At 60.8% G+C, this 55,947-nt stretch carries 54 protein-coding genes and 1 other RNA gene (1 of these 55 only partly in view); 16 read left to right on the forward strand and 39 right to left on the reverse strand.

The window, feature by feature from the left end:
* Positions 1-134: 134 nt before the first annotated feature.
* The 8 genes from ACW9HX_RS07620 to ACW9HX_RS07655 all read right to left on the reverse strand — a co-directional run bounded on the left by ACW9HX_RS07620 (position 135) and on the right by ACW9HX_RS07655 (position 8,950).
* Positions 135-1,025, reverse strand: a complete 891-nt coding sequence (locus ACW9HX_RS07620; protein WP_457380123.1) for an ABC transporter permease subunit — start codon at positions 1,023-1,025, stop codon at positions 135-137.
* Positions 1,022-1,942, reverse strand: a complete 921-nt coding sequence (locus ACW9HX_RS07625) for an ABC transporter permease subunit (RefSeq protein WP_457380124.1) — start codon at positions 1,940-1,942, stop codon at positions 1,022-1,024. The genes ACW9HX_RS07620 and ACW9HX_RS07625 overlap by 4 nt, the downstream gene beginning before the upstream one ends.
* A complete protein-coding gene (locus ACW9HX_RS07630) occupies positions 1,939-3,081 on the reverse strand; it encodes an ABC transporter ATP-binding protein (protein ID WP_096817462.1) in 1,143 nt (380 codons plus the stop codon). Before ACW9HX_RS07630 ends, ACW9HX_RS07625 begins: the two co-directional genes overlap by 4 nt.
* 73 nt (positions 3,082-3,154) lie before the next feature.
* Positions 3,155-4,252 (reverse strand): polyamine ABC transporter substrate-binding protein, encoded by a 1,098-nt coding sequence (locus tag ACW9HX_RS07635; protein WP_457380125.1) that lies wholly within the window; start codon positions 4,250-4,252, stop codon positions 3,155-3,157.
* A 187-nt stretch (positions 4,253-4,439) separates the two neighbouring features.
* On the reverse strand, positions 4,440-5,549 hold the full coding sequence (locus tag ACW9HX_RS07640) for a polyamine ABC transporter substrate-binding protein (RefSeq protein WP_085708996.1): 1,110 nt from the start codon (positions 5,547-5,549) through the stop codon (positions 4,440-4,442).
* Between the two features lie 171 nt (positions 5,550-5,720).
* Positions 5,721-7,085, reverse strand: a complete 1,365-nt coding sequence (locus tag ACW9HX_RS07645) for an aspartate aminotransferase family protein (RefSeq protein WP_457380126.1) — start codon at positions 7,083-7,085, stop codon at positions 5,721-5,723.
* 56 nt (positions 7,086-7,141) lie between these two features.
* Positions 7,142-8,500, reverse strand: coding sequence for a glutamine synthetase family protein (locus tag ACW9HX_RS07650; RefSeq protein WP_096817456.1), 1,359 nt, complete (start codon positions 8,498-8,500; stop codon positions 7,142-7,144).
* Positions 8,501-8,593: 93 nt separating this feature from the next.
* A complete protein-coding gene (locus ACW9HX_RS07655) occupies positions 8,594-8,950 on the reverse strand; it encodes a gamma-glutamyl-gamma-aminobutyrate hydrolase family protein (protein ID WP_457380127.1) in 357 nt (118 codons plus the stop codon).
* Between the two features lie 278 nt (positions 8,951-9,228).
* On the opposite strand from ACW9HX_RS07655, the gene ACW9HX_RS07660 reads away from it, so the two are divergent.
* Both ACW9HX_RS07660 and ACW9HX_RS07665 read left to right on the forward strand, forming a co-directional pair.
* A complete protein-coding gene (locus ACW9HX_RS07660) occupies positions 9,229-10,605 on the forward strand; it encodes a glutamine synthetase family protein (protein ID WP_007953516.1) in 1,377 nt (458 codons plus the stop codon).
* Positions 10,606-10,722: 117 nt separating this feature from the next.
* On the forward strand, positions 10,723-11,355 hold the full coding sequence (locus ACW9HX_RS07665) for a TetR/AcrR family transcriptional regulator (RefSeq protein WP_457380128.1): 633 nt from the start codon (positions 10,723-10,725) through the stop codon (positions 11,353-11,355).
* Positions 11,356-11,427: 72 nt separating this feature from the next.
* Here ACW9HX_RS07665 and ACW9HX_RS07670 read toward each other — a convergent pair whose 3' ends face one another.
* From ACW9HX_RS07670 to ACW9HX_RS07705, 8 genes are all read right to left on the reverse strand, one after another.
* Positions 11,428-11,643, reverse strand: coding sequence for a TOBE domain-containing protein (locus ACW9HX_RS07670; RefSeq protein WP_007953520.1), 216 nt, complete (start codon positions 11,641-11,643; stop codon positions 11,428-11,430).
* A 27-nt stretch (positions 11,644-11,670) separates the two neighbouring features.
* The gene (gene ssuB, locus ACW9HX_RS07675; RefSeq protein WP_457380129.1) at positions 11,671-12,477 is read right to left on the reverse strand and encodes an aliphatic sulfonates ABC transporter ATP-binding protein; all 807 of its coding nucleotides are present in this window, start codon (positions 12,475-12,477) and stop codon (positions 11,671-11,673) included.
* Positions 12,474-13,256 (reverse strand): aliphatic sulfonate ABC transporter permease SsuC, encoded by a 783-nt coding sequence (ssuC, locus tag ACW9HX_RS07680; protein ID WP_248739888.1) that lies wholly within the window; start codon positions 13,254-13,256, stop codon positions 12,474-12,476. Before ssuC ends, ssuB begins: the two co-directional genes overlap by 4 nt.
* 9 nt (positions 13,257-13,265) lie before the next feature.
* A complete protein-coding gene (ssuD, locus tag ACW9HX_RS07685) occupies positions 13,266-14,414 on the reverse strand; it encodes an FMNH2-dependent alkanesulfonate monooxygenase (RefSeq protein WP_179693344.1) in 1,149 nt (382 codons plus the stop codon).
* A 25-nt stretch (positions 14,415-14,439) separates the two neighbouring features.
* Positions 14,440-15,405 (reverse strand): sulfonate ABC transporter substrate-binding protein, encoded by a 966-nt coding sequence (locus ACW9HX_RS07690; protein ID WP_102717350.1) that lies wholly within the window; start codon positions 15,403-15,405, stop codon positions 14,440-14,442.
* 90 nt (positions 15,406-15,495) lie between these two features.
* Positions 15,496-16,089, reverse strand: coding sequence for an NADPH-dependent FMN reductase (ssuE, locus tag ACW9HX_RS07695; RefSeq protein ID WP_457380130.1), 594 nt, complete (start codon positions 16,087-16,089; stop codon positions 15,496-15,498).
* Positions 16,090-16,427: 338 nt separating this feature from the next.
* A complete protein-coding gene (locus ACW9HX_RS07700) occupies positions 16,428-17,066 on the reverse strand; it encodes a peroxiredoxin (protein ID WP_457380131.1) in 639 nt (212 codons plus the stop codon).
* 293 nt (positions 17,067-17,359) lie between these two features.
* Positions 17,360-18,709 (reverse strand): OprD family porin, encoded by a 1,350-nt coding sequence (locus ACW9HX_RS07705; protein ID WP_457380132.1) that lies wholly within the window; start codon positions 18,707-18,709, stop codon positions 17,360-17,362.
* Between the two features lie 365 nt (positions 18,710-19,074).
* Here ACW9HX_RS07705 and tauA point away from each other — a divergent pair, with 365 nt between their 5' ends.
* The gene (gene tauA, locus ACW9HX_RS07710; protein ID WP_457380200.1) at positions 19,075-20,064 is read left to right on the forward strand and encodes a taurine ABC transporter substrate-binding protein; all 990 of its coding nucleotides are present in this window, start codon (positions 19,075-19,077) and stop codon (positions 20,062-20,064) included.
* Between the two features lie 82 nt (positions 20,065-20,146).
* Here tauA and argA read toward each other — a convergent pair whose 3' ends face one another.
* Together argA and argE are read right to left on the reverse strand one after the other, a co-directional pair.
* Positions 20,147-21,445: an amino-acid N-acetyltransferase gene (argA, locus tag ACW9HX_RS07715; RefSeq protein WP_007951778.1), complete on the reverse strand. Its 1,299-nt coding sequence runs from the start codon at positions 21,443-21,445 to the stop codon at positions 20,147-20,149.
* Between the two features lie 135 nt (positions 21,446-21,580).
* Positions 21,581-22,729 carry an acetylornithine deacetylase gene (gene argE / locus ACW9HX_RS07720; protein WP_457380133.1) on the reverse strand — a complete coding sequence of 383 codons (1,149 nt, stop codon included), beginning with the start codon at positions 22,727-22,729 and terminating at the stop codon, positions 21,581-21,583.
* 156 nt (positions 22,730-22,885) lie between these two features.
* Between argE and ACW9HX_RS07725 the strand changes: the two genes are divergently transcribed.
* A complete protein-coding gene (locus ACW9HX_RS07725) occupies positions 22,886-24,256 on the forward strand; it encodes a CYTH domain-containing protein (RefSeq protein WP_457380134.1) in 1,371 nt (456 codons plus the stop codon).
* A gap of 90 nt (positions 24,257-24,346) precedes the next feature.
* Here ACW9HX_RS07725 and ACW9HX_RS07730 read toward each other — a convergent pair whose 3' ends face one another.
* Positions 24,347-24,811, reverse strand: coding sequence for an Lrp/AsnC family transcriptional regulator (locus ACW9HX_RS07730; protein WP_457380135.1), 465 nt, complete (start codon positions 24,809-24,811; stop codon positions 24,347-24,349).
* 126 nt (positions 24,812-24,937) lie between these two features.
* Here ACW9HX_RS07730 and ACW9HX_RS07735 point away from each other — a divergent pair, with 126 nt between their 5' ends.
* The 3 genes from ACW9HX_RS07735 (at position 24,938) to ACW9HX_RS07745 (ending at position 27,538) form a co-directional block, all read left to right on the forward strand.
* The gene (locus tag ACW9HX_RS07735; protein WP_457380136.1) at positions 24,938-25,276 is read left to right on the forward strand and encodes a hypothetical protein; all 339 of its coding nucleotides are present in this window, start codon (positions 24,938-24,940) and stop codon (positions 25,274-25,276) included.
* A gap of 90 nt (positions 25,277-25,366) precedes the next feature.
* Entirely contained in the window at positions 25,367-27,151 is a 1,785-nt protein-coding gene (locus ACW9HX_RS07740) for a GspE/PulE family protein (protein WP_457380137.1), read from the forward strand.
* A gap of 66 nt (positions 27,152-27,217) precedes the next feature.
* Positions 27,218-27,538 (forward strand): DUF2388 domain-containing protein, encoded by a 321-nt coding sequence (locus ACW9HX_RS07745; RefSeq protein WP_169843014.1) that lies wholly within the window; start codon positions 27,218-27,220, stop codon positions 27,536-27,538.
* A gap of 54 nt (positions 27,539-27,592) precedes the next feature.
* Here the strand turns inward: ACW9HX_RS07745 and gcvP are convergent, their stop codons facing one another.
* Positions 27,593-30,466, reverse strand: coding sequence for an aminomethyl-transferring glycine dehydrogenase (gene gcvP / locus ACW9HX_RS07750; RefSeq protein ID WP_457380138.1), 2,874 nt, complete (start codon positions 30,464-30,466; stop codon positions 27,593-27,595).
* Positions 30,467-30,623: 157 nt separating this feature from the next.
* Between gcvP and ACW9HX_RS07755 the strand changes: the two genes are divergently transcribed.
* Entirely contained in the window at positions 30,624-31,766 is a 1,143-nt protein-coding gene (locus ACW9HX_RS07755) for a DegT/DnrJ/EryC1/StrS family aminotransferase (RefSeq protein ID WP_457380139.1), read from the forward strand.
* A 70-nt stretch (positions 31,767-31,836) separates the two neighbouring features.
* Here ACW9HX_RS07755 and gcvH read toward each other — a convergent pair whose 3' ends face one another.
* The 9 genes from gcvH to ACW9HX_RS07800 all read right to left on the reverse strand — a co-directional run bounded on the left by gcvH (position 31,837) and on the right by ACW9HX_RS07800 (position 41,294).
* Complete coding sequence (gcvH, locus tag ACW9HX_RS07760) at positions 31,837-32,220, reverse strand: glycine cleavage system protein GcvH (protein ID WP_457380140.1); 384 nt, start codon at positions 32,218-32,220, stop codon at positions 31,837-31,839.
* Between the two features lie 48 nt (positions 32,221-32,268).
* Positions 32,269-33,351 carry a glycine cleavage system aminomethyltransferase GcvT gene (gcvT, locus tag ACW9HX_RS07765; protein ID WP_457380141.1) on the reverse strand — a complete coding sequence of 361 codons (1,083 nt, stop codon included), beginning with the start codon at positions 33,349-33,351 and terminating at the stop codon, positions 32,269-32,271.
* Positions 33,352-33,507: 156 nt separating this feature from the next.
* Positions 33,508-35,124, reverse strand: coding sequence for an ABC transporter permease (locus tag ACW9HX_RS07770; RefSeq protein WP_457380142.1), 1,617 nt, complete (start codon positions 35,122-35,124; stop codon positions 33,508-33,510).
* A 246-nt stretch (positions 35,125-35,370) separates the two neighbouring features.
* A complete protein-coding gene (locus ACW9HX_RS07775) occupies positions 35,371-36,375 on the reverse strand; it encodes an extracellular solute-binding protein (RefSeq protein ID WP_457380143.1) in 1,005 nt (334 codons plus the stop codon).
* A gap of 107 nt (positions 36,376-36,482) precedes the next feature.
* Positions 36,483-37,700 (reverse strand): 2-octaprenyl-3-methyl-6-methoxy-1,4-benzoquinol hydroxylase, encoded by a 1,218-nt coding sequence (locus ACW9HX_RS07780; RefSeq protein WP_457380201.1) that lies wholly within the window; start codon positions 37,698-37,700, stop codon positions 36,483-36,485.
* Positions 37,701-37,709: 9 nt separating this feature from the next.
* Entirely contained in the window at positions 37,710-38,195 is a 486-nt protein-coding gene (locus ACW9HX_RS07785; protein ID WP_457380144.1) for a DUF4442 domain-containing protein, read from the reverse strand.
* Entirely contained in the window at positions 38,188-39,375 is a 1,188-nt protein-coding gene (ubiH, locus tag ACW9HX_RS07790; protein WP_457380145.1) for a 2-octaprenyl-6-methoxyphenyl hydroxylase, read from the reverse strand. The genes ACW9HX_RS07785 and ubiH overlap by 8 nt, the downstream gene beginning before the upstream one ends.
* Entirely contained in the window at positions 39,372-40,706 is a 1,335-nt protein-coding gene (gene pepP, locus ACW9HX_RS07795) for a Xaa-Pro aminopeptidase (RefSeq protein WP_096817422.1), read from the reverse strand. The genes ubiH and pepP overlap by 4 nt, the downstream gene beginning before the upstream one ends.
* A gap of 27 nt (positions 40,707-40,733) precedes the next feature.
* Positions 40,734-41,294, reverse strand: a complete 561-nt coding sequence (locus ACW9HX_RS07800; RefSeq protein WP_007951810.1) for a YecA/YgfB family protein — start codon at positions 41,292-41,294, stop codon at positions 40,734-40,736.
* 125 nt (positions 41,295-41,419) lie between these two features.
* Between ACW9HX_RS07800 and ACW9HX_RS07805 the strand changes: the two genes are divergently transcribed.
* From ACW9HX_RS07805 to ACW9HX_RS07820, 4 genes are all read left to right on the forward strand, one after another.
* Positions 41,420-41,629: a TIGR02449 family protein gene (locus ACW9HX_RS07805; protein WP_007940359.1), complete on the forward strand. Its 210-nt coding sequence runs from the start codon at positions 41,420-41,422 to the stop codon at positions 41,627-41,629.
* A complete protein-coding gene (locus ACW9HX_RS07810) occupies positions 41,626-41,943 on the forward strand; it encodes a cell division protein ZapA (protein WP_007951811.1) in 318 nt (105 codons plus the stop codon). Before ACW9HX_RS07805 ends, ACW9HX_RS07810 begins: the two co-directional genes overlap by 4 nt.
* A 30-nt stretch (positions 41,944-41,973) precedes the next feature.
* Positions 41,974-42,152: non-coding RNA, 6S RNA (gene ssrS / locus ACW9HX_RS07815), on the forward strand.
* Positions 42,153-42,233: 81 nt separating this feature from the next.
* Positions 42,234-42,839, forward strand: coding sequence for a 5-formyltetrahydrofolate cyclo-ligase (locus ACW9HX_RS07820; RefSeq protein ID WP_457380146.1), 606 nt, complete (start codon positions 42,234-42,236; stop codon positions 42,837-42,839).
* 37 nt (positions 42,840-42,876) lie between these two features.
* Here ACW9HX_RS07820 and ACW9HX_RS07825 read toward each other — a convergent pair whose 3' ends face one another.
* Positions 42,877-43,032, reverse strand: coding sequence for a hypothetical protein (locus ACW9HX_RS07825; RefSeq protein WP_007911192.1), 156 nt, complete (start codon positions 43,030-43,032; stop codon positions 42,877-42,879).
* Positions 43,033-43,229: 197 nt separating this feature from the next.
* On the opposite strand from ACW9HX_RS07825, the gene ACW9HX_RS07830 reads away from it, so the two are divergent.
* Positions 43,230-43,682, forward strand: a complete 453-nt coding sequence (locus ACW9HX_RS07830) for an EVE domain-containing protein (protein ID WP_457380147.1) — start codon at positions 43,230-43,232, stop codon at positions 43,680-43,682.
* 138 nt (positions 43,683-43,820) lie between these two features.
* Here the strand turns inward: ACW9HX_RS07830 and ACW9HX_RS07835 are convergent, their stop codons facing one another.
* Entirely contained in the window at positions 43,821-44,228 is a 408-nt protein-coding gene (locus tag ACW9HX_RS07835; RefSeq protein WP_177482361.1) for a flagellar basal body-associated protein FliL, read from the reverse strand.
* A gap of 150 nt (positions 44,229-44,378) precedes the next feature.
* Between ACW9HX_RS07835 and ACW9HX_RS07840 the strand changes: the two genes are divergently transcribed.
* Positions 44,379-45,356 carry an NADPH:quinone oxidoreductase family protein gene (locus tag ACW9HX_RS07840; RefSeq protein ID WP_457380148.1) on the forward strand — a complete coding sequence of 326 codons (978 nt, stop codon included), beginning with the start codon at positions 44,379-44,381 and terminating at the stop codon, positions 45,354-45,356.
* 15 nt (positions 45,357-45,371) lie between these two features.
* Here the strand turns inward: ACW9HX_RS07840 and ACW9HX_RS07845 are convergent, their stop codons facing one another.
* The gene (locus ACW9HX_RS07845; protein ID WP_457380149.1) at positions 45,372-46,004 is read right to left on the reverse strand and encodes a flagellar basal body-associated protein FliL; all 633 of its coding nucleotides are present in this window, start codon (positions 46,002-46,004) and stop codon (positions 45,372-45,374) included.
* Positions 46,005-46,229: 225 nt separating this feature from the next.
* Between ACW9HX_RS07845 and glpT the strand changes: the two genes are divergently transcribed.
* Positions 46,230-47,579: a glycerol-3-phosphate transporter gene (gene glpT, locus ACW9HX_RS07850; protein WP_457380150.1), complete on the forward strand. Its 1,350-nt coding sequence runs from the start codon at positions 46,230-46,232 to the stop codon at positions 47,577-47,579.
* Here the strand turns inward: glpT and ACW9HX_RS07855 are convergent.
* A complete protein-coding gene (locus ACW9HX_RS07855; RefSeq protein WP_085708964.1) occupies positions 47,555-48,223 on the reverse strand; it encodes a gamma-glutamylcyclotransferase in 669 nt (222 codons plus the stop codon). The two genes, glpT and ACW9HX_RS07855, sit on opposite strands and share 25 nt — an antisense overlap.
* A gap of 355 nt (positions 48,224-48,578) precedes the next feature.
* On the opposite strand from ACW9HX_RS07855, the gene ACW9HX_RS07860 reads away from it, so the two are divergent.
* Complete coding sequence (locus ACW9HX_RS07860; RefSeq protein ID WP_457380151.1) at positions 48,579-49,055, forward strand: sn-glycerol-3-phosphate transporter; 477 nt, start codon at positions 48,579-48,581, stop codon at positions 49,053-49,055.
* A 16-nt stretch (positions 49,056-49,071) separates the two neighbouring features.
* On the opposite strand, the gene ACW9HX_RS07865 is transcribed toward ACW9HX_RS07860, so the two are convergent.
* The 6 genes from ACW9HX_RS07865 to ACW9HX_RS07890 all read right to left on the reverse strand — a co-directional run.
* Complete coding sequence (locus ACW9HX_RS07865) at positions 49,072-50,040, reverse strand: CDP-6-deoxy-delta-3,4-glucoseen reductase (protein WP_457380152.1); 969 nt, start codon at positions 50,038-50,040, stop codon at positions 49,072-49,074.
* Entirely contained in the window at positions 50,040-51,506 is a 1,467-nt protein-coding gene (gene ubiD, locus ACW9HX_RS07870) for a 4-hydroxy-3-polyprenylbenzoate decarboxylase (protein ID WP_007951823.1), read from the reverse strand. Before ubiD ends, ACW9HX_RS07865 begins: the two co-directional genes overlap by 1 nt.
* A 69-nt stretch (positions 51,507-51,575) precedes the next feature.
* A complete protein-coding gene (locus ACW9HX_RS07875) occupies positions 51,576-53,573 on the reverse strand; it encodes an acyltransferase family protein (protein ID WP_457380153.1) in 1,998 nt (665 codons plus the stop codon).
* A 196-nt stretch (positions 53,574-53,769) separates the two neighbouring features.
* Positions 53,770-55,029 carry a transcription termination factor Rho gene (gene rho / locus ACW9HX_RS07880; RefSeq protein ID WP_003229334.1) on the reverse strand — a complete coding sequence of 420 codons (1,260 nt, stop codon included), beginning with the start codon at positions 55,027-55,029 and terminating at the stop codon, positions 53,770-53,772.
* A 250-nt stretch (positions 55,030-55,279) separates the two neighbouring features.
* Positions 55,280-55,609, reverse strand: coding sequence for a thioredoxin TrxA (gene trxA, locus ACW9HX_RS07885; RefSeq protein WP_003206727.1), 330 nt, complete (start codon positions 55,607-55,609; stop codon positions 55,280-55,282).
* 120 nt (positions 55,610-55,729) lie between these two features.
* Positions 55,730-55,947, reverse strand: partial view of a FadR/GntR family transcriptional regulator gene (locus tag ACW9HX_RS07890; protein WP_457380154.1) — the 3' portion only. Its footprint extends 490 nt past the window's final position; 218 of the gene's 708 nt are visible here — the last part of the coding sequence; its start codon lies off the right edge, out of view; it ends in the stop codon at positions 55,730-55,732.

A 55,947-nucleotide genomic window follows, 5' to 3' on the forward strand; every position in this document is an offset into this window, starting at 1 on the left:
GGGGGAGAGGGCTTTCTAGAGAGGGGGACATACCATTAAACCGGGATTTGGAATGACACACCGCTTTCGCGAGCAGGCTCGCTCCCACAGTTTGGATTAGGGTTGATCACAGAGTTGTGATCAACCTCACTGGCTTAAGCCGCTTCCGGGGTCGGCGCCCGGCGCACGTCCGGTTGCTTCCACGAATCGGCAGCGCCTTCTTCGATGGCTTGCTGAATCGCCTTGCGGCGCGCTTCTTCGGCACGACGGCTGAAGAACCAGACCATGAAGGTCACCAGCGACACCGCCAGCAGAATCAGGCTGGCCACGGCGTTGATCTCAGGCTTCACGCCCAGACGCACCGCAGAGAACACTTCCATCGGCAGCGTCGTCGAGCCCGGACCGGACACGAAACTCGCCAGTACAAGGTCGTCCAGCGACAGCGCGAACGACATCATGCCGCCCGCCGCCAGCGACGGTGCGATCATCGGGATGGTGATCAGGAAGAACACCTTCCACGGCCGCGCCCCCAGGTCCATCGCCGCTTCTTCGATCGACAGGTCCAGCTCACGCAGACGCGCCGACACCACCACCGCCACATACGCCGCACAGAACGTGGTGTGAGCGATCCAGATGGTGACGATGCCACGCTCCTGTGGCCAACCGATCATTTGCGCCATCGCCACGAACAGCAGCAACAGCGACAGACCCGTAATCACCTCAGGCATTACCAGCGGCGCGGTCACCAGGCCGCCGAACAGCGTGCGGCCCTTGAAGCGGGTGATGCGGGTCAGCACGAACGCCGCCAAAGTCCCCAACGCCACCGCCGCGACGGCGGTGTAGCAGGCGATTTCCAGCGAGCGCACCACCGAGCCCATCAGTTGGGTGTTGTCGAGCAGGCCGACGTACCACTTGATCGACCAGCCGCCCCAGACCGTCACCAGTTTCGAGGCGTTGAACGAGTAGATCACCAGGATCAGCATCGGCAGGTAGATAAACAACAGGCCGAGTACCAGCATCAGGCTGGAGAAACGGAAGCGCTTCATTCTTTACCCTCCATTTCCTTGGCCTGACTGCGGTTGAACAGGATGATCGGCACGATCAGGATCGCCAGCATCACCACCGCCAGGGCGGACGCCACCGGCCAGTCACGGTTGTTGAAGAACTCTTGCCAGAGCACTTTACCGATCATCAGGGTTTCCGGACCGCCGAGCAGTTCCGGGATCACGAACTCACCCACCACCGGGATGAACACCAGCATGCAGCCGGCGATGATCCCGTTCTTGGACAGCGGCACGGTGATTTTCCAGAAGCTGTTGAACGTACTCGAACCGAGGTCGGAAGCCGCTTCCAGCAGGCTGTTGTCGTGCTTCACCAGGTTGGCGTACAGCGGCAGGATCATGAACGGCAGGTACGAATAGACGACGCCGATGTACACCGCAAGGTTGGTGTTGAGAATCTGCAGCGGTTCGTCGATCAAGCCCATGCTCATCAGGAAACCGTTGAGCAGGCCGTTGTTGCTGAGGATGCCCATCCACGCATAGACGCGGATCAGGATCGCGGTCCAGGTCGGCATCATGATCAGCAGCACCAGCACCGTTTGCACTTCCTTGCGGGCACTGGCGATGGCATAAGCCATCGGGTAGCCGATCAGCAGACACAAGAGCGTGCTGAAGAACGCCATTTTCAGCGACCCGAGGTACGCCGAAATGTAGAGTTCGTCGTCGCCGAGCATCGCGTAGTTGCCCAGGTTCAGCAGCAATTGCAGCTTCTGCTCGGCGTAGGTGTAGATCTCGGTGTACGGCGGGATGGCCACGTCTGCTTCGGCAAAGCTGATCTTCAGAACGATGAAGAACGGCAGCATGAAGAACAGGAACAGCCAGATGAACGGCACCCCGATGACCAGCTGGCGGCCACCGGGAATTATTCGATTGAGCCGGCGTTTGAATTTGCGCATGTTCATGAGCGAAGTACCACGCCGCTGTCGTCTTCCCAGTACACGTACACCTGATCGCCCCAGGTCGGACGTGCGCCACGGCGTTCGGCGTTGGCCACGAACGACTGCACCAGCTTGCCGCTCGGCAATTCGACGTAGAACACCGAGTGACCGCCGAGGTAGGCGATGTCGTGCACTTTGCCGCTGGACCAGTTGTATTCGCAGGTCGGCATTTCGGCGGTGACCAGCAGTTTTTCCGGACGGATCGCGTAGGTCACGGACTTGTCCTGCACCGAGGTGCTGATGCCGTGGCCGACGTAGATCTGCCGGTCGAGGTCCTTGCAGGTGATGGTCGCGTGGCCTTCGGCGTCGTCGATCACTTCGCCTTCGAAGATGTTCACGTTACCGATGAATTCGCAGACCAGGCGGCTGGTCGGGGTTTCGTAGATGTCGATCGGGCTGCCGATCTGGGCGATCCAGCCCAGGTGCATGATCGCGATGCGCTCGGCCATGGTCATGGCCTCTTCCTGGTCGTGAGTCACCATCACGCAGGTCACCCCCACGCGCTCGATGATTTCCACCAGCTCCAGCTGCATCTGCGAACGCAGTTTCTTGTCCAGCGCGCCCATCGGTTCGTCGAGCAGCAACAGCTTCGGCCGCTTGGCCAGGGAACGCGCCAGCGCTACACGCTGACGCTGGCCGCCGGACAACTGGTGCGGCTTGCGCTTGGCGTACTGGCTCATCTGCACCAGCTTGAGCATCTCGGCCACGCGGGCGTCGATCTCGGCCTTGGGAATCTTGTCCTGCTGCAGGCCGAACGCAATGTTCTGCGCCACAGTCATGTGCGGGAACAAGGCGTACGACTGGAACATCATGTTGATCGGTCGCTCGTACGGCGGCATGTCGGTGATGTCGACGCCGTCGAGGAAAATGCGCCCCTCCGTGGGCCGTTCGAACCCTGCCAGCATCCGCAGCAGAGTGGATTTGCCCGATCCCGAACCGCCGAGCAGGGCGAAGATCTCGCCTTTCTTGATTTCCAGGGACACATCGTCCACGGCAACCGTCTCGTCGAACTTCTTCGTGACCCGGTCGATTTTAACCAGCACCTGTTTTGGTGTCTGGTCGCCCTCGAGGGCTTTCTTATAGGCGCCGGAGGCAACTGCCATTTACGAAACTCCCAGAAAAAAAGAGTGCAGTTCGCCCACGCAAGACGAACCCAGGATAGTTTGTACGTTGAAGCTATTTACCCGACTTGACCTTGGTCCAGCTGCGGGTCATCAAACGTTGAATGTTCGGTGGCAACTCGATCGACACGTAGGTCTTGTCGAGGACGGCCTGCGGTGGATAAACCGCTTCGTCGGTGCGGATGGACTGCTCCATCAGCTTGTCCGAACCCGGGTTGGGGTTGGCGTAACCGACGTAATCACTGACCTGGGCGATCACCTCAGGTTTCAGCAAATAATTGATGAAGGCGTGGGCCTCTTTGACGTTGGCCGAATCCTTCGGAATCGCCAGCATGTCGAACCACAGCGCGCCGCCCTCTTTCGGGATGGCGTAGGCGATGTTGACGCCTTTCTTGGCTTCTTCGGCGCGGTGCTTGGCCTGGAAGATGTCACCGGAGAAACCGATGGCCACGCAGATGTCGCCGTTGGCCAGATCGCCGATGTATTTCGAGGAGTGGAAGTAGGTCACGTAAGGGCGCACTGCCAGCAACTTGGCCGTGGCCTTCTCGTAATCCTTGGGATCGGTGCTGTTGGCGTTCAGGCCCATGTAGTTGAGCACGGTCGGCATCATTTCATCGGCCGAATCGAGGAACGCCACGCCGCAGCTGTGCAGCTTCTTGATGTTCTCAGGCTCGAACAGCACGCTCCAGGAGTCGATCTTGTCGACGCCCAGCACGGCTTTAACTTTATCGACGTTGTAGCCGATGCCGTTGGTGCCCCACAGGTACGGCACGGCGTACTGGTTGCCCGGATCATTCTGTTCCAGGCGCTTGAGCAGCACCGGGTCGAGATTGGCGTAGTTCGTCAGCTGCGCCTTGTCGAGCTTCTGGAACGCGCCCGCCTTGATCTGCTTGCCGAGGAAGTGGTTCGACGGCACAACAACGTCGTAGCCGGTACGCCCGGCAAGCAGTTTGCCTTCCAGGGTTTCGTTGGAATCGAACACGTCGTAGACCGGTTTGATTCCGGTTTCTTTCTGGAAATCGGCCAGAGTGGTCTCGCCGATGTAATCCGACCAGTTATAAATATGCACAGTACCGGCGGCTTGGGCACCGACAACGAACGTCAGGCCGGCAGCGGCCAGCAGGGCATTGCGCAAAGAAGAAAAAATAGGCAAGTGGAGGTCCTCTATTTTAGTTGGGCCCAAGTTGCCCCGTGCTGCATGACAGTCACGGTTGCCCGGCAACAAAACCGGCGCGCAACTTACCTTCGAAAAACCGTTCCAGCAAAACTTTCTGTCATTTAATTGCACCGCTGGCCGTCCTTGCGAACGCGACGGCCAGCGGTGGCGGCTTCAAACCGGCTTATTTACCGGATTTGATCTTGGTCCAGCTGCGAGTCATTTCACGCTGGGTTGCCGCCGGCAGATCCGCGATGGCATACAACTTGGCCTGCACATCGGCTGGCGGGTAGATGCCTGGATCGCTGGTGATGTCTTTTTCCACCAGTGGCGTTGCAGCGGCGTTACCGTTCGGGAAGCGTACGGCGTTGGTGATGCCGGCCATGACTTCAGGCTTCTGCAGGAAGGTCATGAACTTGTAGGCGCCTTCAACGTTTTCGGCATCCTTCGGAATGGCGACCATGTCGAAGAAGCTGCCAGCGCCTTCCTTCGGAATCGCGTAGCTGACTTTCACCTTGTCACCGGCCTCGGCGGCACGGGACTTGGCCTGCTGCACGTCACCCGAGTAGCCGACCGCTACGCAGATGTTGCCGTTGGCCAGGTCCGAGATGTACTTGGAGGAGTGGAAGTAGGTGATCGATGGACGAATCTTGAGGAACAGGTCCTCGGCTTTCTTGATGTCTTCTTTCTTCTGGGAGTCGGTTGGCAGGCCCAGGTAGTGCAGTGCGACCGGGAGCATTTCGGTCGGCGAATCGAGGAAGCTCACACCGCAGCCCTTGAGCTTGGCAATGTTTTCCGGCTTCAGCAGCACGTCCCAGGAATCGATCTTGTCGACGCCCAGCGCAGCCTTGACCTTCTCCGGGTTGTAGCCGATGCCGATCGAACCCCACATGTACGGGAAGGCGTGCTTGTTGTCCGGGTCGCTGACCGACACGGCCTTGAGCAGGTCCTGGTTCAGGTTCTTCCAGTTAGGCAGCTTGGAGCGATCCAGTTCCTGGTACACGCCGGCCTTGATCTGCTTGGCCAGGAAGTTGTTGGACGGCACGACCACGTCGTAGCCGGACTTGCCCGCCAGCAGCTTGGCTTCCAGGGTTTCGTTGGAATCGAATACGTCGTAGACGACCTTGATCCCCGACTCTTTCTCGAAGTTGGCGATGGTGTCCGGAGCAATGTAGTCGGACCAGTTGTAGACGTGCAGCACTTTGTCGTCCGCGTGAACCGCGCCCGCCATCATGCCCGCGACGGACAGGGCCAGAAGAGTCTTGCCAGCAAGCTTTTTACCTAATGCCTTCATGCGTCATGCTCCAAATTTTTCTTTTTTGAACCACTTTGTTCAGCGGCCGAACCCCGACAACTGGAACCGCGGCTAGTCTGGCAAGATACGAGGCGGTCTTTCAAGAAAAGACCAGCCTTTCTGACAGCTCCAGGCGACAGCGCAACAGCTCCATCGCTCAGAGCCTAGCACTTAGCCCTGCAATGCACTGAGGGTCAGGTCCAGGCACTTGCGTGCCTTTGTAACCAGCTCATCGATCTCCGCCTTGCTGATCACCAGCGGCGGCGCGATGATCATGGTGTCGCCCACGGCGCGCATGATCAGCCCGTTGTCGAAGCAGAACTGGCGGCAGATCATGCCCACACCTTTGCCTTCGTAGCGCTTGCGAGTGGCCTTGTCCTGCACCAGCTCGATGGCCCCCAGCAGACCGACTCCGCGCACTTCCCCCACCAACGGGTGATCGTTCAGTTCGCGCAGACGTTTCTGCAAATACGGTGCCGTTTCTTCATGGGCGCGCTCGATGATTTTCTCTTCGCGCAAAATCCGGATGTTTTCCAGACCCACCGCCGCCGCCACCGGGTGACCGGAATAGGTGAAGCCGTGGTTGAAATCGCCGCCTTCGTTAAGCACCGCCACCACTTCGTCACGCACGATCAGGCCACCCATCGGGATGTAGCCGGACGTCAGGCCTTTGGCGATGGTCATCATGTGCGGCTTGAGGTCGTAGAAATCGCTGCCGAACCATTGGCCGGTGCGGCCGAAACCGCAGATCACTTCGTCCGCCACGAACAGGATGTCGTACTTGGCGAGGATTTCCTTGATGCGCGGCCAGTAGGTGTCCGGCGGAATGATCACGCCGCCGGCGCCCTGGATCGGCTCGGCAATGAAGGCACCGACGTTGTCGACGCCGATTTCCAGAATCTTCTCTTCCAGCTGATTGGCCGCCCAGATCCCGAACTCTTCCGGGGTCATGTCGCCGCCTTCGGCGAACCAGTACGGCTGGGCGATGTGGACGATGCCCGGAATCGGCAGGTCGCCCTGTTCGTGCATATAAGTCATGCCGCCCAGGCTCGCACCGGCCACAGTGGAACCGTGGTAGCCGTTCTTGCGGCTGATGATGACTTTCTTGTTCGGCTGGCCCTTGATCGCCCAGTAGTGGCGAACCATGCGCAACATGGTGTCGTTGCCTTCGGAGCCGGAGCCGGTGAAGAACACGTGGTTCATGCCTTCCGGCGCCACGTCGGCGATGGCCTTGGCCAGTTCGAGTGCCGGCGGGTGGGCGGTCTGGAAGAACAGGTTGTAGTAAGGCAGTTCGCGCATCTGTTTGGCGGCAGCATCCGCCAGCTCATCGCGGCCATAACCGATCGCCACACACCACAGACCCGCCATGCCATCGAGGATCTTGTTGCCCTCGCTGTCCCACAGGTACACGCCCTTGGCGTTGGTGATGATCCGTGGACCCTTTTCTTTCAGCTGCTTGAAGTCGCTGAACGGGGCCAGGTGGTGTTCGCTGCTGAGGGCTTGCCACTCACGGGTTTGCGGGTTGTTGCTGGTCATGCCAATTCTCCTTGTTATCGGTGAAGGCGCGGCGGCTGGCCACCGCGCCCGGCGTATCAGACGGCGAAGAGCAGGTACTCACGCTCCCAGGAACTGATCACGCGCTTGAAGTTTTCATGCTCGGCCCGCTTGACCGCGACGTAGCCGGTGATGAAGGTCTTGCCCAGGTATTTCTCGATGGTTGCGCTGTTTTCCATACGCTCCAGCGCGTCTTCGATGGTCAGCGGCAGACGCAGGTTGCGGCGCTCGTAACCACGGCCCACCACTGGCGCGCTCGGGTTGAGGCCCTCGACCATGCCGATGTAGCCGCAGAGCAGGCTCGCGGCAATCGCCAGGTACGGGTTGGCGTCAGCGCCCGGCAAGCGGTTTTCCACCCGACGGTTCTGCGGGCCGGCATCCGGCACGCGCAGACCCACGGTACGGTTTTCCTCGCCCCACTCCACGTTTACTGGCGCGGAGGTGTCCGGCAGGAAGCGGCGGAACGAATTGACGTTCGGTGCGAACAGCGGCAGTAATTCCGGGATCAGTTTCTGCAGACCACCGATGTGGTGCAGGAACAGCTGGCTCATGGTCCCGTCTTCATTGGAGAACACGTTCTTGCCGGTCTCGATGTCGATGATGCTCTGGTGCAAGTGCATCGCACTGCCCGGCTCACCGGTCATCGGTTTGGCCATGAAGGTCGCGGCCACGTTGTGCTTGAGGGCGGCCTCACGCATGGTGCGTTTGAACACCAGAATCTGGTCAGCCAGAGACAGGGCATCACCGTGACGGAAGTTGATTTCCATCTGCGCGGTGCCGTCCTCGTGGATCAGCGTGTCGAGGTCCAGCTCCTGCAATTCGCACCAGTCATAGACGTCTTCGAACAGCGGATCGAATTCGTTCGCTGCTTCGATGGAGAACGACTGACGACCGATTTCCGGGCGCCCGGAACGGCCGACTGGCGGCTGCAACGGATAGTCGGGGTCGTCGCTGCGCTTGGTCAGGTAGAACTCCATTTCCGGCGCCACGATCGGCTGCCAGCCCTTGTCGGCGTAGAGTTTCAGGACTTTCTTGAGCACGTTGCGCGGCGACAGTTCGATCGGGTTGCCTTGCTTGTCGTAGGTGTCGTGGATCACCTGCGCGGTCGGCTCGATGGCCCATGGCACCAGGTACACGGCGTTCTGGTCGGGGCGGCAGATCATGTCGATGTCGGCCGGGTCGAGCAGTTCGTAATAGATGTCGTCTTCGACGTAGTCGCCGGTCACGGTCTGCAACAGAACGCTCTCTGGCAGGCGCATGCCTTTTTCGGCGATGAACTTGTTGGTCGGCGAAATCTTGCCCCGCGTGATACCGGTCAAGTCGCCGATCATGCATTCGACTTCTGTGATCTTGTGGTCTTTCAACCAATCGGTGAGCTGGTCGAGGTTGTTACTCATAAATGCCTCTGGGCTGAGTCTCCTGACACATGTCAGGCAAGTTTGACGCACGGGGCGTCGCGTTAAGGGGGCTTGCTTGCGCGCAGTACCGGCTTACGCCTGGCACCGCGCATCGACAATGAAGGAGGAGCTTACCTGCCCTTTACGCTGGCGTTGCATTTCCTGTGCACATCCCGGGCGTGCAGAATCACGGGCACGGCGCCGGGCGCGGTGCAGGCCGGGAGAAGGAAAGAGATCTATATTGAAAGGAGAACCGCTAAAGAGGATGCCTTCGCGTGCGTCCAGAATATCGGACGCTGTCGCTTGATCTGCCGTGGACAGAGACAACGCTGACAGGCTGCAAGCCTTGCTGGCTGCGCTGCGGACGGTCGTGTCGCCACTGATGTGATAAGCATGCAGACCGGACTGCAAGGAGCAGTCGGTGACGCCGATTAACGGCAGGCGAGACATGAAGCACCCCGGTATTATTGCTGTTATGGGTTTGACCCGAGCTTAGCCTTGTTCATTTTTTTACACAACACCCCCGTAAAAAATACAACACGGCCTGCTCAAGCCTGCGGGTGGCGCGTCCTCCACGGATAAAAAAACGCCCCAAAGTGCCCCATAAATGCCCTCGCGGCGCTTTTTCAGGGCAAAAAAGGCCTCGCTTGACTTCGGCAGGCCGTTCGGGTTGACTGAAACCAGAAAAGATCAATGATTGATATTTTTAACAACAAAGGTGTTGCATCATGTCGGTACCCCCGCGTGCCGTTCAGCTTAACGAAGCGAACGCGTTCCTTAAGGAACATCCTGAGGTTCTGTACGTTGACCTTCTGATTGCGGATATGAATGGTGTGGTGCGCGGCAAGCGCATCGAACGCACCAGCCTCCACAAGGTTTACGAGAAAGGCATCAACCTGCCGGCCTCTCTATTTGCTCTGGATATCAATGGTTCTACGGTGGAAAGCACCGGTCTGGGCCTGGACATCGGCGACGCCGACCGTATCTGCTATCCAATCCCCGATACCCTGTGCAACGAGCCATGGCAGAAGCGTCCGACCGCGCAACTGTTGATGACCATGCACGAACTCGAAGGCGACCCTTTCTTCGCCGACCCGCGCGAAGTGCTCCGTCAAGTTGTTGCAAAGTTTGACGAGCTGGGCTTGACCATCTGCGCCGCATTCGAACTCGAGTTCTACCTGATCGACCAGGAAAACGTGAACGGCCGCCCTCAGCCGCCACGCTCGCCGATTTCCGGCAAACGCCCGCATTCGACTCAGGTCTACCTGATCGACGACCTCGACGAATACGTCGACTGCCTCCAGGACATTCTGGAAGGCGCGAAAGAGCAAGGCATCCCGGCCGACGCCATCGTCAAGGAAAGTGCCCCGGCGCAGTTCGAAGTGAACCTGCACCACGTCGCCGACCCGATCAAGGCATGCGACTACGCGGTCCTGCTCAAGCGACTGATCAAGAACATCGCCTACGACCATGAAATGGACACCACCTTCATGGCCAAGCCTTACCCGGGCCAGGCAGGCAACGGTCTGCATGTCCACATTTCGGTTCTCGACAAAGAAGGCAAAAACATTTTTGCCAGCGAGGATCCCGAGCAGAACGCCGCGCTGCGTCACGCGATCGGCGGTGTGCTCGAGACCCTGCCCGCGCAGATGGCTTTCCTCTGCCCGAACGTCAACTCCTACCGTCGTTTCGGCGCACAGTTCTACGTGCCGAACTCGCCGAGCTGGGGCCTGGACAACCGCACCGTGGCCCTGCGCGTACCGACCGGCTCCGCCGACGCGGTCCGTCTGGAGCACCGCGTGGCCGGCGCCGACGCCAACCCGTACCTGCTGATGGCTTCGGTCCTGGCGGGCGTGCACCACGGTCTGGTCAACAAGATCGAACCTGGCGCTCCGGTCGAAGGCAACAGCTACGAGCAGAACGAGCAAAGCCTGCCGAACAACTTGCGCGATGCACTGCGCGAGCTGGACGACAGCGAGGTGATGGCCAAGTACATCGATCCGAAATACATCGATATCTTCGTCGCCTGCAAGGAAAGCGAGCTGGAGGAGTTCGAACACTCCATCTCCGACCTTGAGTACAACTGGTACCTGCACACCGTTTAAGCGGGTTGCAGCAAAAGAAAACGCCGTTGGCTTCTCAGCCAGCGGCGTTTTTTATTGGCCCCTGTGGCACATACCCAAGCTCTGCGTACAATGCCCGATGCCCCGCAGGAGACTTTCATGACGCGTCCCGCCCCCGTCCGCAAACCCCGTGCCCGCAGCCAGGCGCGGATCGATTCGATACTCGACGCCGCGCGCACGCTGCTGGCCACCGAGGGCGTGGCGAGCCTGTCGATTTACAGCGTCGCCGAGCGCGCGCAGATCCCGCCTTCCTCGGTGTACCATTTCTTCGCCAGCGTCCCGGCGTTGCTTGAGGGCCTGACGGCAGATGTCCACGCGGCCTTCCGCGCCTGCCTGCAAGCACCGATCGATCACGACACCCTGCGTGACTGGCGAGACCTGTCCCGCCTGGTCGAACAACGGATGCTGGAGATCTACGACGAAGACGCCGCCGCCCGCCAACTGATCCTTGCGCAGCACGGCCTCACCGAAGTCACCCAGGCCGACCGCCAGCACGATCTGGAACTGGGCGACCTGATGCACAAGCTGTTCGACCACCATTTCGAGCTGCCGCGCCTGCCGGATGACGTCGATGTGTTTGCGCTGGCGATGGAATTGGGTGACCGCGTCTACGCCCGCTCGGTGCAGCAGCACGGACAGATCACCCCGCGCATGGCCGAGGAAGGCATGCGGGTGTTCGATGCTTACCTTGGGTTGTATCTGCCGCCCTATCTACCCAAAAGAATCCTCTAGCGCAGACGATCAGCGATCAACAAAAAAACCCGAAGGGCTCACACCCTTCGGGGTTGTTTTTTACTCACAGACTTACAACTTGGCGATGGATACCTCAGTGGATTTCACGAAGGCGATCACTTCGCTGCCGACCTCCAGTTCCAGCTCCTTGACCGAACGGGTGGTGATCACCGAAGTGACGATGCCGGAAGCGGTCTGCACGTCGATTTCCGACAGCACGTCGCCGAGAACGATCTCCTTGATCGCGCCCTTGAACTGGTTGCGTACGTTGATGGCTTTGATAGTCATGGCATTGATTCCTGTCGTTTGCTTGAGTTATTGAGCCCAACGCAGTTGCGTAGGCAAGGGTGAAACGGGTTCCGGCGCCGGCGGCTCGCCGGGCAGGGACAACACACGGTTGAGCACTTCGGCTTCCAGCGCGGCCAGGCGATGGGAGCCACGGACCCGAGGGCGCGGCAGCTCCACTTGCAGGTCGAGTCCGACTTCGCCGTCCTCGATCAGAATCACCCGGTCGGCAATCGCCACCGCTTCGCTGACGTCGTGGGTCACCAGCAACACGGTGAAACCATGCTGTTGCCAGAGACGTTCGATCAGTTGCTGCATCTCGATCCGGGTCAGCGCATCCAGTGCGCCCAGCGGCTCGTCGAGCAACAGCAGGCGCGGTTGATGGATCAAGGCCCGGGCCAGCGCCACGCGCTGCTTCTGTCCGCCGGACAGCGCCGCCGGCCATTCATTGGCACGATCGGCCAGGCCGACGGCATCCAGCGCTTCCAATGCTTGCGGACGCCAGTTGCCCTTGAGGCCGAGACCGACGTTGTCGATGATCTTCTTCCACGGCAGCAGCCGCGCTTCCTGGAACATCAGTCGGGTGTCATCCCGCGCGTCGCTGAGCGGTGCAGCACCGGCCAACAGATCGCCGCCGGTGGGTTTATCGAGGCCGGCAAGCAAGCGCAGCAGTGTGCTCTTGCCGCATCCACTGCGCCCGACCACAGCAACGAATTGCCCTGCAGGAATGTGCAGGTCGATATCCCGCAGCACCTGCCGCGCACCGAAGGTCTTTTGCAGATTGCGCACCACCAGCGGAATCCCGCGCAGCAGTCGTGGAGGTTGTTGAGCGGTCATGCCGCACCTCCTTTCGCCACTTGATACGCCGGATGCCAGCGCAGCCACACACGCTCAAGTCCTCGGGCCGCGAGGTCGGCCAGCTTGCCGAGCACCGCGTACAGCAGAATCGCCAGTACCACGACGTCGGTCTGCAGGAACTCACGGGCATTCATCGCCAGATAACCGATGCCAGAGCTGGCGGAGATGGTTTCCGCCACGATCAGCGTCAGCCACATGAACCCCAGGGCGAAGCGCACGCCGACCAGAATCGAAGGCAACGCACCCGGCAGAATCACCTGCCAGAACAAACTGAAACCGGACAGGCCATAACTGCGCGCCATTTCCACCAGCGCCGGGTCGACGTTGCGGATGCCGTGATAGGTGTTGAGGTAGATCGGGAACAACGTGCCCAAGGCCACCAGAAAAATCTTCGCCGACTCATCGATGCCGAACCACAGGATCACCAGCGGAATCAGCGCCAGATGCGGCACGTTGCGGATCATCTGCACTGAGCTGTCGAGCAGGCGTTCGCCCCACTTCGACAGGCCGGTGATGAAGCCCAGCGCCAGGCCGATGCTGCCACCGATGGTGAAGCCCAGCGCCGCGCGCCAGCCACTGATTGCCAGATGCGTCCAGATTTCGCCGCTACGCACCAGGCTCACGCCGGCCTCGATTACCGCCACCGGCGCCGGCAAAATCCGCGTCGACAACCAACCGGCCGACACCGACAACTGCCACACCGCCAGCAACAACACCGGCAACGCCCAGGGCGCGAGGCTGTGGATAAATTTCTTCATGACGGCGCCTCAGCTCTGAGACGCGGCTTTGGGAAGAATGTCGTTGGCCACCATCTCGCCGAACGGGCTGACGTAACCGGCGCTTTTCGGCAATTCCGGACGCTCCACGTCGAGGTGCGGAAACAGCAGTTCGGCCACCCGATACGATTCTTCGAGGTGTGGATAACCGGAGAAAATGAAGGTATCGATGCCCAGATCCGCGTATTCCTTCACCCGTGCAGCCACGGTCGGGCCGTCGCCGACCAGCGCCGTGCCGGCACCGCCGCGCACCAGACCGACGCCGGCCCACAGGTTCGGGCTGACTTCGAGGTTGTCACGGCTGCCACCGTGCAGCGCGGCCATGCGTTGCTGCCCGACCGAATCGAAGCGTGCCAGCGACGCCTGGGCACGTTTGATGGTGTCGTCGTCCAAATGCGAGATCAGGCGATCCGCTGCTTGCCAGGCTTCGGCGTTGGTTTCCCGCACGATCACATGCAGACGGATGCCGAAGCGTACCGTACGGCCGAGCTTGGCCGCTTTGGCGCGAACCTGTTCGATCTTCTCGGCGACTGCCGCTGGCGGCTCGCCCCAGGTCAAGACCATTTCCACTTGTTCGGCGGCCAGATCCTGCGCCGCTTCCGAAGATCCACCGAAGTACAGCGGCGGACGCGGTTGCTGGATCGGCGGATAGAGCAATTTGGCGCCCTTCACGCTGATGTGCTCGCCGTCGTAATCCACGGTTTCGCCTTCCAGCACCCGGCGCCAGATCCGGGTGAATTCCACCGAGGCCTGATAGCGCTCTTCGTGGTTGAGAAACAAACCGTCGCCGGCCAACTCTTCCGGATCGCCACCGGTCACCAGGTTGAACAACGCACGACCGCCGGACAGACGATCCAGAGTCGCCGCCTGACGCGCCGCTACCGTCGGGGAAATGATCCCGGGGCGCAGGGCAACAAGGAATTTCAGACGCTGGGTCACCGGGATCAACGATGCCGCCACCAGCCACGAATCCTCGCAGGAGCGGCCGGTGGGAATCAGCACACCGCCGAAACCCAGTCGATCCGCCGCTTGCGCGACCTGTTGCAGATAGCCGTGGTCGACGGCGCGGGCGCCTTCGGCGGTGCCAAGGTAATGGCCGTCGCCGTGGGTAGGCAGGAACCAGAAGATGTTGAGGCTCATGGAGTGGTCTCCTTGGGGATTCGAATTACTGCGCTTTTGCCACAGCGGCCGGTGGGGTCCAGATCACGTCCTTGATGCTCAACGGCTTGGGAATCAGCTTGAGCTGGTAGAAGGTGTCGGCGATTTTCTGTTGCGCGGCGACCACTTCCGGGGTCAGGAACAGCGCGCCGTAACCCTGGCGTTTCACCGAGGTCAGGGTGATGTCCGCCGGCAAGCCGAGCAGCGGCGAGACTTGTTGGGTCACGTCCTCAGGATTGGCCTTGGACCACTCGCCGACGGCGCGTACTTCTTCCACCAGTGTCTTGATCACCTCGGGATTTTTCTGTGCGTAGGGTTTGGTCGCCAGGTAGAACTGGTGGTTATCGACGATGCCTTTGCCGTCACGCAGGGTGTGCGCTTGCAGTTGTTTTTCGGCGGCGGCCTGGTACGGGTCCCAGATGACCCAGGCATCCACGCTGCCACGTTCGAACGCAGCGCGGGCATCGGCTGGCGGCAGGAATACGGTTTGAATATCGGTGTACTTGAGGCCGGCGTCTTCCAGCGCACGCACCAGCAGGTAGTGGACGTTGGAGCCTTTGTTCAGGGCGACTTTCTTGCCCTTCAGATCCGCCACCGATTTGATCGGCGAATCTTTCGGCACGAGGATCGCTTCGCTGTTCGGCGCGGGTGGCTCGTAGGCCACATAGAGCAGATCGGCACCGGCCGCCTGGGCGAAGACCGGCGGGGTTTCGCCAGTGACACCGAAGTCGATCGAACCGACATTCAGGCCTTCCAGCAGTTGCGGGCCGCCGGGGAACTCAGTCCATTGAACGTCGACGCCTTGGGCGGCGAGACGTTTTTCCAGCGTGCCCTTGGCTTTGAGCAGCACCAGCGTGCCGTACTTCTGATAACCGATCCGAAGCGTCTCGGCTTGAGCTTGAGTGATGGCGCCGAAGGACACAGCCGCAGCAAACAGAGCGACCAGACCACGACGCAAAAATACAGTGCGCATAGCGCTCTCCTTTTTGCTGTTGGGTTTTGGCTGCACCTGCTTGGCCGTTGGCGGCTGAGTAAGGTGAGTACTTCAAATGCGGGTGAAGCTTCAAATGCTCCAGCGAGCACTCAACAAACGTTCGTTCAACAACCCCGGATCCAGCGGCTTCGGCCGGCGGGCCATGGCACTGACAAACTGGTCCAGCGCTTCATGCAGTCGCTGTTCAAGGGCCGGGGCCAACTGCGCCTGGGCACTGCCTTCGCCGTAGGCGATCTGACTGTCCTCGGCAAAAATCCCTTGCAGCATTTCCTGGGCCTTCAACGCCGACAGCACCGGTTTGAGTGCGTAATCGACGACCAGCATGTGGGCGATGCTGCCGCCCGTGGCCATCGGCAAGACAATCTTGTGATTCAGGGCGCGCTCGGGCAGCAGATCCAGCACGGTCTTCAGCGCGCCGGAAAACGACGCCTTGTACACCGGCGTGGCGATCAGCAGGCCATCGGCGTTTTCAATCTGTTGCAGCAGGTCGAGCACCTTCGGGCTGTCGAAGCGGGCGTGGAGCAAATCTTCGGCCGGGAAGTCCCGCACCTGATAACTCACCACTTCCACCCCTTGCTGCTGCAACCAGCGTTGCGAGCGCTCCAGCAAAACCCCGGAACGGGAGCGTTGACTGGGACTGCCACCGAGTGAGACGACCAGCATTCAGACAATTCCTTGAGCGTTACCGGCGATTCGCGGGTTGCGATCTCGCTTCAATGAGACTGACCTTACCAGCTGATTCATATATCCATAAATCATATTTATTCATTTGGTTATGCAATTAAGAGATATCGGATTGAGGTTTTTCCAGACGAAAAAAAGGCCGTCGAAACGGCCTGAAATTCCCTGCATCGTGGTTCTGAATTCTGTGTCGCTCAAGCCGACGCCTTCGTCGGAACGCCGCCCGGAACAAGCCCGCTCCCACAGGGGAACGCATTCCAGAATGTGGGAGCGGGCTTGCTCGCGAAAGCGGTGGTGACTACACCGCAAAATTTACTGATTCACTTGTTCGGCTGTGGGGTCAGGCGCAGGTACGGCTTCACCGCGCGGTAGCCCTTCGGAAAGCGTTTCTTGATTTCGTCTTCATCCTTGAGCGACGGCACGATCACTACTTCGTCACCGTCCTGCCAGTTGGCCGGGGTGGCCACCTTGTAGTTGTCGGTGAGTTGCAGCGAGTCGATGACCCGCAGGATCTCGTGGAAGTTGCGCCCGGTGCTCGCCGGGTAGGTGATGGTCAGGCGGATCTTCTTGTTCGGATCGATCACGAACAGCGAACGCACAGTCAGGGTGTCGCTGGCGTTCGGGTGGATCAGGTCATAGAGATCGGACACCTTGCGATCGGCATCGGCCAGGATCGGGAAGTTGACGATCGTGTGCTGGGTTTCATTGATGTCTTCGATCCACTTGTGGTGCGAGTCCACCGGGTCGACCGACAGTGCGATGGCTTTCACGCCGCGCTTGGTGAACTCATCCTTAAGCTTGGCGGTGAAGCCCAGCTCGGTGGTGCACACCGGGGTGAAGTCCGCCGGGTGGGAAAACAGCACGCCCCAGCTATCACCCAGCCACTCGTGAAAACGAATCTTGCCGGCGCTGGAATCCTGTTCGAAATCGGGGGCGATATCGCCGAGTCTGAGGCTCATGGTGCTGCTCCTGATGAGTTGTTGGAGACCTCAACTGTAGCTCGGGATTTGCATGCCTGAAAAAGAATAAATAACAAGATATTTATATCGTTTAGGAATATTAAACATCTGTTCACTGGACGCCTGCCGGCAACGCGCCGAACATCGGCCCCAAGGTTCGAGAAGGCCTTGAGTTGCTGTAAAGAGGGAAATGTCGGGAAAGGTCTACGGGGGTGGGCCTGACCCGAAAACACAAAAGCCCCGTCCGGCGCGATGCCGGACGGGGCTTTTTTACGTCGGTTGCTCGAGCGCTATTACAGCAGCGGGATCGAGTAGCTGACGATCAGGCGGTTTTCGTCCTGGTCACGCTGACCTGGAACGTCGTTGCGCCAGGTAGCGTTTTTCCACATGAAGCCCAGGTTCTTGGCCGGGCCTTCTGGAATCACGTAACCGATGGTCAGATCGCGTTCCCACTCGGAGTTGCCGTTGCCGTTCTCACGACGGTTGGAACCCACGGTGTCGATATCGCTGCCGCGCAGGTAGACCATGCCGGCGGTCAGGCCTGGCAGGCCGACTTTGGCGAAGTCATACGAGTAGCGTGCTTGCCAGGTTTTCTCGCCGGCACGACCGAACTTCTGGATCTGCATGTCGGTGATGGTGTAGTTCGACGAGCCGTCGCCCTGGTTCAGCCAAGGGAAGTCGGAGCTGCCGTTGGAAACCTGGTAGCCGCCACCGAAGGTGTGACCTTCAACGGTGTACAGGAACAGGCCGCTGTACAGGTTGTTGTCGATCGGGCCTTTGCCGCTGACGTTGCCGACGTAGTTACCGTTGCCGAAGTAGGCTGCGGTGTTGCCGTTGGCGCCGTCGTCGGAGCTGTGGAAGTAACGGAAGTCAGACTTCAGCACGCCCGGGCCGATTGCCCAGTTGTGAACCAGACCCAGGAAGTGTTGCTTGTAGAAGTCTTCCAGGTTGCCGTAGTAGTACTGGGCAGTCAGGTCCTTGGTGATCTTGTAGTCACCACCGGCGTAGTAGAACTTGTTGCTGTTGGCTACGCGAGCGTTCGCACCGCCAATGGACAGGTTCTCGTTGTTGCTGGAGTTACGACCTTTCACCGCTTCGATCTGACCAGCGACCAGAGTCAGGTCCTTGATCTCGCCGGAAGTGATCTGGCCACCCTGCCAGGTTTGTGGCAACAGACGACCGTCGTTGGTCACGATGACCGGGTTCTTCGGCTGCAGGGTACCCAGCTTCAGTTCGGTCTGGGAGATCTTGGCTTTGGCGGTCAGGCCCAGGCTCGAGAAGTTATCAACAGCTTCGCCGTTGGACTTGCTCGGGAACACAGTGCCACCGTAGGAAGTAGAGGTTGCACCGTTGGTGCCGCCGCCCGAATCCAGACGCACGCCCAGCAGACCGATGGCATCGATACCGAAGCCTACGGTGCCTTGGGTGTAGCCGGAGATGAAACGCAGATCGAAGCCTTGGCCCCATTCTTCGTTCTTGTTCTGAGCGCCCGCAGCTTTGGTGCCGGAGTCACGGTTATCGGTGTTGATGTAGAAGTTACGCAGCCCCAAGGTGGCCTTGCTGTCTTCGATGAAACCGGCTGCGCCTGCCTGCTGCGCAATAACCCCTACGGCCACGGCCAGGGCCAAGGTGGACTTGTTCATGTATCGCTCCTCTCGTTTCTAATTCTTGTGTTCCTGGTCCGGGGTCTGATGCCCCTGGATCCTAAGATGCGCGATTAGCGCCAGACCGTGACTGACAAGTCAATCGTAACCTTGTGTGTCTACGACCAAGGTCTAATCGCAGTTATTTGGTCCTTGCAGGGTAAAGACTTCCAGATAAACCCAAAAAGAATTTATTCATTCTTTTTAATACCATTCGGATATATAGCTCTGTAGTGGCCATCTGTACCGGGATACAGCGTATCGGCGACTAAGCTCATTCCTAAATGGTATTTATTAGCCTTTTTTTAGATCGTTTAGCTTTGGCGAAACCCCGATTCGTCAAACCCTATCGAAAAGGCGACGCCATCATGGCCAAACGCGCACTATCTAGTCAATTTGTTACAGTTTGTGTGTCAGCGCTGATTTCTTTTTCTGTCCATGCTTCCAGCCTCACTGTCGGCTACCAGACCGGTATCGATCCAAGCAAAGTCCCTCAGGCCGATGGCGTTTACGAGAAGACGATTGGCGAGAAAATCGACTGGCGCCGATTCAACAGTGGCCCGGAAGTAGTGACAGCCATCGCCTCCGGTGACGTGCAGATCGGCAACCTCGGTTCCAGCCCGCTGGCCGCTGCGGCTTCGCGCAATCTGCCAATTGTCGCGTTCATTGTTTCGGCACAGATCAATGCCGCCGAAGCGCTGGTGGTGCGCAACGGCAGCGGTATCAACAAGCCCGAGGATCTGATCGGCAAGACCATCGCCACCCCGTTTGTCTCCACCTCTCACTACAGCCTGCTAGGTGCGCTCAAGCACTGGGGCCTGGATACCTCGAAAGTCAAAGTGGTGAATCTGCAACCCGCAGAAATCGCGGCGGCCTGGAAACGCGGCGACATCGACGGCGCCTTTGTCTGGTCACCTGCTCTGGGCGAGATCCGCAAGACCGGCAAGACCCTGACCGATGCCGCGCAGGTCGGCCAGTGGGGCGCGCCGACCTTCGAAGTCTGGGTAGCGCGCAAGGATTTTGCCGAGAAGCACCCGGAAGTCGTGGCCAAATTCGCCAAGGTGACCCTGGACTCGTTCGCCGACTATGCCGCCCATAAAGACAGCTGGACGGCCGACTCGGTGCCAGTGCAGAAAATCGCCAAACTGACCGGTGCCAACGCCGCCGATGTCCCGGAATTGCTGGCAGGTTCGGCTTTCCCCGATGCCAAGGCGCAACAGACCACTGCGCTGCTGGATGGCGGCACGGCGAAGGCGATTGGTGAAACGGCGAAATTCCTGAAGGAACAAGGCAAGGTGGAAAGCGTACTGCCCGACTACTCGCCTTATGTCAGTGCGAAGTTTGTAACCGAATAAACGCTATCGCGAGCAGGCGAGCTCCCACACTGGCTCAGTGAGCCTTTGTGGGAGCGAGCCTGCTCGCGATGAGGGTGTCGCATCACAGAGACTTTTCGAAGATCTTCGAATTACGCTGATAGTTGTAGAGAGAAGCCCGCGCCGCCGGCAGGCGCTCGACGCTGCTCGGTTCGAAGCCACGCTCACGGAACCAGTGGGCGGTGCGGGTGGTGAGGACGAACAGAGTCTTCAGGCCCTGCGCCCGGGCGCGAGTCTCGATGCGCTCCAGCAACTCGTCGCCGCGACCGCCATGGCGGTATTCCGGGTTCACCGCCAGGCACGCCAGCTCACCGGCATCCGAATCGGCAATCTGATACAGCGCCGCACAGGCGATGATCATCCCTTCACGCTCGACCACGCTGAACTGCTCGATCTCCCGCTCCAGCACTTCACGGGAACGGCGCACCAGAATCCCTTGCTCCTCCAGCGGACTGATCAGGTCGAGCAGACCGCCGACGTCTTCAATCGCCGCCTCGCGCACCAGCTCGAACTGCTCCTGGGCCACCAGCGTACCGCCACCGTCACGGGTGAACAGTTCGGTCAGCAGCGCGCCGTCCTCGGCATAACTGACGATATGGCTACGCGCTACGCCGCCACGGCAGGCTTCGGCGGCGGCATCCAGCAGTTCCGCCTGATAGTTGCTGCCCAGGCGCTGCAAATGCGCCGGCACCTGTTGCGGACGCAGTTCGCGTACCAGTTTGCCGTTTTCGTCGATCAGGCCGAGGTCGGCGCCGAACAGCAGCAGTTTGTCGGCACCCAGATCGATCGCGGCGCGAGTAGCGACGTCTTCGCAGGCGAGGTTGAAGATCTCGCCGGTCGGCGAATACCCCAGCGGCGACAGCAGCACGATGGAGCGCTCGTCGAGCAGACGGTTGATACCCTTGCGATCGACCCGGCGTACTTCGCCGGTGTGGTGATAGTCGACACCTTCCAGCACACCGATCGGCCGCGCTGTCACCAGATTGCCGCTGGCCACCCGCAGGCGCGAGCCCTGCATCGGCGACGAGGCCATGTCCATGGACAACCGCGCTTCGATGGCGATGCGCAACTGGCCAACCGCGTCGATCACGCATTCAAGCGTCGCCGCATCGGTGATGCGCATGCCGTGGTGGTAATGCGGAGTCAGGCCGCGGGCGGCGAGACGGGTTTCAATCTGTGGGCGGGAACCGTGGACCAGCACCAGCCGCACGCCGAGGCTGTGCAGCAACACAATGTCATGGACGATGTTGCCGAAATTCGGATGCTCAACGCCGTCGCCGGGCAGCATGACGACGAAGGTGCAGTCGCGGTGGGCATTGATATAAGGGGACGCGTGACGAAGCCAATTGACGTATTCGGGCATGAACCTGGGCCTGTAATAAATAGCAGCCGGAAAAAGGGCGAAACGGAAAACGCACAGCGGGCTGGTGGTTATCGTCGGAACAGGCTTGGCGACACGCGCGCTCTCCTCATGAATACGGGTTGGCAGGACGGCAATTTATACAGCTTTGAGACAGTAATGTTCGATCAACTGCCGCAATAGATGCACGGTAGGCTGCAAACGTGACATTTCAAGGTACTCGTCCGGCTGATGCGCACAGGCGATGTCGCCGGGGCCGAGCACAATGGTTTCGCAGCCAAGGCGCTGAAGATAAGGCGCTTCGGTGCCGAACGCTACCGCTTCGGCCGTATGGCCGGTGAGTTTTTCGGCAATCCGCACCAGCTCGGCGTCCTCGGACTGCTCGAACGGCGGAACTTCGGGGAACAGCGGTGCGTAGTCGATCTTCACCTGATGGCGTTCGGCGACCGGGTTGAGCTTGCGCAGGATCTCGGCCCGCAGAACCTTCGGGTCCATTCCCGGCAACGGCCGCAGATCGAACTCGAGCGAACATTGGCCGCAGATGCGGTTGGGGTTGTCGCCGCCATGGATGCAGCCGAAGTTCATGGTCGGCTGCGGCACGCTGAATTGCGGGTTATTGAATTCGCGTTGCCACAGCAGGCGAAGGCCGCGCAGTTCACCGATGGCGTCGTGCATTGCCTCGAGGGCGCTGTGCCCCAGACGCGGATCCGACGAATGGCCACTCTGCCCGAGGATGTCGATGCGCTCCATCATGATGCCCTTGTGCATGCGGATCGGCTTGAGCCCGGTCGGCTCGCCGATCACCGCCGCCCGGCCCAGCGGCCGCCCCGCCTCGGCCAGCGCCCGGGCGCCGGACATCGAGCTTTCTTCATCGCAGGTGGCGAGGATCAGCAGCGGTTGCTTGAACGGCTGGTCGAGCAATGGTTGCACGGCTTCGATGATGAGGGCGAAAAAGCCCTTCATGTCGCAACTGCCGAGGCCAACCCAGCGGCCATCGACTTCTGTGAGTTTCAGCGGATCGGTTTTCCACAGCGCATCGTCGTAGGGCACCGTGTCGCTGTGCCCGGCCAGCACCAGCCCGCCGGGGCCACTGCCGAAACTGGCGAGCAGATTGAATTTGCCGGGGCTGACCTGCTGGATATCGCAGCTGAAGCCCAGGTCGCCGAGCCAACCCGCGAGCAGATCGATCACCGCGCGGTTGGACTGATCGAGACGCGGCTGGGTGCAACTGACCGACGGCACGGCGATCAGTGCAGCGAACTGGTCTTGCATGGACGGCAAAGGCATCGCTGACTCCAACTCCCGGATTGAAGTCCATCATAGAACCATCCGGCGCCGAGAATAAACCGCCGCAAGGCGTAGGAAGTTTGAGTCCTGTACACTGCACGGCCTTGGCAGCCACACATTCCCCCGGCTGCGCTCCCGATCCTGGATTTTCCGGCCATGCAGAAAGAAACCGAAATCAAACTCCGCGTCAGCCGCGAAACCCTCGCCGCCCTGCGCGAGCACCCTCTCCTGAAAAAACGCAACAAAAGTGGCTGGGAACGCCGTGAGTTGATGAATCAGTACTTCGACACGCCTGAGCGTGACCTGGCCCGGGCCAAGGTTGCCCTGCGCCTGCGCAAGGACGGCGAAGAAGTGATTCAGACCCTCAAGACCCGTGGCCAGAGCGTTGCCGGTCTGTCCGAGCGTAACGAATACGACTGGAACCTGCCCAAAGCCAAGCTCGACGTGAAGAAACTCGACGGCGAATGCTGGCCCGAGTCCCTCGCCGAGCTGGACAAGAAAACCCTGAAGCCGATCTTCACCACCGATTTCGTCCGTGAGCGCGCCGAAATCGCCTGGGGCCGAGGCAAGACCAAAGTGGTCATCGAAGCCGCACTGGACCTGGGTCACGTGGTCGTCGGCAAACAGAAAGAAGAAATCTGCGAGCTGGAGCTGGAACTGCGCGAAGGCGAGCCGGCCGCGCTGCTGGAACTGGCCGCTGAACTGGCCGAAACCCTGGCCCTGATGCCGTGCGATATCAGCAAGGCCGAGCGCGGCTATCGCCTGTACGACGCCAACAGCTACTCGCTGAGCCTGCCGGCACCGGCCATCACCGCTGAAACCCCGCTGGACGATGCCTTCGCCGCCCTGAGCTGGCACTTGCTCGGCAGCAGCCAGCGTCTGGCCGAACAGTATCGTTTCAACGGCCACTGGCGCCTGCTGCAGGACTGGGTCGAGAACCTCGCGGAAATGCGCGCCCTGCTCAGCAGCCTCGGCCAGGCCGCGCCGCGTCAGTCGACCCACGACCTGCGCGTGGCGCTGGATGCCTTGCTGGAAGACTGGCGCCCGCTGGTACAAGTCGGGATTGAAGACGAAGACGTGCGCAAAGCCGCGCCGGAGCAGTTCCTCGAAGAACTGGAAGACCCGCGCTGGGGCCTGTTCTCGCTGAACACGTCGCGCTGGTTGCTGGCTCGCACCTGGGCGGCCGACCGCAACACCCGTGGCAATCGCCAGGGCGCTGCGCAATTGAGCAGCTGGTTGCCGCGCCTGCTGGGCGAAGAAGCCACTTCGCTGCAATTGCAGCGTTATCAGCAGCAGCCGGAAGATCTGGCCGAGCAACTGCCGCGCATCGAGCGCATCCAGGTCTGGCTGCACCACGCGCGCAACGTGCTGGATATCCCGGAAATGGATCGTCTGTACGGCGAGCTGAACAAACTGGCGCAACTGGCCAACGAGCCGACCATCACCGATGAACTGCTCGATGCGCGCAAGCATCAGGCAATTGCGGTTTACCAGAATCGCGCCTGGAAAATGCTGCTGCGCATGTAACACCCCTTTCGCGAGCAGGCTCGCTCCCACATGGAAATCCATTCCAACTGTGGGAGCTGGCTTGCCAGCGATGAGGCCAACAACCTCACCTCAAACCGGCAGACTGGTCGTCGACTTGATCTCCGACAACGCCACAATCGAGTTCACTTCCTGAATCCCCGGCACCAGTGACAGCTTCTCGAAGAAGAAGCGCTCATACGCCTCGATGTCCGCCGCGACGATCCGCAACAGAAAGTCCACCGCCCCCATCAGCACGTAACACTCCAGCACTTCGGGAAAGCCGCGAATCGCCTCGGTGAATTCGGTGAAGTTCGAACGGCCGTGGGCGTTGAGTTTGATTTCGGCGAAGATCTGCGTGTTCAGGCCGATTTTCTTGCGATCGAGCAAGGTCACCTGGCCGCGAATGATCCCCTCCTCCTTCATCCGCTGAATCCGCCGCCAGCACGGCGACTGCGACAGGCCCACTTGTTCGGCGATCTGCGCGCTGGACAAGGAAGCATCCTCTTGCAGCATGGCGAGAATGCGTCGGTCGTAGCTGTCCAGCTCACTATGCATAAATAATCCTCAAAATCAGCAGATGGCGAATTGATCTACCTTATCAATCGCCTAACCAGCTCATCTTAGACAAGAAATGCCCGGCATCGGATGTAAAAATTCCTCCACTGATTCCGGAGACTTGCCATGCCACACCTCGAAGCCGTCAACACCCCCGCGCCCCGTGCCGATGTGTGGAACGCCAGCAATGCCCATTGCCACGCGCAGTACCAGATTCTGGCCGAGGCGGAGCCGGATTTGCTGGTGCGTGTGTTGAACCTGTTCGCCTTGCAGTTCCTCACCCCGGAACAGGTCAATGTCCAGCGGCTGGATGATCTGCTGTCGATCGACATCGTCATGAGCGGCCTGAGCTGGCACCGCGCCCAGGTGATCGCGGAAAAACTTCGTAACCTGATCAGCGTTTGCTCGGTGAACCTGCAAAACCCCGATACGGCGTGGGATGCGCCGGCTCAGGCGGCTGGCTGACAAAAGCGGAAACGCCTTTGTCGGGTAGTGGCCCAACGGTCTGCGGGGCCACGACTATCCTTTGCGAACTGTCGTTCAAAAGGAGCCCGCATGTCCGTTCAACTCGCCACTCAGGACCGCTGGCTGGATCTCAATGATGTATTGCGTGAACTGGTCGCCCAGGGCTTCATCAGCCAGGACTCGGCCGAGCATGCGCTGAATGCGCGTCGCCGCCATGCCACCCACGGGCAGGTGCACCCGCTGGAATTCATCGCCGGCCAGCAACTGGACGACCTAAGCCGTCCGGGCAAACACCTGGACCTGGAAAGCCTGACCCTGTGGCTGGCGCAGCAGGCCGGCCAGCCGTACCTGCGGATCGATCCACTGAAGATCAACGTCGCCGCCATCACCCCGCTCATGTCCTACGCCTTCGCCCAGCGCCACAAGATCCTTGCGGTGTCGGTCGACCGCGATGCAGTGACCGTCGCCAGCGCCCAGCCCTACGTCAATGGCTGGGAAGCCGATCTGACCCACGTGCTGAAACTGCCGATCAAACGGGTCGTCGCCAACCCGGTGGACATTCAGCGCTTCAGCGTCGAGTTTTTTCGTCTCGCCAAATCGGTCAGCGGCGCCAGCAACGCCGACCAGCCGGGCAACAACCTCGGTAATTTCGAACAACTGCTCAACCTCGGCGCCAGCGATCAGGAGCCGGACGCCAACGACGCGCACATCGTCAACATCGTCGACTGGCTGTTCCAGTACGCCTTCCAGCAGCGGGCCAGCGATATCCACATCGAGCCACGTCGCGAGCAAGGTACGGTGCGTTTTCGCATCGACGGCGTACTGCACAACGTCTATCAGTTCCCGCCGCAGGTGACGATGGCCATCGTCAGTCGCCTGAAAAGCCTCGGAAGAATGAATGTCGCCGAGAAGCGCAAACCCCAGGACGGCCGGGTCAAGACCAAGACCCCGGACGGCGGCGAAGTCGAGCTGCGCCTGTCGACGCTGCCCACAGCGTTCGGCGAGAAAATGGTGATGCGGATCTTCGATCCGGAGGTTCTGCTCAAGGATTTCGATCAGTTGGGGTTTTCCACCGACGATCTGCGTCGCTGGCAGGACATGACCCGCCAGCCCAACGGCATCATTCTCGTCACCGGGCCGACCGGTTCGGGCAAGACCACCACGCTCTATACCACCCTGAAAAAACTGGCGACCCCGGAAATCAACCTCTGCACCATCGAGGACCCGATCGAGATGGTCGAGCCGGCCTTCAACCAGATGCAGGTGCAGCACAATATCGACCTGACCTTCGCCGCCGGCGTGCGGGCACTGATGCGGCAAGACCCGGACATCATCATGATCGGCGAGATCCGTGACCTGGAAACCGCCGAAATGGCGATCCAGGCCGCATTGACCGGGCACCTGGTACTGTCGACCCTGCACACCAACGACGCACCGAGCGCCATCAGCCGCCTGCTGGAACTCGGCGTGCCGCATTACCTGATCAAGGCCACGGTGCTCGGGGTCATGGCCCAACGTCTGGTGCGCACGCTGTGCCCGCACTGCAAGGCGCCGTTGCCCATCGGTGAGGAAGACTGGCAAACCCTGACCCGGCCGTGGCAGGCCCCGCTGCCGGGCAACGCACAACGGGCCATCGGTTGCCTGGAGTGCCGCGACACCGGATATCACGGGCGCGCCGGGGTCTACGAAATCATGCAACTGACCGACAGCCTCAAGGCGTTGATCAGCCCCGATACCGATTTGACGGCGCTCCGGCGCCAGGCCTTCAAGGAGGGCATGCGCAGCCTGCGATTGTCCGGCGCCCAGAAAGTCGCGGCGGGGCTGACGACCATCGAGGAGGTGCTGCGGGTGACGCCGCAGAGCGAGCAGAAATAGCCCTTCACGGAACCGGATCGAGGAAATGGCGATCCAAGCCGTTATTCAACACCAGTGGAGTCACCCATCATGCGTCTCAAACTTGCTGTCGCCACCCTCGCCCTGCTGTCCCTTCCCGTTGGTTCAGCGATGGCCGACAGCTTTTGGCGTAACGTCATTTCGTCCGGTGCCACTACCGGCTCGACGTACCTGACCTTCAAGGACCACAAGCTGATCGTCGCTGCCCAGGATGACGCCGGCAGTTTCGTTGCCAGCGATGGAGGTATCCGTGGCCCGTATCTGGAGGCCGCTATGCAGAAAGTCCGCGCCGACAACCCGGGCCTGCAGGCGACGGACATGGAACTGGCAAACGCGATCCTGGCGAAAAACGCCGTGGCCTCGGAATAAACCTTTCGCCCACAAAAATGCCGCTCATTTGAGCGGCATTTTTTTGCCTGCCAATCAGCGGTAATCGTCTACCGGCACACACGCGCAGAACAGGTTGCGGTCGCCGTAGACGTTGTCCACCCGGTTCACTGCCGGCCAGTACTTGTGCGCCTTGGTGTGCGCATCCGGCGTAATACCCTGCTCGATACTGTAAGGCCGCTCCCAGACGCCGGTGATATCGGCCAGCGTATGCGGCGCCCGCTTGAGTGGATTGTCCTCGGCCGGCCAGTTGCCATTTTGAACTTCGGTGATTTCAGCGCGGATGCTCAACATGGCGCCGATGAAGCGGTCCAGTTCAGCCTTGGACTCACTCTCGGTCGGTTCGACCATCAAAGTGCCCGGCACCGGGAATGACATGGTCGGTGCATGGAAGCCGTAATCCATCAGGCGCTTGGCGATGTCTTCTTCACTGATCCCGGTCTGCGCCTTCAGCGGCCTCAGGTCCAGAATGCACTCATGGGCGACCCGATCATTGCGCCCGGTGTAGAGCACGGGAAAGGCGCCGGACAGATGCCGTGCCAGGTAATTCGCCGCGAGGATCGCCACTTCGCTGGCGTCCGCCAGTTGCGGCCCCATCATGGCGATGTACATCCAGCTGATCGGCAAAATGCTCGCGCTGCCCCAAGGCGCCGCACTTACCGCACCGTTCTGCGGTTGCGGCCCGTCGATCGGCACCACCGGGTGATTGGCGACGAACGGCACCAGATGCGCGCGAATGCCGATCGGCCCCATGCCCGGCCCGCCTCCGCCGTGGGGAATGCAGAAGGTCTTGTGCAGGTTCATGTGCGATACGTCGGCGCCGATGTCCGCCGGCCGCGCCAGTCCGACCTGGGCATTGAGGTTGGCGCCGTCCATGTACACCTGACCGCCGTGCTTGTGGATAACTTCGCAGATTTCGCTGATGCCCTCTTCGTACACGCCGTGGGTCGACGGGTACGTCGCCATCAGGCACGACAACTTGTCCCCCGCCTCGGAAGCCTTGGCTTTCAGATCCTCCAGATCGACGTTGCCCGCTTCGTCGCACTCGACGATCACCACCTGCATGCCGGCCATCTGCGCCGAGGCCGGGTTGGTGCCGTGGGCCGAAGACGGGATCAGGCAGATATCACGTCCGCCCTGCTGGCGGCTCTCGTGATATTTGCGGATCGCCAGTAACCCGGCGTATTCGCCCTGGGCACCGGAGTTGGGCTGCATGCAGATCGCATCGAATCCGGTGATCGCGCACAACCAGCGCTCCAGCTCTTCGATCATCAGTGTGTAACCGACGGCCTGCTCCCGAGGGACGAACGGGTGCAGGTTGGCGAACTGCGGCCAGGTGATCGGGATCATTTCGCTGGTGGCGTTGAGTTTCATGGTGCAGGAGCCGAGCGGGATCATCGACTGATTGAGCGCCAGATCCTTGTTCTCCAGCTGCTTGAGGTAGCGCAGCATCTCGGTTTCGCTGTGATGGGCGTTGAACACCGGGTGGCGCAGGTAAGGCGAGCTGCGTTGCAGTTTGTCAGGAATTCCGGATGCCAGCGCTTCGGCGTCGAGTTCCTCGACATTCAACCCATGATCGACACCCAGCAACACATCGAACAGTTTGCCGACGGTGCCCTCGTCGCAGGTTTCATCGAGACTCAGCCCCAAGTGGCCGCGACCGAGAATGCGCAGGTTGATCTGCGCGGCCTGAGCGCTTTCGATGATCGCGGTCTGCGCGCCGCCGACGTCCAGGGTCAACGTGTCGAAAAAGTGCTCGTTGATGCGCTTGATGCCATGCCGCTCAAGGCCGGCAGCGAGGATGCAGGTCAGCCGATGCACCCGCTGGGCAATGCGCTTGAGCCCCTGCGGCCCGTGATAGACCGCATAAAAACTGGCGATGTTGGCTAACAACACTTGGGCGGTGCAGATGTTCGAATTGGCCTTCTCCCGGCGAATATGCTGCTCGCGGGTTTGCAGGGCCATGCGCAGCGCGACGTTGCCGCGCGCGTCTTTCGAGACGCCGATGATCCGCCCGGGGATCGCCCGTTTGTACTCCTCGCGACTGGCGAAAAACGCTGCGTGCGGTCCGCCGTACCCCATCGGCACACCAAAGCGCTGGGACGAGCCGAACACCACATCGGCGCCCAGTTCACCGGGTGGCGTCAGCAACAACAGACTCAGCAGGTCAGCCGCTACACAGGCCAGTGCCTGTTGCGCATGCAGGTGATCGATCAACGGCCGCAAGTCGCGTATCTCGCCATGAGTGTCAGGATATTGCAGCAGCGCGCCGAACACCTGGTGCTGCTTCAAGTTATCCACAGCGTCGACGATCAGCTCGAAGCCGAAGCCTTCGGCGCGGGTCTGCACCACGGAAATCGTCTGGGGATGACAGTTTTCGTCGACGAAAAACAGATTGCTCTTCGACTTCGCCACACGTTTGGCCAACGCCATGGCCTCGGCGGCCGCAGTGGCTTCATCGAGCAACGAGGCATTCGCCAGCTCAAGACCGGTGAGGTCGATGGTCAGCTGCTGGAAATTGAGCAACGCTTCGAGCCGGCCCTGGGCGATCTCCGGTTGATACGGCGTGTACGCGGTGTACCAGCCGGGATTTTCCAGCACGTTGCGCAAAATGACCGTCGGCGTGAGGGTGCCGTGGTAACCCATGCCGATCAGGCTGGTCCAGACCTGGTTCTGCTCGGCATACCCGCGCAGTTTCGCCAGCGCAGCCTGCTCGTCCAGCGCCGGCGGCAGCTCCAGTTCGCGATTGAGGCGTATGGCAGGCGGGACGGTCTGTTCGATCAGTTCGATCCGGCTGCCCAGGCCCAGGCTGTCGAGCATGGCCTGCTGCTCGGCGGCATCGGGACCGAGGTGACGGCGAAGGAAGGCAAGGGGGTCGCGTAACTGGCTCAAGGATGGCAACTGGGACATGACGGGCTCTCTCTTGGCTGGCGGCTCGGCGTCAATGCAACACGGTCAAACCAGCATAGCAGTGGATACCGTCGCGGACGGCTTGGCGGCGGGTGGTCGAACGGGGCATGCTGTGGCACCTGCAACACGTGCCCAACCCTTGGATGATCGAATCCTCATGAGCCAACTGCCGTTTCTGCCGTTTTCCAAACCTGTCATCGATGAAGCCACCATTGCCGCCGTCGGTGATGTCCTGCGTTCCGGCTGGATCACCAGCGGGCCGAAGGTTCAGGCCTTCGAGGCGCAACTGTCGGAATATTTCGGCGGACGTCCGGTACGCACGTTCAACTCCGGCACCTGCACCATGGAAATCGCCTTGCGCATCGCCGGCATCGGGCCGGGGGACGAAGTGATCACCACGCCGATTTCCTGGGTGGCCACGGCCAACGTGATTCTTGAGGTGGGCGCCACACCGGTGTTTGCCGACATCGATCCGGTCACCCGCAACATCGACCTGGATAAACTGGAAGCGGCCATCACTCCGCGCACCAAAGCTGTCATCCCGGTCTATCTCGCCGGGCTGCCGGTGGACATGGAGCGCCTGTACGCCATCGCCAAAAAGCACAACCTGCGCATCGTCGAAGATGCCGCGCAGGCACTCGGTTCGAGCTGGAACGGCCAGCGCATCGGCGCTACCGGCGATTTCGTGTCGTTCAGCTTTCAGGCCAACAAGAACGTGACCTGCTCCGAGGGCGGGTGCCTGGTGCTGAACACGCCCGAGGAAGCGCGTCTGGCAGAGAAATATCGCCTGCAAGGCGTCACCCGTAACGGGTTCGACGGGCTGGATGTCGATGTATTGGGCGGCAAGTTCAACATGACCGACGTCGCAGCGACCATCGGCCTCGGCCAGTTCGCTCACATTGAAGCCCTGACGGCCCATCGTCAGGAACTGGCTCGCCATTACTTCAAATGCTTTGGCGATGACTTTGAAGCCACGTACGGCGCGCAACTGCCGCCAGCCGACTTCACCAACAGCAACTGGCACCTGTTCCAGCTGGTGTTGCCGGAGCGCCAGGACGGCCTGCCGGCACGGGCCACGTTCATGGAGCAGATGCAAGCGCTGGGCATCGGCATCGGCTATCACTACCCGCCAATCCATTTGCTGAGCCTGTACCGCGAGCGCGGTTTCAAGGAAGGCATGTTGCCGGTGGCCGAGCGCGTCGGGCGGCTGATCGTGTCCCTGCCGATGTTCACCACCATGACCAAGGCAGATGTCGAGCGCTCGGTGGCGGCGGTCAAAGCGGTACTGGGCAACGCCTGAGCCGCGCAATAGAAAGCTGCGGCCACAAAAAAGCCCCGACGGATCGGGGCTTTGCGGTGTTGCCTGAAGCTTATTCGCCGATGGCGGCCTTGTAGGCGGCAGCGTCGAGCAGCTTGTCCAGCTCGGTCTTGTCGCTTGGCTTGAGCTTGAAGATCCAGGCGGCGTACGGATCGTTGTTCAGTTCTTCCGGCGAATCGGCCAGCTCTTCGTTGACCGCGATCACTTCACCGCCGACCGGGGAGTAGATGTCGGAAGCGGCCTTAACCGACTCGACAACACCGGCAGCATCACCGGCCGCGAAAACCTTGCCCACTTCGGCCAGTTCAACGAACACCACATCACCCAGCGCTTCCTGCGCGTGATCGCTGATGCCCACGGTGACGGTGCCATCGGCTTCCAGGCGCGCCCATTCATGACTTTCGGCAAAACGCAGTTCGGCTGGGATGTTGCTCATGCTCGGTGTCCTCAAGAAATTGTCAGCGGTCGTGCCCGCCGGAAAAGGTTAGATCAAGGTTTTGCCGTGACGGACGAAGGTCGGTTTGACCACTCGTACCGGATACCACTTGCCACGGATTTCCACTTCGGCGCGGTCGGCAGTCGCCATCGGTACACGCGCCAGGGCAATCGACTTGCTAAGCGTAGGAGAGAAACTACCACTGGTGATCTCTCCTTCGCCAACATCAGCGATACGAACCACCTGATGCGCACGCAAAACCCCGCGTTCCTCAAGCACCAGCCCCACCAGTTTGTGCTGCACGCCGGTGGTTTTTTCCGCTTCCAGCGCATCACGACCGATGAACCGACGCGTGGCCGGTTCCCAGGCAATGCTCCAGGCCATGTTCGAAGCCAGTGGCGAAACATCCTGATGAATGTCCTGACCGTAGAGGTTCATCCCGGCTTCCACCCGCAAGGTGTCGCGAGCGCCAAGGCCGATCGGGGAAATGCCGGCGCCCACCAGATCGTTGAAAAATCCGGGGGCCTGATCGGCCGGCAGGGCGATTTCCAGACCGTCTTCACCGGTGTAGCCGGTCCGCGCAATGAACCAGTCACCGTCGACGTGGCCTTCGAAAGGCTTGAGCATCTGGATCAGATTGGCGCGGGACTGGGTCACCAGTTCGGCAATCTTGTGCCGGGCATGGGGGCCTTGAATGGCGAGCATCGCAAGATCCGTACGCTCATGCAGCTGCACGTCGAAGCCGGCGAGTTGCGCCTGCATCCACGCCAGGTCCTGATCGCGGGTCGACGCGTTGACCACCAGTCGGTAACAGTCCTCGAGACGATAGACGATCATGTCGTCGACTATGCCGCCGCGCTCATTGAGCATGGTGCTGTACAACGCACGGCCGGGGCTGTGCAGGCGTTCGACATCGTTGGCCAGCAAATGCTGGAGCCAGGCCTTGGCCTGGTGGCCGGCGACATCGATCACGGTCATGTGGGAAACATCGAACACCCCGCAATCGCGACGCACCTCGTGGTGCTCCTCGACCTGCGAGCCGTAATGCAGTGGCATGTCCCAACCGCCAAAATCGACCATCTTCGCGCCGAGGGCGAGATGCAGGTCATACAGAGGCGTACGCTGTCCCATGGGTTTCTCCTTCCGGGCGTGGCGAAGGTGCGGAGCGCTGCTGCACGGTTTGAAAGGCCCGTAAAAGAAGGCTTTCAGCCGATTTCAGCGACAGGGTCTGTCAGACGGACCGCACCGAATGCCGCGCATTGTAGCCGCATGATTCAGGACTGACGACTAAGTGTTTCTGTGGGCCGAACGCCGGATCAGGCCGATGACCGGCAACAGGCCGACCAGGACCAGGGTCAGCGCCGGTAACGACGCCCTCGCCCATTCGCCTTCGCTGGTCATTTCGAAGATCCGCACGGCCAGCGTGTCCCAGCCAAACGGGCGCATCAGCAGGGTTGCAGGCATTTCCTTGAGCACATCGACGAACACCAGCAACGCGGCGCTGAGCGTGCCGGGCAGCAGCAACGGCAGATACACTTTGAAAAACAGTCGCGGCCCACTGACACCCAGGCTACGTGCTGCTTCAGGCAAAGAGGGCCGTATACGCGCCAGACTGCTTTCCAGCGGCCCGTAGGCGACCGCTACAAACCGCACCAGATAAGCCATCAGCAACGCCGCCAGGCTGCCCAGCAGCAACGGTTTGCCTGCGCCGCCGAGCCAGCCGGAGAGCGGAATCACCAGCTCACGATCCAGATAACTGAATGCCAGCATGATCGACACCGCCAGCACCGAGCCCGGTAACGCGTAGCCGAGGTTGGCCAGACTGACGCCGGAACGGATCGCCGGGGTCGGTGCCAGACGTCGGGCGAATGCCAGCAACATCGCCACGCTGACCGTGATCAGTGCAGCCATACCGCCCAGATACAGGGTGTGCAGGATCAGCCCGGCGTAACGCTCATCCAGATCGAAACGCCCCCGCTGCCAGAACCACACCAGCAGTTGCAGCACCGGGATGACAAACGCACAGGCGAACACCAGACCGCACCAGCCGGTCGCCGCCCAGGCCTTGGGCCCGCGCAAGTGATACAGCGCCTTGACCCGCGGCCGCTCGTTGCTCGCCCGATTGGCGCCGCGCGCGCGACGTTCGCCGTACAACACCAGCATCACCACCAGCAGCAACAGACTGGCCAGTTGCGCGGCGCTCGACAGACTGAAGAAGCCATACCAGGTCTTGTAGATCGCCGTGGTGAAGGTGTCGAAGTTGAACACCGAGACCGCGCCGAAATCCGCCAGGGTTTCCATCAACGCCAGCGCCACACCGGCGCCGATGGCTGGCCGCGCCATCGGCAATGCCACGCGCCAGAACGCCTGCCACGGCGACTGGCCGAGCACCCGCGCCGCTTCCATCAGGCCTTTGCCCTGGGCAAGAAACGCGGTACGTGCCAGCAAGTAAACGTAGGGATAGAACACCAGCACCAACACCAGAATCACCCCGCCGGTGGAGCGTACCCGCGGCAGGCGCAGGCCGGTGCCAAACCATTCGCGCAACAAGCTTTGCACGGGACCTGCGAAGTCCAGCAGGCCGACGAACACGAAGGCCAGCACATAGGCCGGAATTGCGAAGGGCAGCATTAAAGCCCAGTCGAGCCAGCGCCGGCCGGGGAATTCGCAGAGGCTGGTGAGCCACGCGAGGCTGACGCCCAGCAGGGTCACGCCGATGCCGACGCCGAGCACCAGCGTCAGGGTGTTGCCCAGCAGACGTGGCATCTGGGTTTCCCACAGGTGCGACCAGATCTGCTGGTCGATGGTCTGCCACGACAGCAGGAGCACGCTGAGGGGGAGCAGCACCAACGCGGCGATGGCGAAGACGATGGGGTACCAGCGGCGTTGGGCGGGGTGGGCCACTTTTAGAACTCTGGAGGGATGTAGGTGTTCTTGGTTTTTTTGTTTCAGGTCAGGATTGCTGCCCTCACCCTAGCCCTCTCCCGGGGGGAGAGGGGACTGACCGTGGTGATCTTTCGAGTTACGCCGACCTGATAAATCGAGCCGAACTCAGGTTTCGAAAACAACCCAAATCGGCTCCCTCTCCCCCTGGGAGAGGGCTGGGGTGAGGGGCTGGATCTTGAAGTAGTCGATGAACTTCCCGAGAACTCAGTTCCAACCCGCCCGATCCATCATCCGGATCGCCTCAGCCTGACGCTTGCCCGCCACCTCAACCGGCAACGTATCGGCGACAAACTGTCCCCACGCCGCCACTTCTTCCGAAGGCTTCACCGCCGGATTCGCCGGGAATTCCTGGTTCACGTCGGCAAAGATCTTCTGCGCCTCTGGTGTGGTCATCCACTCGACCAGGGCCTTGGCCGCTTCCGGGTGCGGCGCATGTTTGGTCAGGCCGATGCCCGACAGGTTGACGTGCACACCACGGTCCGCCTGGTTCGGCCAGAACAGTTTTACCGGCAGATCCGGCTTCTGCTGGTGCAGGCGGCCGTAGTAGTAGGTGTTGACGATGCCGACGTCGCACTGGCCGGCGTTGATCGCTTCCAGCACCGCGACGTCATCGGAGAACACATCGGTGGACAGGTTGTTGACCCAGCCCTTGAGGATCTTCTCGGTTTTCTCGGCGCCGTGGACTTCGATCATGGTGGCGGTCAGCGACTGGTTGTAGACCTTCTTCGCCGTGCGCAGGCACAGGCGGCCTTCCCAGTTCTTGTCGGCCAGCGCTTCGTAGGTGGTCAACTCGCCCGGTTTCACCCGTGCGGTGGAATAGGCGATGGTCCGCGCGCGCAGGCTCAGGCCGGTCCAGGCGTGAGTGGACGAGCGGTATTGCAGGGGAATGTTGGCGTCGATGGTTTTCGAGGTGAACGGCTGGAGAATGCCCATCTGTTCGGCCTGCCAGAGGTTGCCGGCATCGACGGTCAGCAGCAGGTCGGCGGTGGCGTTCTCGCCTTCAGCCTTGATCCGCTGCATCAGCGGCGCTTCCTTGTCGGTGATGAACTTGATCTTCACCCCGGTCTTGGCGGTGTAGGCATCGAACACCGGTTTGATCAGTTCATCGATACGCGAGGAGTAGACCACCACCTCGTCGGCGGCCTGGGCGGCGGTGCTGCCAATCAGGGTCAGGGCCAGTGCGGTCAGAAGACGCTTGGGTGCCAACATGGGAGTGATCTCTCGGTCGGGAAAAGTGGTCCAAATGATAAAGACTCACATTTACCAGCTCAATCGAACACTTTCCCAAGGAGTTACCAGATGTTGCACGACGTTCGTCAGGCCTTGGCGAGGGCCGGCAAGTCCCCGGTCAGCCCCAATGCTTCACGCACAAACAGCGCTTTGGCCTCGGGCATCTGCTCGACGATTTTCAGTCCGGTGTTGCGCAGCCAGCGCAGCGGCAGCGGATCGGCCTGGAACAACCGCTCGAAACCTTCCATCGCGGCCATCAGCGCCAGGTTATGCGGCATGCGCCGACGCTCGTAGCGGCTCAGGACTTTCACGTCCGCCAGACGTTCGCCGCGTTCGTTCGCTTGCAACAGCACTTCGGCCAGCACAGCGGCGTCGAGGAAACCGAGGTTCACACCCTGCCCCGCCAGCGGGTGAATGGTGTGCGCGGCATCGCCGATCAATGCCAGGCCTTCGGCCACGTAGCGCTTGGCGTGACGTTGACGCAGCGGCACGCAAAGACGCGGGTCGGCGCTCATGACGTCGCCGAGGCAGCCTTCGAAGGCACGCTCCAGTTCACGGCAGAAATCCGCCTCATCCAGCGCCATCAGCCGCTCGGCTTCGCTTGGCGTGGTCGACCAGACGATCGAGCACCAGTCCTGCTGACCGTCACGCTCCAGCGGCAGAAACGCCAACGGCCCGTGATCGGTGAAGCGCTGCCATGCCGTCATGCGGTGCGGTTTGCTGCTGCGCACGCTGGTAACGATGGCGTGGTGCAGATAATCCCACTCGCGGGTGGCGACGCCGGTCAGACGGCGCACGGCGGAATTGGCGCCGTCCGCTGCGATCACCAGCGGCGCGCGCAGGGTGCGACCGTCAGCCAGGGTCAGCAGCCAGTCGTCACCGGAGCGGCGCATCTGCTCCAGCCGAGCATTGGGCAGCAGACCCAGATCGCAATCGTGCAAACGGTCGAGCAAGGCATCCTGCACCACACGGTTTTCGACAATGTGGCCGAGCACATCGGCGTGCACGCTGCCGGCCGAGAAGTGAATCTGCCCGGTGCCGCTGCCGTCCCAGACATGCATGTCGGTGTAGGGGCTGCTGCGTCGGTTGACAATGCCGTCCCACACGCCGAGGCGATCGAGGATCCGCTGGCTGGCCGCCGACAGTGCGCTCACTCGAGGCTCGAACGGCGCGTCGCCATTGAAGGGTTTGACGCTCAGCGGGCTGCCGTCGAGCAGCAGGACTTCCAGCCCGCTGTTCTGCAACGCCAGCGCCAGGGCGCTGCCGACCATTCCGGCTCCGACAATCAGCAGATCTGCGCGCATTTCCATGCTTTAAGCCTGTCTCGCTTGCGGCTTGAGCCGCACGTAAAGGGTTTTACCGACCCGCGCCACCAGGTTGCCGGCGCCGTCATGAATGTCGACCTGCAACTGCGGCAGGTATTTCTCGCCACTGGCGGTCTGCCGACGGATCTCGTCGAGCAGGGTGTCGTCGATGTTGAACCGGGCAAACACGGGGCCTTTGCCCGGCGAAATAAAGTCGATATCGGCGGCCTTGTCCCAGACGATGTACTTCGATCCGAGGTTCTCCATGAGCATCAACATGAAGAACGGGTCGACCATCGAATACAGACTGCCGCCGAACTGGGTGCCGACGTAATTGCGGTTGTACCAGCCCAGGCCCATCGAGACCTGGATGTCACGAAAGTCATCGCTGATGTGCTTCACCCGGATCCCGGCGCCGAAGTACGGCGGGTAGAACGTCATGATCCAGCGCATCAGCCGCGCCTTGCCAAACTGCCTGATCAGCCACTCACGCATCCGGCCGCGTCCCCAGCCCCATGGCCTGGCGGGCGAACCAGCGCTTGGCCGGCGGCAGCAGATCGAGACCGAGCAGGCCGATGTTGCGTCCCAGCGACACCAGTGGCTGAGTGCTGCCGAACAGGCGCGTGACCTGATCTGAAAAACCGACGGTGAGGTCCTGATCGAGACGCTGGCGTTCGCGATAAGCCTGCAACGTGGCGAAATCCCCCAGCGGTTTGTCGCTGGCCAGCAGCGCCGCGGCCAAGGCATCGGCATCGCGCAGGGACAGGTTGAAACCCTGCCCGGCAATCGGGTGCAAGCTGTGGGCGGCGTTGCCGAGGACCGCCAGATGCGAGCGCACCTGCTCTTCGGCTTCCACCAGCGACAGCGGGTACAGATGCCGCGCGCCGACCTGCTTCAGGGTGCCGAGGCGGTAGCCGAACACGCCTTGCAGCTCGCTGAGAAAATCACGTTCGCTCAAGTCGGCCAGACGTTGCGCGTCCATGCCCAGACGGGTCCAGACCAGTGCGCAGCGGTTTTCCGGCAGCGGCAGCAGTGCCATCGGGCCTTCGTCGGTGAAGCGCTCGAACGCCATGCCGTTGTGCGCTTCGCTCGGGGTGATGTTGGCGATCAGCGCGCTCTGGTTGTACGGGCGCTTGCGTACGTTGATGCCCAATTGCTCGCGCAGACCGGAACGGCCGCCATCGGCGAGCACCGCCAGATCGCATTCGAGCGTGGTTTCATCGTTGAGGGTCAGGCGATAGCCGTCGGGCAGCGGTTCCATGCGGGTGACCTCTGCCGGGCAGCGCCAGCTGATCACGTCCCTGTCGACGTGCTGCCACAGGCAATGGCCGAGCCAGGCGTTTTCCACTACATAGCCGAGCGCCGGGACACCTTCTTCCATCGCCGACAGGCGGGCGGTGGAAAAACGTCCACGGTCGGACACGTGAATCTGTTTGATCGGTTCGGCGCGGCGGGAGATCTCCTGCCACACACCCAGCCGCTGATAAATCTGTCGCGAGCCGAAGGACAGTGCCGATGATCGCGCGTCGTAGCTTGGTTGCCAGCTGTCACCGGGGGCGAACGGTTCGATCAGCACGATCTTCCAGCCCCGTGCCTTGGCCCCGGCCTGCAAGGCCAACGCCAGACTGGCGCCGACCAGACCGCCACCGATGATTGCCAGATTGACCCGACTCATGCCGCGCAGGTCCGTGCTTGCGCCATCAGGGCTTCGATCTCGGCGACGGTTTTCGGCACGCCGTGGGTCAAAATTTCACAACCGCTCTTGGTCACTACCACGTCGTCCTCAATGCGCACGCCAATGCCGCGCCATTTCTTCGCTACGTTCTGATTGTCCGGGGCGATGTAGATGCCCGGCTCCACGGTCAGCGCCATGCCGACTTCCAGCACCCGCCATTCGCCGCCGACCTTGTATTCGCCGACGTCATGCACATCCATGCCCAGCCAGTGGCCGGCGCGGTGCATGTAAAACGCCTTGTAGGCCTCGGAGGCGATCAATTCGTCCACTTCGCCCTGCAACAACCCCAGTTTCACCAGCCCGGCGGTGATGACCCGAACCGTGGCTTCGTGCGCCTGGTTCCAGTGCTTGTTCGGGGCGATTTCGGCGAATGCAGCTTCCTGCGAGGCCAATACCAATTCGTAGATCGCTTTCTGCTCAGCCGAGAACTTGCCGTTGACCGGCCAGGTACGGGTGATGTCGCTGGCGTAGCAGTCGATTTCGCAACCGGCGTCGATCAGCACCAGATCGCCGTCCTTGAGCAACGCGTCATTCTGCTGGTAATGCAGGATGCAGCTGTTGCGCCCGGCGGCGACGATCGAACCGTAGGCCGGCATCTTCGCCCCGCCCTTGCGGAACTCGTAATCGAGCTCGGCTTCAAGGCTGTACTCGTAGAGCCCGGCACGGCTGGCCTGCATCGCCCGAATGTGGGCTTGGGCGGAAATCCGCGCCGCTTCGCGCATCACCTTCACTTCTGCCGCCGATTTATACAGGCGCATGTCGTGCAGCAGGTGATCCAAGGCAACGAATTCGTTCGGCGGCTGGGCACCGAGGTGCGCCTTGGAGCGGATCACGTTGATCCAGTCCATCAGGTGGCGGTCGAATTCCGGGTTGCTGCCCATGGCCGAATACACTCGGTCGCGGCCTTCGATCAGGCCCGGCAGGATGTCGTCGATGTCGGTGATGGGGAAAGCGTCGTCGGCGCCAAAATCGCGAATCGCGCCTTCCTGGCCGGCGCGCAGGCCGTCCCATAGTTCCCGCTCCGCATTACGCTCACGGCAGAACAGCACGTACTCGCCGTGTTCGCGACCGGGCATCAGGACGATGACCGCTTGCGGCTCCGGGAAACCGCTCAGGTACTGGAAGTCACTGTCCTGGCGGTAGACATGCTCGACGTCGCGATTGCGGATGGCAACCGCGGCGGCGGGCAGAATGGCGATACTGTTGGGTTCCATCTGCGCCATCAAGGCCTTGCGGCGACGGCTGTATTCCGCTTTCGGGATATGGATCATGGGCAGATGGCTTTCCCTGGCACGCGATCAGTGCAGCGACGGCTTGGCAGCTGGCGGCACATCGGCTTTCTTGGTTTCGGAGAACAGCAGCAGCGGGGCTACGCGCAGGTACTCCATGACTTCCATGTAGTCGCTTTCGCCGTCTTCGGACTCTTCCAGCGCGTCTTGCACCTGGGAGATCGCCGCCAGATCCTGCAACACCTCGGTGGCCTCGGTGCTCAGCATGCTGCTGTCGCGGCAGTTCAGGCCGAAACCGGTGAGGAAGCCCTGGCACCATTCACCCAGCGCGGCAGCGCGCTCGGCCAGTGGCGCGTCATCGTTGGGCAGCAGCAGAACCACGGTGACGTCGTCGCCGGTGAGTTCGCTCTTGACCATTTCCTGCAGACCGATCAGCGCGTTGCGGACGTTGTCCTGCGGCTCGCTTTCGAGCAGCTCGGCGGCATCGATCAACCACTCTTCGGCATTGAAGCCGGCGCCGGCGCAACTGCGGCCCAGCAACAGGCCGTGCAGTTCGGCAGGCGAAACGGAGTGACCGCTGGAATTCAGCAGGGTGGCAAAGCCTTGGTACGGGGAATTCTGAATGGGCATGGGCAGCTAGGCGCCAGACGGCGCTATGTCTAGAATGAAGGCCTTGTATCCTACATCGACAGACTCGCCAAGACCATTAAAGGCTGTCCGCCAGCCAAACCCATCAGACCGAATCAGTGGACACAATGGAAGACACCGACCTGCAAGCGCTGATGGCCAGACTCGAACTGCTGATTACTCGGGTCGAGCAACTAAAGAGTCAAAACGCACTCTTACTAGCTCAGGAAAAGACCTGGCGCGAGGAACGCGCGCACCTCATTGAAAAAAACGAAATCGCCCGGCGTAAGGTCGAATCGATGATTTCGCGCCTCAAGGCCCTGGAGCAAGACTCATGAGTTCAAGCAATAGCGTTACCGTGCAGATCCTCGACAAAGAGTATTCGATCATCTGCCCGCAGGAAGAGCGCAGCAATCTGATCAGCGCCGCGCGTTACCTGGACGGCAAGATGCGCGAGATCCGCAGCAGCGGCAAAGTCATCGGCGCCGACCGCATCGCCGTGATGGCCGCGCTGAACATCACCCACGACCTCTTGCACAAAGAAGAGCGCCCGGACATCCAGGCCAGCGGCTCGACCCGTGAACAGGTGCGTGACTTGCTCGATCGTGTCGATCTGGTGCTGGCCGACGATCCGGACATCAGCAAGGGCTGATTCGCCAGACGGCTTGAGGTATACTCGCCGCACTCCCTGGGGTGCTTGCCAGTTGACGATGTCCCTGAGCCGATTTGCACTACCCTGGGGGTTGCACGTTGGGCTGGTGTGCATGTCCGCCAGACGGAAAGCCTTAAAGCCTACTGCATCCTCCACCTTGAACTCTCGGGTTCAAGGGCTAAGTCGACAGCGGCTCATCCGGGGAGCCTGATTCGAATCCGATGCCGGTGCATGCCGGCATCGGATTTTTTATGCGTACGTTTTCGTCCCCATCCTGCCGAAGCCGAACCATGACCGAACCCGCGCTGCTGCCCCGCCCCCAACTGCGCCGCCTGCTGCGCAAGGCCCGCCGCTCGCTTACGCGAAGCGAACAACGCCAGGCCGCCGAAGGCCTGTACAAACAGCTCGCGCAGGACCCGCAATTTCGCCGGGCCAAACACATTTCCCTGTACCTGCCCACCGATGGTGAAATCGACCCGCGCCTGTTGCTGCGCGCCGCCCAGCGTCGGGGCAAGAAAACCTACCTGCCGGTGCTGAGCGCTTGGCCGCGGACCAAAATGGTCTTTCAGCAGATCCGCCCCGGCGAAAAACTCAAACCCAACCGTTTCCGCATTCTTGAGCCCCGGGTCAATGTCGCCCGTCAGCGCAAGATCTGGGCACTGGATCTGGTGTTGTTGCCATTGGTGGGGTTTGACGATGTCGGCGGGCGCCTGGGAATGGGCGGCGGGTTCTACGATCGCAGCCTGGCGTACCTGGCCCGACGCCAGAACTGGCGCAAGCCGACGCTGTTGGGCCTGGCCCATGAATGTCAGAAAGTCGAACGACTGGCACAGGCCAGCTGGGATGTACCGTTGCAGGGAACGGTGACCGACAAGGCGTGGTATTTCGCAGGGTAGACGCCGCGAGGGATTCAGCGGCGTCGGGAAGACGGTGTCAGCGTTTGAACGCTGTCGACTGCTGTACTTGTTGCGCCACTTCAATGGGAGCATCGGCCTTGTTGGCCCACAGACTTTGCGCATAACCGGTGGTCACGACGCCCAGGCCGAACAAAATCACCAAAGTCCACAGCAAATCCGGTTTGCGTTTCATCGATTGCCCCCCTCAAGGCACATCATCACGATGACAGCAGCGGTTTCCATTCGTAGGCCGTGCAGCAGCGTCAAGCTTTAAAGGCCGGCATTTTGCGACAACGTGAACCTCTGCGCAAATGCTGGCGTCAACCGACTGTCGGTTTGTCATAAAATTGCCCGACAACCTGCCCAATGACCGTTTCAGGAGCACACACCATGGCCTACTGGCTGATGAAATCCGAGCCCGACGAACTTTCGATCAAGGGTCTGGAAAAACTCGGCAAAGCGCGCTGGGACGGGGTGCGCAACTATCAGGCACGCAATTTCCTGCGGGCCATGGCGGTGGGGGATGAGTTCTTTTTCTATCACTCCAGCTGCCCGGAACCGGGCATTGCCGGAATCGGCAAGATTATCGAAGCGGCCTACCCTGACCCGACGGCACTTGAGCCCGAGAGCCACTACTACGACCCGAAAGCCACGCCGGAGAAAAACGCCTGGAGTGCGATCGATGTCGCCCATGTCGAGACGTTTGCCCGGGTGTTGAAGCTGGATTACCTGAAGCAGCAGACGGCACTGGCCGAGATGCCATTGGTGCAGAAGGGCTCGCGGCTGTCGGTGATGCCGGTGACGGCCGAGCAGTGGGCGGCGGTGATGGCGTTGAAACCGTAGAAGGTTGGCGCCGCTGTAAATGCCATCGCGAGCAGGCTCGCTCCCACATTGGATCTTTGTTGAATCACAACGTTGTGATCAACATAAATCCTGTGGGAGCGAGCCTGCTCGCGATCAGACCCGCCCGGACAGCAGTTGTTATTGAATGATCAGGTTGTTGAACAACAGATCCTCGACCACCGGTTTGCCGGTCTCGTCATTCATCACTTGTTGAGTCTGCTTCAACGCTTCCTGACGCAGCTTTTCCTTGCCCTCGATGCTGCCCATCGCTTCGGTGGTCTGCTGGGTAAACAGCGCCACCAGTTGATTGCGGATCAGCGGCTCGTTGGCCTTGACCAGTTTGGTCGCCTCGTCCCCCGTCACTCGCAACGCTACGTCGGCCTTGTAGACCTTGAGCTTCGGCGTACCGTCCAGCCCGTAGTTGCCCACGAACGGCGGGCTCAGGGTGATGTAGTTGACCTTCGGCGCCTCGCCTTCTTTGGCTTCTTCGGCCAGCGCTGCCACAGGCAGAGACAGGGCCAGCAACAACATGATCCACGCTTTCACAATTCGCTCCTTATCCGGTTTGCGGCCTAGCATAACGACCCGCCGCGCAAGCACAAGCTTATGGCGGACTATCAGGGCCGGGCATGCTCGTTGACCCGTTGACTGCCACACCTACACTTATCGGCCATCACTCCCAAAGGAATAGCCCTGATGAAAGCCGTGCTGTGCAAAGCCTTCGGCCCTGCCGAATCGCTGGTGCTGGAAGACGTCGCCAGCCCTGTCGCGAAGAAGAATGAAATCCTGCTGGACGTGCACGCCGCCGGGGTCAACTTCCCGGACACGCTGATCATCGAGGGCAAGTACCAGTTCAAGCCGCCCTTCCCGTTTTCCCCGGGTGGCGAAGCCTCTGGCGTGGTCAGCGCGGTGGGTGAAAAGGTCAGCCATTTGAAAGTCGGCGACCGGGTCATGGCCCTGACCGGCTGGGGCAGCTTCGCCGAGCAGGTCGCTGTACCGGGCTATAACGTGCTGCCGATTCCACCGTCGATGGATTTCAACACTGCCGCCGCGTTCAGCATGACCTACGGCACTTCGATGCACGCGCTCAAGCAACGCGGCAACCTGCAACCGGGCGAAACCCTGCTGGTACTCGGTGCCTCCGGCGGCGTCGGGCTCGCGGCCGTGGAGATCGGCAAAGCCATGGGCGCCCGGGTGATCGCGGCCGCCAGCAGCGCCGAGAAGCTTGCCGTGGCCAAGGCCGCCGGTGCCGACGAACTGATCAACTACAGCGAAACCAGCCTCAAGGACGAGATCAAGCGCCTGACCGACGGCCAGGGCGCCGACGTGATTTACGATCCGGTCGGCGGCGACCTGTTCGACCAGGCTATCCGCGCCATCGCCTGGAACGGCCGCCTGCTGGTGGTCGGCTTCGCCAGTGGCCGCATCCCCGAACTGCCGGTCAACCTCGCGCTGCTCAAGGGCGCGGCCGTGCTCGGTGTGTTCTGGGGCTCCTTCGCCCAACGCCAGCCACAGGACAACGCAGCGAACTTCCAGCAATTGTTCGGCTGGTTTGCCGAGGGCAAGCTGAAGCCGCTGGTGTCGCAGGTGTATCCGCTGAGCAAGGCGGCGCAGGCGATCAATGATCTAGGGCAGCGCAAGGCTGTGGGTAAGGTTGTGGTGCAGGTGCGCTGAAGCACCTAAGAGCCGTCATTTGTTGCCGGGCAAATCCTCAGCATCGCCCGGCAACAGATGCTCCTGAACCTTCCGGCTGCTGGCCTTGATGATCCGGCCCTTGTCGTCGAAACGCAGGACAATCAGCCAGTCGTAAACCTCGTCCGGCCACTTCTTCTGCCCCATCAGTGCCGTACTGTCGCCGCCGAACGCTTGAATCAGGTGGTTGATATGGCCGTGGTGCCAGGCGATCAGGATGGTCGGCGCCTGATTGCTCTTGCGCAGCAGTTTGACCAGTTCGTGGGCATCGTTATTGATGTAAGGCTGTTCGACAGACAGGTTCAGGCGTTCGGCCAGCGGGGTCAGGGTCAGGCGCGAGCGGGAACTCACCGGGCTGTCGCCGGCGGCAATCAGTCGTTCCGGAGTGAGCGTCTGGCCATCCAGTTTCAACGGATTGAAATAGTCGACGTAGGCGCGAGCTCTTTCTTCGCCCCGGGCATTGAGTACCGTCCCCTCAGTCGGCTTTTCCGCATGGCGGATGATCAGCACCGTGGCATTGCGCAAACCGGACTGGGCAGGGTGATCGGCGTAAATCAATGTCAGCGCCGCAACGACGATAACCGCCGCCGCCAATAATCGGCGCACTAACATGCGAACCCTCAAAGCCATCATTCATCTCTGCAGAACAGTCGGTCGACGGATCGCGAGTCTAAGCCACCCCATGTTCACAAGTAGTGAAAACGCCCCGTTCTTACAGCTGAGCGACAGGTTCGTAAAAGAACGTGCGACTTCCAACATTTTCTGCTGTTTTGCCGATGCGAACCGGTGCTATTTTCGGTAACGAAACTGTAACATTCGCATCCGCAGTCAAAACAAGAAATTTGGAGCTCTTGAATGTTTGCTTTCTTTCGACCTGCCGCACATCAGGCTCCATTGCCTGAAGAAAAAATAGACAGTACTTACCGACGCCTGCGCTGGCAGATCTTCGCCGGTATCTTCTTTGGCTACGCGGGTTACTACCTGCTGCGCAAAAACTTCTCCCTGGCCATGCCGTACCTGATCGACGAGGGTTACACCCGCGGCGAGCTGGGTCTGGCGATGTCGGCCATCGCTATCGCCTACGGTCTGTCCAAGTTCCTCATGGGCCTGGTCTCCGACCGTTCCAACCCGCGCTACTTCCTGCCCTTCGGCCTGCTGGTCTCGGCGGGGGTGATGTTCATTTTCGGTTTCGCGCCCTGGGCAACGTCCAGCGTGACCATGATGTTCATCCTGCTGTTCATCAACGGCTGGGCCCAGGGAATGGGCTGGCCGCCGAGCGGTCGGACCATGGTGCACTGGTGGTCGCAGAAGGAACGTGGTGGCGTGGTGTCCGTGTGGAACGTGGCGCACAACGTCGGTGGCGGCCTGATCGGCCCGCTGTTCCTGATCGGCATGGGCCTGTTCAACGACTGGCACTCGGCATTCTACGTGCCGGCGGCGGTAGCCCTGGCGGTGGCGGCGTTTGCCTTCATCACCATGCGTGACACCCCGCAGTCGGTCGGCCTGCCGCCGATCGAGAAGTACAAGAACGACTACCCGGAAGGCTACGACGCCAGCCACGAAGACGAATTCAGCGCCAAGGAAATCTTCGTCAAATACGTGCTGCGCAACAAAATGCTCTGGTACATCGCTTTGGCCAACGTCTTCGTCTACCTGCTGCGCTACGGCGTGCTGGACTGGGCACCGACCTACCTCAAGGAAGCCAAGCACTTCGACGTCGACAAGACTTCGTGGGCCTACTTCTTCTACGAGTGGGCGGGTATCCCGGGCACGCTGCTGTGCGGCTGGATGTCGGACAAGATCTTCCGTGGCAACCGTGGCCTGACCGGCATGGTATTCATGGCCCTGGTAACCGTCGCAACGCTGGTTTACTGGCTGAACCCGGCCGGCAACCCGACCATCGACATGATCGCGCTGTTCTCGATCGGCTTCCTGATCTACGGCCCGGTGATGCTGATCGGCCTGCAAGCGCTGGAACTGGCGCCGAAGAAAGCCGCCGGTACTGCGGCGGGCTTCACCGGCCTGTTCGGTTATCTGGGTGGTTCGGTCGCGGCCAGTGCTGCGATGGGCTACACCGTGGACCATTTCGGCTGGGATGGCGGTTTCGTGCTGCTGGTGGGCGCTTGCCTGCTGTCGATGGCCTTCCTGGCCCCGACGCTGTGGCACAAGCAAGTCGCCAGTCAGAGCCGCGAAGCCGTTGCCTGATCGGCTTTTGACTTGCAGCGCTTGAGCCGCGCCTCCAGATTCCGGTCTGGCATGGCGTGGCTGCGCAGGGCGTGGGCGGTCTGCTCGACATAATCGCGAGTGGTGCCGTAACGCCCGCAAGCGCTTTCGAACACCTGGCTCAGCACATGATCCGGCAAGTTGCCGGCGTAGCTGGGCAGGTGTCGCTCCAATACAAATCCCAGCGCCTGTACCTGGCTGCCATCTTCGAGACGGCAGTTGAGCCAGTGTGGGCGATAGGACGGGAACGGCATCTCGCGTTTCCACAGCGCATACAGCGCACTGTCGAGGTTGTCTTCCGGCAACCGGTAGGCAAAGCCGCTGCACGAGCCGCCGCGATCCAGACCGAACACCAGCCCCGGCATTTCCGGTGTGCCGCGATGTTCGTGGGACCACAGGTACAAACCACGATGGTAGCCATGCACCCGCCCGCGCACGCGCTCCACTGCCGAACACTCCGGCCGCCAGATCAACGACCCGTAGGCGAACAGCCACACCGGCCCGCCCTTGTGGCGTGCCATGGTCGATTGCATGGAAGCGAGAAGTTGTTCGTGAGTCAGCTGCGGCCCCAGGTCGAGCCGCGGAGGGTAAGCCAGATTCAGAAAAGCAGATTCAATGGCTGTCATGACGGAAGTATTCGGCCCCGCAAGTATTACAAGATGTAAGCACAATTCGCTTGATAGAACATATAGCAGTAACTGTAAAACGAAAAGTGCTAAAGGATGTATGACACCTTTGATAGCGCTAATTCGGGGTTATCCGCGAGGGCTATCTTGTTTGATATAGCCTAATACCATTGCGCAGATATCTTAAATACCCGAATGAAATATCGTTAAGCCCTCTCTTCGTTCAGGTTTCGTTCATGAAGTCTCGGGATTTTTCCTACTAAAATTTCGGACTTTCCATATTTACCGTCGCTGAACGCCTACGTACAACGGCTTTCCTCTGGCGCAAGCCAACCCGTTCAACCGAGGCTGCACGATGAACACACCAAGGCTTTTGGCCGCACTTTTATTGATTCAGACCGGCCAGGCACTGGCCGCCGATGATTCGCAAGAGGACAAGGGTTTCTGGTATGCACAGACCAGTGTCTATACCAAACATTACTCACCCGACCCCGAACACAACAATCATCAGGACTTGATCGGCATTGAACGCAATCAGGCTTCGGGCTGGGTATTTGGCGGGGCAACTTTCCGTAACTCGTTCCGCCAGCGCTCCAATTACGCCTATGCCGGCAAGCGCTTCGACAGTGCCGAATATCCGGTGTACGTGAAACTCACGGGCGGATTGCTGCAGGGTTATCGGGGTGACTACAAGGACAAAATCCCGCTCAATCACTTCGGCGTTGCACCGGTGATCATTCCGTCGGTCGGTACCCACTATGGCCCGCTGGGCGCCGAGCTGGTTTTTCTCGGCGCCAATGCGGCCATGGTGACAACGGGCGTACGCTTCTAAAGCGACTCTGACAGGCTCAAGAGCGCGGCGCGTACGCAAATACGTCGGCGCGCATCTGGTGAGCATCCATCCCGGCTTCCACCAGCGCATCCAGGGTGCCGTAGACCATGGCCGGCGAACCGCTGGCATAGACGTGCAAGGGTTTCAGATCCGGGAAATCCTCGCACACCGCCTCATGCAACATCCCGCAGCGCCCTTCCCAGCCGCACTGGTCACTGACGACTTTGTGCAGGAACAGGTTGGGCAGCTTCAGCCATTCGTCCCAATGCTCGATTTCATAGAAATCTTCCGGACGACGCACGCCCCAGTACAAATGCACCGGATGCTTGAAACCGTTGGCCCGGCAATGTTCGATCAGGCTGTGAATCTGGCCCATGCCGGTGCCGGCGGCAATCAGCACCAGCGGCCCGTCCGGCAATTCCGCGAGGTGGGTGTCGCCGAACGGCAGCTCGACCCGCACCATCGAATTGCGCTGCAGTTGTTCGATCAGGTTCAGGGCACTGGCTTCACGGGCCAGCACATGGATTTCCAGGTCTCGACCGCCGTGGGGCGCCGAGGCCATGGAAAAGGCTGACTTCTCGCCGCTCTCGCGTTCGATCATCAGGTACTGGCCGGCGTGATAACGCGGCGGCTTGCCGGCCGGCGCCCGCAGGCGCACGCGCCAGGTATCGCCACCGACGTCCCGGCATTCGATGACCTGACACGACAGGCTGCGCACCGGCAGTTCTCCCAGCGCGAGCACGCCATCCCACAGCAGGATGCAGTCTTCCAGCGGCTGCGCTATGCAAGTGTAGAACTCGCCGTGGTCATGCACCTTGCCGGCCTGTTCGACCCGACCTTCCACCAGCAGCGCTGCGCACACGTGACAATTGCCGTTGCGGCAGCTTTGCGGGCATTCGTAGCCCAGGCGCCGCGCACCATCGAGAATCCGCTCCCCGGGCCGTATCTCAAGCACCGCTCCGGAGGGCTGCAGGGTTACACGCATCAATCTATTCCTAACTGATTCCAGATGGCATCGATTCGCTGGGTGACGGCGTCGTCCTTGACGATGACGCGGCCCCACTCGCGAGTGGTTTCACCCGGCCACTTGTGGGTGGCATCCAGGCCCATCTTCGAGCCGAGACCCGACACCGGCGAGGCGAAGTCGAGGTAGTCGATCGGCGTGTTGTCGATCATCACCGTGTCGCGCTTGGGGTCCATGCGCGTGGTGATGGCCCAGATCACGTCGTTCCAGTCCCGCGCGTTGATATCGTCGTCGGTGACGATAACGAACTTGGTGTACATGAACTGTCGCAAAAACGACCAGACACCCAGCATCACGCGCTTGGCGTGGCCCGGATACGACTTCTTCATCGTCACCACGGCCATGCGGTACGAGCAGCCTTCGGGCGGCAGGTAGAAGTCGGTGATTTCCGGGAACTGCTTTTGCAGGATCGGCACGAACACTTCGTTCAGTGCCACGCCGAGGATCGCCGGCTCATCCGGCGGACGGCCGGTGTAGGTGCTGTGGTAGATCGGTTTGATCCGGTGAGTGATGCGCTCGACGGTGAACACCGGGAAGCTGTCGACTTCGTTGTAGTAGCCGGTGTGGTCGCCGTAAGGGCCTTCATCGGCCATCTCGCCCGGATGGATCACGCCTTCAAGGATGATTTCGGCAGTCGCCGGCACTTGCAGGTCATTGCCACGGCACTTCACCAGTTCCGTGCGACTGTCGCGCAGCAGACCGGCGAAAGCGTATTCGGAGAGGCTGTCCGGCACCGGGGTAACGGCGCCAAGAATGGTCGCCGGATCCGCGCCGAGGGCCACGGACACCGGGAACGGCTGGCCCGGATGTTTTTCGCACCACTCGCGAAAATCCAGCGCGCCACCACGGTGGCTGAGCCAGCGCATGATGACCTTGTTGCGGCCGATCACTTGCTGACGGTAGATGCCGAGGTTCTGCCGATCCTTGTTCGGGCCTTTGGTGACGGTCAGGCCCCAGGTGATCAGCGGCGCCACGTCGCCCGGCCAGCAGGTCTGCACCGGCAGCATCGCCAGATCAACGTCATCGCCTTCGATGACCACTTCCTGGCACGGCGCGTCTTTGACGACTTTCGGCGCCATCGCAATGATCTTGCGGAAGATCGGCAGCTTCGACCACGCGTCCTTCAAGCCCTTCGGCGGCTCCGGCTCCTTGAGGAACGCCAGCAGCTTGCCGATTTCGCGCAGTTCGCTGACCGACTCGGCGCCCATGCCCATGGCCACCCGCTCGGGCGTGCCGAACAGGTTGCCAAGCACCGGAATGTCGTAGCCGGTCGGTTTCTCGAACAGTAGCGCCGGGCCCTTGGCCCGCAGGGTGCGGTCACACACCTCAGTCATTTCCAGCACCGGCGAGACGGGAATCTGGATGCGTTTCAACTCTCCGCGCTGCTCAAGCTGCTGCACGAAATCCCGAAGATCCTTGAATTTCATTGACGATGGCACCCTCAAAATAGGCGTACATCCTACCTGCTATGCCGGCCTGTGGCAGCCTGTCGCTGCTTACTTGGCTGCATTCACCTGGCCTTTTGCGAGTTTTCCCCCGGCCTGCAGCCCCACAAACAATGGTTCGAGGATCGGTGCCACGAAACGCGCGCCGACTTCCGACAGGTGATTGTCATCGGTGTACAGGGAATAACCATCCAGCTCGGCGCGGCACAGACCGCTTGCATCACACAGCCGTGGTGCCGGGTCGACCACCCGCACCATCGGGTCCTTTGCCAATCGGGCGAACAACTGGCTGATGAATGCCTGGCGCTTGTGGTGCTCAGCCACGGACAGACCGACGCCATCCACCGGATGATCGAGCATCGCCAGTCGCGTCAATCGATAGGGTGGACTGAACGGCTGCAACGGCGCCTCTTTCACCAGCCAGACCCGATGCCCACCGGCGCGCAGTTGCGCAATCCGTGCACGCAAACCCTCGGCCAGGCGCTGCTCGGCTGCGGCGCGGTCGTACTTACCGTCGGGCGTCCTCAGTACATGTCCGAGATCCCCCCTGGCATCGCCATACAGATAGAGACTCCAGCGCGCGACCAACACCACATCGCTGACGCGCCGCGCACTCAAGCCCTGCTCGACCCTTCGGTTGAAGCGCGCACAAACACCGTCATGCTCCAGCCCTTCAACCGGGATGCAACCGGGAGAGCTGGCGAGAATCACGCTGACGCCGTGGGCTTTTGCGCCATCATCGAACACCGGAATCAGCGCCGTAGCGTGGCTGTCACCCCAGACCATCGCCTGGGTCGGCAGGTTTGCCTCGCCGTAATGACAGAACAGCTTGTCGTCTGGAGTCTTGTCGTCCGCCAGACAGGCCATCAATTCCGGGCGCCACTCTCGACCCTTGGCGTATTGCAGTGCCTGCTCGGACAGGCGCCATGGCAGGCCATCGGTCCAGCGCAGGGCCTGCCCGGCCAGGCCGAGCACCAGAATGCCGCAGAAACCGGCCAGCAGAATCTGTCGGCGACCGGAGAGCAAACGACGTTCACGGAACGGCGTCTCAACGAACTTCCAGGACAGATAACCCAGCACCAGCGTCAGCAGGATCAGACCCGCGATATCCAGCGCGCCCGGATCCTCGACGCTGGCATAGCTGGAAAACACGAACACCGGCCAATGCCACAAGTACCAGGAATAGGAAATCAGGCCGAGGCCGACCATCATTCGACTGCTCAATAATCGACCAATCAGCGTTTCTCGATGACCGTTGGCCAGGATCAGCGCAACCACACCCAACACGGGTAGCAGCGCGGCGACACCGGGGAACGGCGTGCTTTTGTCGTACCCGAACACGGCCAGCAGGATCAGTCCCATGCCGAGCAGGCTCAACCACTGCGCGGCCATCGGCTTGAGCCGCCACGCATGCCGGGGCGCTACGGCGAGCATCGCACCGGCCAGCAGCTCCCACGCCCGCATCGGCAACAGAAAGAAAGCTTTCTCCGGATGCTGATTGACCGCCCACACGCTAAGCCCGAAAGACAGCAGCAGCACGCCGAACAGCGCCAGCCTCCAGTGTTTCAGGCGGCTCGACAGCAAGGTCAGCACCAGCGGGAAGAGGATGTAGAACTGCTCCTCCACCGCCAGCGACCAGGTGTGCAGCAACGGTTTGAGATCAGAAGCAACATCGAAATAGCCGTCCTGACGCATGAACAGGATGTTCGAGACGAAGGTCACCTGATAGCGCACCGAACGCCCGAGTTCTTCGTAATCCTTGGGAGCCAGCAGGAACCAGCCCACCGCCAGCACCGCAATGATCATCGCAAACAGCGCCGGCAGAATCCGCCGGGCGCGTCGGGCCCAGAACTCGACGAAACTGAAGCGCCCGGCCTGACGCTGATTCCAGATGATCGAGGTGATCAGGTAGCCGGAAATCACGAAAAACACGTCCACACCGACGAACCCGCCGGTAAACCCAGGGACGCCAAAGTGGAACAGCACCACGGCAATCACCGCGACTGCGCGTAAACCGTCGATATCCCTTCGATAAGCGAGTGTGCTCATAAATCTTTAATGCCAATCATGTGGTTGTTTTTTGTACAGCTTGCGCACCTGTTGTGAAGATGCCGACGGACGCTGTTTCTTGTTGCGCCAACCCAATGACCTTAGCCGACTGAAAACCTCCCATTGTTTGAGCAAAAAACAGGCAAAAAAAATGGCGTCCCTGAGGGACGCCACTTTTCGGACTCGACCGACGATGTTACTTGCGCTTCATCGACAGGAAGAACTCGTCGTTGGTCTTGGTCGTTTTCAACTTGTCGACCAGGAACTCGATGGCAGCCACTTCGTCCATCGGGTGCAACAGCTTGCGCAGAATCCACATACGCTGCAGTTCGTCGTCGGCCGTCAGCAACTCCTCGCGGCGGGTGCCGGAACGGTTGATGTTGATGGCAGGGAACACGCGCTTCTCGGCGATCTTGCGATCCAGAGGCAGTTCCATGTTGCCGGTACCCTTGAACTCTTCGTAGATCACTTCGTCCATCTTCGAGCCGGTTTCAACCAGCGCGGTGGCGATAATGGTCAGCGAGCCGCCCTCTTCGATGTTACGCGCAGCACCGAAGAAACGCTTCGGCTTCTCCAGGGCGTGAGCATCGACACCACCGGTCAGTACCTTGCCGGAGCTCGGGATCACGGTGTTGTAGGCACGGGCCAGACGGGTGATGGAGTCGAGCAGGATCACCACGTCTTTCTTGTGCTCGACCAGGCGCTTGGCCTTCTCGATCACCATTTCAGCCACTTGTACGTGACGGGTCGGCGGCTCGTCGAAGGTCGAGGCAACCACTTCGCCGCGCACGGTGCGCTGCATTTCGGTCACTTCTTCCGGACGTTCGTCGATCAACAGCACGATCAGGTGAACTTCAGGGTTGTTACGAGCGATGTTGGCCGCGATGTTCTGCAGCATGATCGTTTTACCGGCTTTCGGCGGTGCAACGATCAGACCGCGCTGGCCTTTGCCGATCGGGGCGCACAGGTCGATCACTCGACCGGTGAGGTCTTCGGTGGAACCGTTGCCGGCTTCCATCTTCATGCGCACGGTCGGGAACAGCGGGGTCAGGTTCTCGAAGAGAATCTTGTTCTTCGCGTTCTCTGGACGATCGAAGTTGATCGTGTCGACCTTGAGCAGGGCGAAATAACGCTCGCCTTCCTTTGGCGGCCGGATCTTGCCAACGATGGTGTCACCGGTGCGCAGGTTGAAACGGCGGATCTGGCTCGGCGAGACATAGATGTCGTCAGGGCCGGCGAGGTAGGAAGCGTCAGCGGAGCGCAGGAAGCCGAAGCCGTCCTGGAGAATCTCCAGCACGCCATCACCGGAGATTTCCTCACCGCTTTTCGCGTGCTTTTTCAGCAGGGAGAAAATCACGTCCTGCTTGCGCGAACGGGCCATATTTTCTATGCCCATCTGTTCGGCCAATTCGAGCAGTTCGGTAATCGGCTTTTGCTTGAGTTCAGTCAGATTCATATAGGAATGACGTAATCATTTATGGAGGGGGGGAAATTAAGCTTTTGGCTTAATGAGGCCGCGCCGCGGAGAAGGCGACAGGATCGCGTACTTGTTCGAAAAGGAGTGCGTCGGCGACGGCTAGCAGGGGGCAGTGGAGAAACCAGTGCGGGGCCGAATGTACCACCTGAGTTTCGGAGCGTCTAGCCCTGAATACGCAAAAAGCCCCGCAATTTGCGGGGCTTTTTGAGGACAATCTATACCGCGACGCTTAGATGTTGGCGTCGAGGAAAGCAGCCAGTTGCGACTTCGACAGAGCGCCGACCTTGGTCGCTTCCACGTTGCCGTTCTTGAACAGCATCAGGGTTGGAATACCACGTACGCCGTGCTTGGCAGGGGTTTCCTGGTTTTCGTCGATGTTCAGCTTGGCAACGGTCAGCTTGCCTTTGTAAGTCTCTGCAATCTCGTCCAGAACCGGAGCGATCATTTTGCAAGGGCCGCACCATTCAGCCCAGTAGTCGACCAGGACAGCGCCTTCGGCCTTGAGTACGTCGGCTTCGAAGCTAGCGTCGCTAACGTGTTTGATCAGATCGCTGCTCATGGAATTCTCCAGGTTGTAAGCAAAAAAACGTGGCCCATCATAGCCGCCCTTCCCTTGTTCAGGAAGCCGCAGATGATTGAGTCTTGCTATGGCACTCGATGAGTTTGGGTATAGCTCAAGTCAAGCGCTGGCGGGGGCGATGAAGGCAATTCCGGTGCGCAGCGCCGCGTTGCGCACGTGCTCCTGCATGGCTTTCTGCGCGGCAGCGGAAGCCCGGCGGGCCAGGGCGCGGAGGATCTTGCGGTGTTCCTGCCAGGTTTCCATGGCCCGTTCGGCGCGGATGAACGGTAGTTTCTGGCTCTCCAGAAAGATGTCGGCGCTGGCGGTGAGGATGCTCA

The organism is Pseudomonas sp. SDO52101_S400 (assembly GCF_054071635.1).

What these genes read in the sequence shown, in the direction of transcription:
- ACW9HX_RS07810 (WP_007951811.1), top strand. Translation starts at nt 41,626, where the DNA reads ATGAGTTCAAGCAATAGCGTTACCGTGCAGATCCTCGACAAAGAGTAT.
- ACW9HX_RS07645 (WP_457380126.1), bottom strand. Translation starts at nt 7,085, where the DNA reads ATGACCAGCAACAACCCGCAAACCCGTGAGTGGCAAGCCCTCAGCAGC.
- ACW9HX_RS07860 (WP_457380151.1), top strand. Translation starts at nt 48,579, where the DNA reads ATGAACACACCAAGGCTTTTGGCCGCACTTTTATTGATTCAGACCGGC.
- argE (WP_457380133.1), bottom strand. Translation starts at nt 22,729, where the DNA reads ATGCCTTTGCCGTCCATGCAAGACCAGTTCGCTGCACTGATCGCCGTG.
- ACW9HX_RS07775 (WP_457380143.1), bottom strand. Translation starts at nt 36,375, where the DNA reads ATGTTGGCACCCAAGCGTCTTCTGACCGCACTGGCCCTGACCCTGATT.
- ACW9HX_RS07875 (WP_457380153.1), bottom strand. Translation starts at nt 53,573, where the DNA reads ATGAGCACACTCGCTTATCGAAGGGATATCGACGGTTTACGCGCAGTC.
- argA (WP_007951778.1), bottom strand. Translation starts at nt 21,445, where the DNA reads ATGCCCGAATACGTCAATTGGCTTCGTCACGCGTCCCCTTATATCAAT.
- ACW9HX_RS07785 (WP_457380144.1), bottom strand. Translation starts at nt 38,195, where the DNA reads ATGCGTGAGTGGCTGATCAGGCAGTTTGGCAAGGCGCGGCTGATGCGC.
- ACW9HX_RS07735 (WP_457380136.1), top strand. Translation starts at nt 24,938, where the DNA reads ATGCCACACCTCGAAGCCGTCAACACCCCCGCGCCCCGTGCCGATGTG.
- gcvT (WP_457380141.1), bottom strand. Translation starts at nt 33,351, where the DNA reads ATGGGACAGCGTACGCCTCTGTATGACCTGCATCTCGCCCTCGGCGCG.
- rho (WP_003229334.1), bottom strand. Translation starts at nt 55,029, where the DNA reads ATGAATCTGACTGAACTCAAGCAAAAGCCGATTACCGAACTGCTCGAA.
- ssuB (WP_457380129.1), bottom strand. Translation starts at nt 12,477, where the DNA reads ATGACCGCTCAACAACCTCCACGACTGCTGCGCGGGATTCCGCTGGTG.
- ACW9HX_RS07655 (WP_457380127.1), bottom strand. Translation starts at nt 8,950, where the DNA reads ATGTCTCGCCTGCCGTTAATCGGCGTCACCGACTGCTCCTTGCAGTCC.
- ACW9HX_RS07730 (WP_457380135.1), bottom strand. Translation starts at nt 24,811, where the DNA reads ATGCATAGTGAGCTGGACAGCTACGACCGACGCATTCTCGCCATGCTG.
- ACW9HX_RS07830 (WP_457380147.1), top strand. Translation starts at nt 43,230, where the DNA reads ATGGCCTACTGGCTGATGAAATCCGAGCCCGACGAACTTTCGATCAAG.
- pepP (WP_096817422.1), bottom strand. Translation starts at nt 40,706, where the DNA reads ATGATCCATATCCCGAAAGCGGAATACAGCCGTCGCCGCAAGGCCTTG.
- ACW9HX_RS07690 (WP_102717350.1), bottom strand. Translation starts at nt 15,405, where the DNA reads ATGCGCACTGTATTTTTGCGTCGTGGTCTGGTCGCTCTGTTTGCTGCG.
- ssuD (WP_179693344.1), bottom strand. Translation starts at nt 14,414, where the DNA reads ATGAGCCTCAACATCTTCTGGTTCCTGCCTACCCACGGCGACGGCCAT.
- trxA (WP_003206727.1), bottom strand. Translation starts at nt 55,609, where the DNA reads ATGAGCAGCGATCTGATCAAACACGTTAGCGACGCTAGCTTCGAAGCC.
- ACW9HX_RS07670 (WP_007953520.1), bottom strand. Translation starts at nt 11,643, where the DNA reads ATGACTATCAAAGCCATCAACGTACGCAACCAGTTCAAGGGCGCGATC.
- ACW9HX_RS07660 (WP_007953516.1), top strand. Translation starts at nt 9,229, where the DNA reads ATGTCGGTACCCCCGCGTGCCGTTCAGCTTAACGAAGCGAACGCGTTC.
- ACW9HX_RS07640 (WP_085708996.1), bottom strand. Translation starts at nt 5,549, where the DNA reads ATGAAGGCATTAGGTAAAAAGCTTGCTGGCAAGACTCTTCTGGCCCTG.
- ACW9HX_RS07820 (WP_457380146.1), top strand. Translation starts at nt 42,234, where the DNA reads ATGACCGAACCCGCGCTGCTGCCCCGCCCCCAACTGCGCCGCCTGCTG.
- ACW9HX_RS07825 (WP_007911192.1), bottom strand. Translation starts at nt 43,032, where the DNA reads ATGAAACGCAAACCGGATTTGCTGTGGACTTTGGTGATTTTGTTCGGC.
- ACW9HX_RS07650 (WP_096817456.1), bottom strand. Translation starts at nt 8,500, where the DNA reads ATGAGTAACAACCTCGACCAGCTCACCGATTGGTTGAAAGACCACAAG.
- ACW9HX_RS07740 (WP_457380137.1), top strand. Translation starts at nt 25,367, where the DNA reads ATGTCCGTTCAACTCGCCACTCAGGACCGCTGGCTGGATCTCAATGAT.
- ACW9HX_RS07840 (WP_457380148.1), top strand. Translation starts at nt 44,379, where the DNA reads ATGAAAGCCGTGCTGTGCAAAGCCTTCGGCCCTGCCGAATCGCTGGTG.
- ACW9HX_RS07630 (WP_096817462.1), bottom strand. Translation starts at nt 3,081, where the DNA reads ATGGCAGTTGCCTCCGGCGCCTATAAGAAAGCCCTCGAGGGCGACCAG.
- ACW9HX_RS07855 (WP_085708964.1), bottom strand. Translation starts at nt 48,223, where the DNA reads ATGACAGCCATTGAATCTGCTTTTCTGAATCTGGCTTACCCTCCGCGG.
- ACW9HX_RS07700 (WP_457380131.1), bottom strand. Translation starts at nt 17,066, where the DNA reads ATGAGCCTCAGACTCGGCGATATCGCCCCCGATTTCGAACAGGATTCC.
- ubiD (WP_007951823.1), bottom strand. Translation starts at nt 51,506, where the DNA reads ATGAAATTCAAGGATCTTCGGGATTTCGTGCAGCAGCTTGAGCAGCGC.
- ACW9HX_RS07865 (WP_457380152.1), bottom strand. Translation starts at nt 50,040, where the DNA reads ATGCGTGTAACCCTGCAGCCCTCCGGAGCGGTGCTTGAGATACGGCCC.
- ssuE (WP_457380130.1), bottom strand. Translation starts at nt 16,089, where the DNA reads ATGCTGGTCGTCTCACTCGGTGGCAGTCCCAGTCAACGCTCCCGTTCC.
- gcvP (WP_457380138.1), bottom strand. Translation starts at nt 30,466, where the DNA reads ATGTCCCAGTTGCCATCCTTGAGCCAGTTACGCGACCCCCTTGCCTTC.
- ssuC (WP_248739888.1), bottom strand. Translation starts at nt 13,256, where the DNA reads ATGAAGAAATTTATCCACAGCCTCGCGCCCTGGGCGTTGCCGGTGTTG.
- ACW9HX_RS07665 (WP_457380128.1), top strand. Translation starts at nt 10,723, where the DNA reads ATGACGCGTCCCGCCCCCGTCCGCAAACCCCGTGCCCGCAGCCAGGCG.
- ACW9HX_RS07845 (WP_457380149.1), bottom strand. Translation starts at nt 46,004, where the DNA reads ATGGCTTTGAGGGTTCGCATGTTAGTGCGCCGATTATTGGCGGCGGCG.
- ubiH (WP_457380145.1), bottom strand. Translation starts at nt 39,375, where the DNA reads ATGAGTCGGGTCAATCTGGCAATCATCGGTGGCGGTCTGGTCGGCGCC.
- glpT (WP_457380150.1), top strand. Translation starts at nt 46,230, where the DNA reads ATGTTTGCTTTCTTTCGACCTGCCGCACATCAGGCTCCATTGCCTGAA.
- ACW9HX_RS07625 (WP_457380124.1), bottom strand. Translation starts at nt 1,942, where the DNA reads ATGAACATGCGCAAATTCAAACGCCGGCTCAATCGAATAATTCCCGGT.
- ACW9HX_RS07755 (WP_457380139.1), top strand. Translation starts at nt 30,624, where the DNA reads ATGAGCCAACTGCCGTTTCTGCCGTTTTCCAAACCTGTCATCGATGAA.
- ACW9HX_RS07620 (WP_457380123.1), bottom strand. Translation starts at nt 1,025, where the DNA reads ATGAAGCGCTTCCGTTTCTCCAGCCTGATGCTGGTACTCGGCCTGTTG.
- ACW9HX_RS07800 (WP_007951810.1), bottom strand. Translation starts at nt 41,294, where the DNA reads ATGCCCATTCAGAATTCCCCGTACCAAGGCTTTGCCACCCTGCTGAAT.
- ACW9HX_RS07705 (WP_457380132.1), bottom strand. Translation starts at nt 18,709, where the DNA reads ATGAACAAGTCCACCTTGGCCCTGGCCGTGGCCGTAGGGGTTATTGCG.
- ACW9HX_RS07805 (WP_007940359.1), top strand. Translation starts at nt 41,420, where the DNA reads ATGGAAGACACCGACCTGCAAGCGCTGATGGCCAGACTCGAACTGCTG.
- ACW9HX_RS07780 (WP_457380201.1), bottom strand. Translation starts at nt 37,700, where the DNA reads ATGCGCGCAGATCTGCTGATTGTCGGAGCCGGAATGGTCGGCAGCGCC.
- ACW9HX_RS07725 (WP_457380134.1), top strand. Translation starts at nt 22,886, where the DNA reads ATGCAGAAAGAAACCGAAATCAAACTCCGCGTCAGCCGCGAAACCCTC.
- gcvH (WP_457380140.1), bottom strand. Translation starts at nt 32,220, where the DNA reads ATGAGCAACATCCCAGCCGAACTGCGTTTTGCCGAAAGTCATGAATGG.